The 57,512-nt window shown below is 69.4% G+C and carries 45 protein-coding genes and 1 pseudogene (2 of these 46 running past the window's edge); 23 read left to right on the top strand and 23 right to left on the bottom strand.

The genetic code is table 11. From position 1 onward, the window contains the following. The 5 genes from DAT35_RS03585 to trpS form a co-directional block, all read right to left on the bottom strand. Window positions 1-1,986: the 5' portion of a HEAT repeat domain-containing protein gene (locus DAT35_RS03585; protein WP_108065435.1), read on the bottom strand. Its footprint begins 138 nt before the window's first position; 1,986 of the gene's 2,124 nt are visible here — the first part of the coding sequence; the start codon lies at window positions 1,984-1,986; its stop codon lies beyond the left edge, outside the window. Window positions 1,987-2,054: 68 nt separating this feature from the next. After that, complete coding sequence (locus DAT35_RS03580; protein WP_108065434.1) at window positions 2,055-3,989, bottom strand: pseudouridine synthase; 1,935 nt, start codon at window positions 3,987-3,989, stop codon at window positions 2,055-2,057. A 31-nt stretch (window positions 3,990-4,020) separates the two neighbouring features. After that, complete coding sequence (scpB, locus tag DAT35_RS03575) at window positions 4,021-4,998, bottom strand: SMC-Scp complex subunit ScpB (RefSeq protein ID WP_108065433.1); 978 nt, start codon at window positions 4,996-4,998, stop codon at window positions 4,021-4,023. After that, window positions 4,985-5,851 (bottom strand): ScpA family protein, encoded by an 867-nt coding sequence (locus DAT35_RS03570; RefSeq protein ID WP_108065432.1) that lies wholly within the window; start codon window positions 5,849-5,851, stop codon window positions 4,985-4,987. The genes scpB and DAT35_RS03570 overlap by 14 nt, the downstream gene beginning before the upstream one ends. An 18-nt stretch (window positions 5,852-5,869) precedes the next feature. After that, complete coding sequence (gene trpS / locus DAT35_RS03565; protein WP_108065431.1) at window positions 5,870-6,883, bottom strand: tryptophan--tRNA ligase; 1,014 nt, start codon at window positions 6,881-6,883, stop codon at window positions 5,870-5,872. 238 nt (window positions 6,884-7,121) lie between these two features. On the opposite strand from trpS, the gene DAT35_RS03560 reads away from it, so the two are divergent. Then, the gene (locus DAT35_RS03560) at window positions 7,122-8,288 is read left to right on the top strand and encodes a DUF4388 domain-containing protein (RefSeq protein WP_108065430.1); all 1,167 of its coding nucleotides are present in this window, start codon (window positions 7,122-7,124) and stop codon (window positions 8,286-8,288) included. On the opposite strand, the gene DAT35_RS03555 is transcribed toward DAT35_RS03560, so the two are convergent. Then, window positions 8,261-8,863 (bottom strand): Uma2 family endonuclease, encoded by a 603-nt coding sequence (locus tag DAT35_RS03555; protein ID WP_108065429.1) that lies wholly within the window; start codon window positions 8,861-8,863, stop codon window positions 8,261-8,263. The genes DAT35_RS03560 and DAT35_RS03555 overlap by 28 nt on opposite strands. Window positions 8,864-9,163: 300 nt before the next feature. On the opposite strand from DAT35_RS03555, the gene DAT35_RS03550 reads away from it, so the two are divergent. Beyond that, window positions 9,164-9,814: an SRPBCC family protein gene (locus DAT35_RS03550; protein ID WP_108065638.1), complete on the top strand. Its 651-nt coding sequence runs from the start codon at window positions 9,164-9,166 to the stop codon at window positions 9,812-9,814. A gap of 26 nt (window positions 9,815-9,840) precedes the next feature. Here DAT35_RS03550 and xerD read toward each other — a convergent pair whose 3' ends face one another. Further along, entirely contained in the window at window positions 9,841-10,797 is a 957-nt protein-coding gene (gene xerD / locus DAT35_RS03545) for a site-specific tyrosine recombinase XerD (protein ID WP_108065428.1), read from the bottom strand. A gap of 93 nt (window positions 10,798-10,890) precedes the next feature. Continuing rightward, window positions 10,891-11,460: pseudogene (locus DAT35_RS03540) on the bottom strand (DsbA family protein); the annotation flags it as partial. A 205-nt stretch (window positions 11,461-11,665) separates the two neighbouring features. Between DAT35_RS03540 and DAT35_RS03535 the strand changes: the two are divergent. Next, complete coding sequence (locus DAT35_RS03535) at window positions 11,666-13,126, top strand: FAD-binding protein (RefSeq protein ID WP_108065427.1); 1,461 nt, start codon at window positions 11,666-11,668, stop codon at window positions 13,124-13,126. A 53-nt stretch (window positions 13,127-13,179) separates the two neighbouring features. Here DAT35_RS03535 and DAT35_RS03530 read toward each other — a convergent pair whose 3' ends face one another. Genes DAT35_RS03530 through DAT35_RS03510 form a run of 5 tightly spaced genes read right to left on the bottom strand, consistent with a single transcriptional unit; the run spans window position 13,180 to window position 17,177 of the window. Continuing rightward, the gene (locus DAT35_RS03530) at window positions 13,180-13,791 is read right to left on the bottom strand and encodes an L-threonylcarbamoyladenylate synthase (protein ID WP_108065426.1); all 612 of its coding nucleotides are present in this window, start codon (window positions 13,789-13,791) and stop codon (window positions 13,180-13,182) included. Between the two features lie 11 nt (window positions 13,792-13,802). Beyond that, window positions 13,803-15,101 carry a cation:proton antiporter gene (locus tag DAT35_RS03525; protein ID WP_108065425.1) on the bottom strand — a complete coding sequence of 433 codons (1,299 nt, stop codon included), beginning with the start codon at window positions 15,099-15,101 and terminating at the stop codon, window positions 13,803-13,805. Beyond that, window positions 15,098-16,303 carry a sodium:proton exchanger gene (locus tag DAT35_RS03520; protein ID WP_108065424.1) on the bottom strand — a complete coding sequence of 402 codons (1,206 nt, stop codon included), beginning with the start codon at window positions 16,301-16,303 and terminating at the stop codon, window positions 15,098-15,100. The genes DAT35_RS03525 and DAT35_RS03520 overlap by 4 nt, the downstream gene beginning before the upstream one ends. A 33-nt stretch (window positions 16,304-16,336) precedes the next feature. Continuing rightward, complete coding sequence (locus DAT35_RS03515) at window positions 16,337-16,675, bottom strand: hypothetical protein (RefSeq protein WP_108065423.1); 339 nt, start codon at window positions 16,673-16,675, stop codon at window positions 16,337-16,339. Window positions 16,676-16,712: 37 nt separating this feature from the next. Then, the gene (locus tag DAT35_RS03510; protein WP_108065422.1) at window positions 16,713-17,177 is read right to left on the bottom strand and encodes a general stress protein; all 465 of its coding nucleotides are present in this window, start codon (window positions 17,175-17,177) and stop codon (window positions 16,713-16,715) included. Window positions 17,178-17,492: 315 nt separating this feature from the next. Between DAT35_RS03510 and DAT35_RS03505 the strand changes: the two genes are divergently transcribed. Then, a complete protein-coding gene (locus tag DAT35_RS03505; RefSeq protein WP_233261275.1) occupies window positions 17,493-18,266 on the top strand; it encodes a TVP38/TMEM64 family protein in 774 nt (257 codons plus the stop codon). Between the two features lie 22 nt (window positions 18,267-18,288). Here DAT35_RS03505 and DAT35_RS03500 read toward each other — a convergent pair whose 3' ends face one another. After that, entirely contained in the window at window positions 18,289-21,336 is a 3,048-nt protein-coding gene (locus DAT35_RS03500; RefSeq protein WP_108065421.1) for a serine/threonine-protein kinase, read from the bottom strand. A 74-nt stretch (window positions 21,337-21,410) separates the two neighbouring features. Here DAT35_RS03500 and DAT35_RS03495 point away from each other — a divergent pair, with 74 nt between their 5' ends. The 3 genes from DAT35_RS03495 to DAT35_RS03485 all read left to right on the top strand — a co-directional run bounded on the left by DAT35_RS03495 (window position 21,411) and on the right by DAT35_RS03485 (window position 23,740). Beyond that, the gene (locus DAT35_RS03495) at window positions 21,411-22,322 is read left to right on the top strand and encodes a sigma-70 family RNA polymerase sigma factor (protein WP_146209556.1); all 912 of its coding nucleotides are present in this window, start codon (window positions 21,411-21,413) and stop codon (window positions 22,320-22,322) included. A gap of 325 nt (window positions 22,323-22,647) precedes the next feature. After that, complete coding sequence (locus DAT35_RS03490) at window positions 22,648-22,929, top strand: hypothetical protein (protein WP_108065419.1); 282 nt, start codon at window positions 22,648-22,650, stop codon at window positions 22,927-22,929. 28 nt (window positions 22,930-22,957) lie between these two features. Next, on the top strand, window positions 22,958-23,740 hold the full coding sequence (locus DAT35_RS03485; protein ID WP_108065418.1) for an SDR family NAD(P)-dependent oxidoreductase: 783 nt from the start codon (window positions 22,958-22,960) through the stop codon (window positions 23,738-23,740). Between the two features lie 108 nt (window positions 23,741-23,848). Here DAT35_RS03485 and DAT35_RS03480 read toward each other — a convergent pair whose 3' ends face one another. Next, a complete protein-coding gene (locus DAT35_RS03480) occupies window positions 23,849-25,093 on the bottom strand; it encodes a hypothetical protein (protein ID WP_108065417.1) in 1,245 nt (414 codons plus the stop codon). 364 nt (window positions 25,094-25,457) lie between these two features. Here DAT35_RS03480 and DAT35_RS03475 point away from each other — a divergent pair, with 364 nt between their 5' ends. Further along, the gene (locus tag DAT35_RS03475; protein WP_369945073.1) at window positions 25,458-26,885 is read left to right on the top strand and encodes a DUF2380 domain-containing protein; all 1,428 of its coding nucleotides are present in this window, start codon (window positions 25,458-25,460) and stop codon (window positions 26,883-26,885) included. Then, window positions 26,882-27,352, top strand: a complete 471-nt coding sequence (locus tag DAT35_RS03470; RefSeq protein ID WP_108065416.1) for an NUDIX hydrolase — start codon at window positions 26,882-26,884, stop codon at window positions 27,350-27,352. The genes DAT35_RS03475 and DAT35_RS03470 overlap by 4 nt, the downstream gene beginning before the upstream one ends. 89 nt (window positions 27,353-27,441) lie before the next feature. On the opposite strand, the gene glnD is transcribed toward DAT35_RS03470, so the two are convergent. Beyond that, a complete protein-coding gene (gene glnD / locus DAT35_RS03465) occupies window positions 27,442-30,138 on the bottom strand; it encodes a [protein-PII] uridylyltransferase (protein ID WP_108065415.1) in 2,697 nt (898 codons plus the stop codon). Window positions 30,139-30,330: 192 nt separating this feature from the next. On the opposite strand from glnD, the gene DAT35_RS03460 reads away from it, so the two are divergent. Continuing rightward, window positions 30,331-34,698 carry an AAA domain-containing protein gene (locus DAT35_RS03460; RefSeq protein WP_255415138.1) on the top strand — a complete coding sequence of 1,456 codons (4,368 nt, stop codon included), beginning with the start codon at window positions 30,331-30,333 and terminating at the stop codon, window positions 34,696-34,698. Window positions 34,699-34,730: 32 nt separating this feature from the next. Here the strand turns inward: DAT35_RS03460 and DAT35_RS03455 are convergent, their stop codons facing one another. Further along, a complete protein-coding gene (locus DAT35_RS03455; protein WP_108065413.1) occupies window positions 34,731-35,384 on the bottom strand; it encodes an NADPH-dependent F420 reductase in 654 nt (217 codons plus the stop codon). Between the two features lie 124 nt (window positions 35,385-35,508). Between DAT35_RS03455 and DAT35_RS03450 the strand changes: the two genes are divergently transcribed. Continuing rightward, window positions 35,509-36,402 (top strand): LysR family transcriptional regulator, encoded by an 894-nt coding sequence (locus tag DAT35_RS03450; protein WP_108065412.1) that lies wholly within the window; start codon window positions 35,509-35,511, stop codon window positions 36,400-36,402. Here the strand turns inward: DAT35_RS03450 and DAT35_RS03445 are convergent. From DAT35_RS03445 to DAT35_RS03435, 3 genes are all read right to left on the bottom strand, one after another. Beyond that, window positions 36,399-38,216 (bottom strand): N-acetylmuramoyl-L-alanine amidase, encoded by a 1,818-nt coding sequence (locus DAT35_RS03445; protein WP_108065411.1) that lies wholly within the window; start codon window positions 38,214-38,216, stop codon window positions 36,399-36,401. The genes DAT35_RS03450 and DAT35_RS03445 overlap by 4 nt on opposite strands. Window positions 38,217-38,315: 99 nt before the next feature. Beyond that, entirely contained in the window at window positions 38,316-39,080 is a 765-nt protein-coding gene (locus DAT35_RS03440; RefSeq protein WP_108065410.1) for a DUF3592 domain-containing protein, read from the bottom strand. Window positions 39,081-39,117: 37 nt separating this feature from the next. After that, complete coding sequence (locus DAT35_RS03435) at window positions 39,118-39,555, bottom strand: TIGR02265 family protein (protein ID WP_158501532.1); 438 nt, start codon at window positions 39,553-39,555, stop codon at window positions 39,118-39,120. Window positions 39,556-39,767: 212 nt separating this feature from the next. Here DAT35_RS03435 and DAT35_RS03430 point away from each other — a divergent pair, with 212 nt between their 5' ends. From DAT35_RS03430 to DAT35_RS03410, 5 genes are all read left to right on the top strand, one after another. Beyond that, window positions 39,768-41,588 carry a nitrogen regulation protein NR(II) gene (locus DAT35_RS03430; protein ID WP_108065408.1) on the top strand — a complete coding sequence of 607 codons (1,821 nt, stop codon included), beginning with the start codon at window positions 39,768-39,770 and terminating at the stop codon, window positions 41,586-41,588. Window positions 41,589-41,681: 93 nt separating this feature from the next. Continuing rightward, entirely contained in the window at window positions 41,682-42,272 is a 591-nt protein-coding gene (locus DAT35_RS03425; RefSeq protein WP_108065407.1) for a hypothetical protein, read from the top strand. Between the two features lie 91 nt (window positions 42,273-42,363). Then, window positions 42,364-43,722, top strand: coding sequence for an Ig-like domain-containing protein (locus tag DAT35_RS03420; RefSeq protein WP_108065406.1), 1,359 nt, complete (start codon window positions 42,364-42,366; stop codon window positions 43,720-43,722). A gap of 98 nt (window positions 43,723-43,820) precedes the next feature. Further along, complete coding sequence (locus DAT35_RS03415) at window positions 43,821-44,912, top strand: DUF2891 domain-containing protein (protein WP_108065405.1); 1,092 nt, start codon at window positions 43,821-43,823, stop codon at window positions 44,910-44,912. Further along, window positions 44,909-45,439, top strand: coding sequence for an alpha-ketoglutarate-dependent dioxygenase AlkB (locus tag DAT35_RS03410; protein ID WP_108065404.1), 531 nt, complete (start codon window positions 44,909-44,911; stop codon window positions 45,437-45,439). The genes DAT35_RS03415 and DAT35_RS03410 overlap by 4 nt, the downstream gene beginning before the upstream one ends. 42 nt (window positions 45,440-45,481) lie before the next feature. Here DAT35_RS03410 and DAT35_RS03405 read toward each other — a convergent pair whose 3' ends face one another. Continuing rightward, window positions 45,482-46,816, bottom strand: a complete 1,335-nt coding sequence (locus DAT35_RS03405; RefSeq protein WP_108065403.1) for a Xaa-Pro peptidase family protein — start codon at window positions 46,814-46,816, stop codon at window positions 45,482-45,484. Between the two features lie 212 nt (window positions 46,817-47,028). On the opposite strand from DAT35_RS03405, the gene DAT35_RS03400 reads away from it, so the two are divergent. Continuing rightward, a complete protein-coding gene (locus tag DAT35_RS03400; RefSeq protein ID WP_199242787.1) occupies window positions 47,029-47,595 on the top strand; it encodes a 2OG-Fe(II) oxygenase in 567 nt (188 codons plus the stop codon). 7 nt (window positions 47,596-47,602) lie between these two features. Here DAT35_RS03400 and DAT35_RS03395 read toward each other — a convergent pair whose 3' ends face one another. Continuing rightward, window positions 47,603-48,496, bottom strand: a complete 894-nt coding sequence (locus DAT35_RS03395) for a LysR family transcriptional regulator (RefSeq protein WP_108065401.1) — start codon at window positions 48,494-48,496, stop codon at window positions 47,603-47,605. A gap of 65 nt (window positions 48,497-48,561) precedes the next feature. Between DAT35_RS03395 and DAT35_RS03390 the strand changes: the two genes are divergently transcribed. The 3 genes from DAT35_RS03390 (at window position 48,562) to DAT35_RS03380 (ending at window position 51,801) form a co-directional block, all read left to right on the top strand. Then, window positions 48,562-49,488, top strand: coding sequence for an MBL fold metallo-hydrolase (locus DAT35_RS03390; protein ID WP_108065400.1), 927 nt, complete (start codon window positions 48,562-48,564; stop codon window positions 49,486-49,488). A gap of 87 nt (window positions 49,489-49,575) precedes the next feature. After that, window positions 49,576-50,592, top strand: coding sequence for an endolytic transglycosylase MltG (mltG, locus tag DAT35_RS03385; RefSeq protein ID WP_108065399.1), 1,017 nt, complete (start codon window positions 49,576-49,578; stop codon window positions 50,590-50,592). Between the two features lie 135 nt (window positions 50,593-50,727). Further along, on the top strand, window positions 50,728-51,801 hold the full coding sequence (locus DAT35_RS03380) for a 3-deoxy-7-phosphoheptulonate synthase (RefSeq protein ID WP_108065398.1): 1,074 nt from the start codon (window positions 50,728-50,730) through the stop codon (window positions 51,799-51,801). Window positions 51,802-51,807: 6 nt separating this feature from the next. Here the strand turns inward: DAT35_RS03380 and DAT35_RS03375 are convergent, their stop codons facing one another. Then, window positions 51,808-53,202 (bottom strand): adenylate/guanylate cyclase domain-containing protein, encoded by a 1,395-nt coding sequence (locus DAT35_RS03375; protein ID WP_158501531.1) that lies wholly within the window; start codon window positions 53,200-53,202, stop codon window positions 51,808-51,810. A gap of 275 nt (window positions 53,203-53,477) precedes the next feature. Here DAT35_RS03375 and DAT35_RS03370 point away from each other — a divergent pair, with 275 nt between their 5' ends. The 3 genes in view from DAT35_RS03370 to DAT35_RS03360 are tightly spaced (at most 59 nt apart) and all read left to right on the top strand, a layout consistent with a single transcriptional unit that may run on beyond the window. Beyond that, window positions 53,478-54,122, top strand: a complete 645-nt coding sequence (locus DAT35_RS03370) for a TetR/AcrR family transcriptional regulator (protein WP_108065396.1) — start codon at window positions 53,478-53,480, stop codon at window positions 54,120-54,122. 59 nt (window positions 54,123-54,181) lie between these two features. Further along, a complete protein-coding gene (locus tag DAT35_RS03365) occupies window positions 54,182-55,975 on the top strand; it encodes an NAD(P)/FAD-dependent oxidoreductase (RefSeq protein ID WP_199242786.1) in 1,794 nt (597 codons plus the stop codon). An 18-nt stretch (window positions 55,976-55,993) separates the two neighbouring features. Next, window positions 55,994-57,512, top strand: the 5' portion of a protein-coding gene (locus tag DAT35_RS03360) for a gluconolaconase (protein WP_108065395.1). It continues 131 nt past the right edge of the window; the window shows 1,519 of its 1,650 coding nt (coding positions 1-1,519); the start codon lies at window positions 55,994-55,996; the stop codon falls past the right edge of the window.

Below are 57,512 nucleotides of genomic sequence, written 5' to 3'. Positions count from 1 at the left end.
GGCCGCCGCGGCCCGGATCTCCGGGAGATCATGGTACAGGTCGCGCACCACCAGCTCGGCCGCCGAGCTGTCGCCGATCTCCCCCAGGGCGGTGAGCAGCTCACGCCGGCCCACGCTGGAGGGATCCTCCAGCGCCTTCACCAGCACGGGCACCGCCGTCTTCGCCTTCATGCGGCCGAGCAGCGAGGCGGCCAGGACGGCCTCGGGACCGCCCTCGGACACCACCTTCTCGAGCACCTCCGCCGAGGAGGCCGGAGCACCGCTCCGGTTCAGCGCCTCGAGCAGCACCAGCTTCTCGCCGCTGATCTGCGGCAGCAGCTCCACCAGGGCGGACTGTCCGGCATCACCCTGCTCGGCGAGCGCCTGGGCCAGGGCCTTCAGCAGATCCCTCTCGGCCTCGAACAGCCCGTTCTTGGCGAGGGCCACGCCCTCGGGCCCGAGCCGCGTCAGGCCCACCAGGGCGGCGGTGCGCAGCGTCACGCTGGAGTCCCCGGCGAAGCCCTTGAGCAGCGCCAGGGCCCCGGGCGCCTTCACGGAGCCGAGCGCGCGCAGCAGCCCGGCCAGGGGCTCGAGCCGGGAGGACTCCACGTCGTCGAACAGCTCGGTGGGCACGCGCTGCTGCACCACGGGCCGGCCCAGGCTGCGCGCCTTGGCGGCGTTGAGCGCCTTCACGCGCGACATGAGGTTGGCGTGCTTGTCGCCCTTCTGCTTCTGCTTTTCCGCCGAGTCGCCCGGCGGCGGCGGCTGGGAGGGATCGAACCCCGGCCCGTAGCGCTCGGGCAGCGCCTGGGTGACCCAGTCCTGCCGGAGCGGCTGCACGGACGCGAGCTCCTGCTCGAAGGCCTTCTGCAGCGCGGGCGCGGCGGAGGCGTCCCCGATGGCCGCGGCCGCGTCCACGGCGAGCGCGCGCAGGGTGGCGTCGCCCTGGGTGAGGTAGGGCAGCACCTTGGGCAGTGCGTCCTTCGCCGCGGGGCCGAGGCCGATGACCGCCTGCAACCCGCTGGCGGCGGAGGCGGGCCGGGACAGCCGGTCGTTGATGGTCTCGAGCGGGCAGCCGCCGCGATCGCGCATCGCCCGGGCCACGGGGATGGCCTCGGTCGTCACGGCGTCGAGCGCGATGGCGCACAGCGCGGCATCGGTCTCCGGCTGGCGCGGCAGGTCGAGCAGGGCGTCGATGGCCAGGGGGCTCACGGAGCTCTTCTCCACGGCCACGGCCTGCAGACGGGGAATGGCCTGGGGCTCCTGCAGCCGCATGAGCGCGGTGATGGCGGACTCGCGCAGGTCGGGGAAGCTCTCGTCGAGCAGGGGCAGGATGGCGGCCACCGCGCGCTTGTCACCCAGGTCGCCCAGGCCCCGCACCGCGGCGGCGGCGAGGATGACCTGGCTGTCGCGCACCAGGGGCATGAGCCGGTTGAAGGCCTCGGGGCGGCCGCTCTTGCCCAGCTCCTCGGCGGCGCCCACGCGCTCGGGAAGGGAGCCCTCGGTGAGGGCCAGCAGGTTGCGCTCCCAGATGGCCTTGGACTCGGCGGCGACGACCTCCGCCATGGCGCCCGGCACGTTGGCCTGCTTCAGCGCCTGGACGATGACCTGCCGGGTCTGGCGGCCCCGGCGGCCGTACTGCAGGGTGAGGTAGGCCTTGGCCTTGTCATTCTTCACCTGCGCCAGGGCCATGGCCGCCTTGCCCTGGACGTCCACGTCGGAGTCCTCGAGCAGCTCGCCGAGCAGATCCACCACGCGGGGATCCTGGCTCTTGCCGAGCGCGGCGGCGGCCTCGCCACGGACGATGGAGGCCAGGTCCTTGGCCGCGCGGGTGAAGAGGGCGAGGTCGTCGGGACGGGACTCGTCGGCCAGCTTCTTCACGGCGAGAGCCCGCACCTCGGGGCGAGGGCTCTGCAGATCCGCGAGCAGCTGGTCTCGATTGCCGCTGCACCCGGCGGTGACGAGAAGGGCCAGGACGACGAGGAAGGTGCGCGCGCCGGTTCGCATCGTTCTCCGGGGAGGGAAGGCGTGAGACGCCGGAGGTTATATCAGCGGTGCGCGCGACCGCCCACGACTCAGCGGCCCTTGCGAGGCCCTCGTCCCCTGGGCCCCCCAGCGCCCCGGGAAGAACCCGAGGACCACTCGGGCTTGGGCCCCTGGTGCTTCTTGGCCCGCCAGTTCACGAAGGACTTGGAGCCCTCGCCGGCCCCCTCGCCCTCCGGGCGTGCCGCACCGCGGCGCGCCGGGCGTCCCGAGTCCTCACCCCGAGGCGCCCACTCCTTGCGCTCGGGACGGGCACCGCGCTCACCGCCGCGGCCCTCTCCACGAGGCGCCCACTCGCGACGCTCCGGACGAGCACCGCGCTCGCCACGCTCCTCGCCCCGAGGCGCCCACTCCTTGCGCTCCGGACGGGGACCACGAGCGGGAACCCGGCGCTCGGCACTGGGGCTCGCGCCGAAAGGCTTGCGCTCGGGGCGGGCACCGCGCTCACCGCCACGACCCTCTCCACGAGGCGCCCACTCCTTGCGCTCGGGACGCGCACCACGCTCCTCACCCCGAGGCGCCCACTCCTTGCGCTCGGGACGAGGACCGCGAGCGGGGACCCGGCGCTCGGCACTGGGGCCTGCGCCGAAAGACTTACGCTCCGGACGGGCACCGCGCTCACCGCCACGACCCTCGCCACGGGGAGCCCACTCGCGACGCTCCGGACGAGCACCGCGCTCGCCGCGCTCCTCACCCCGAGGCGCCCACTCCTTGCGCTCGGGACGAGGACCGCGAGCGGGGACCCGGCGCTCGGCACTGGGGCCCGCGCCGAAAGACTTGCGCTCCGGACGGGCACCGCGCTCACCACCCCGCCCCTCACCACGGGGAGCCCACTCGCGACGCTCCGGGCGGGCACCGCGCTCGCCGCGCTCCTCGCCCCGAGGCGCCCTCTCCTCGCGCTCGGGACGCTCGCTCTGGAGCTCCTCCTGCTCGTCCTCGCGAGGCGTCCACGTGCGGCGCTCGGCACGGCCACCCGTCGCACCACGGAACGCGGGCCGGGAGCCTCCTTCACCCCGTGGGGCAAACTCCTTGCGCTCGGGACGGCCAGCCGCACGCGCCGGCCGCTCCGCCTTGCGCTCGGGGCGCTCCGTCCGGGCACCACGCGCGGGCTTCCCCGCCGGACGCGCTCGCACCGGCGCGGGAGCCTCCTCACCGAAATCGTCCTCGTCCACGTCCGCCGCGAAGCCCGGCGCCGAGCGCCCGTGACGCCGCGGGGGCAGCTTCAGCGCCCGCTCGGCCGGCGTGGCCTTCCCATCCGCCACCTCCTGGAGCTGGCGCACCTGGTTCGGGGTGAGCGGCCGCAGCTCGCCGGGGCGCAGGCTCTCGACGGTGATGCCCGCGTAGGACGGCCGGTACAGGCGCACCACCGGGTAGCCCACCGCGGCGCACAGCCGCTTGATGAGGTGCGGGCGGCCCTCGGCCACCACCAGCTTCAGCCAGGTGTTGCGCTCGGCCTGCTCGAACACGTCCACGGACACCGGCGTGGCCATGCCGTCCTCCAGCCGCACGCCTCCGCGCAGCTTGTCCAGCGTGGCCGCGTCCGGCGAGCCCTTCACCTTCGCCAGGTACGTGCGCGGCACCTGGAAGCTGGGGTGCGTCAGCTTGTGCGCGAGCGCCCCATCATCCGTGACGAGCAGCGCCCCTTCCGCGTCGTAGTCCAGCCGGCCCACGGGGAAGAGCCGCTTGCCGGTCTCCTCGAGGTAGCCGGCCACGGTGGGCCGGCCCTGCGGATCCGACAGCGTCGTCACCACGCCCACGGGCTTGTAGAGGAGGTAGTACGAGGACTCCTCGGGGGGCGTGACGAGCTTGCCATCCACCGTCACCAGGTCTCCCGGGGACACCTTGGTGCCCAGCTCGGTGACCTTCTGGTTGTTCACCGTGATGCGTCCGGCGGTGATGAGCTCTTCCGCGTGCCTGCGCGAGGCCACGCCCGCGCGCGCGAGGTACTTCTGCAAACGTTCAGCCATTACCGCCACCTTCCATTTCTTCGCCCACCCGTCAAGCGGGTTCGGTCTCCTTCTCGCCTTCGGAGGGGGGCGGGGTCGGATTCAGGATGCTGGTGGTGGCCTTCTGGGTCTTCTCGGCGGCGTCCATGGCCTGCTCCAGCTCCTCGAGCGCGGCCTCGGAGGCCGCCACGCTCTTCTCCATCCGCTTCTGGAACTCGGGGTCCGCCAGCGTCTCCACCGTGCCACTGGCACTCGGGGCGGCGGGCCGCTCCTTCTCGACGATCTCCTGGTGCTCCTGCGTCAGCTCGTGGAACTCGCGCAGGGTGGGCAGGGCGGACAGGTCCTTGAGGGCGAAGAACTCGAGGAACTCGCGGGTCGTCCCGTACAGCATGGGCCGACCCACCTCCTCCTTCTTGCCCAGGATCTTGATCAGCTTGCGGTCCAACAGGGCCTTGATGACGGCGCCGCAGTCCACGCCGCGGATGTCCTCGACCTCGGGGCGGGTGACGGGCTGCCGGTAGGCGATGATGGCCAGCGTCTCCACGGCGGCGCGGGTGAGGCGCTGGGGCTTCACGCGCAGGTAGCGCCGCACGTACTCCGCCGAGTGCGGATCCGTCCGGAACTGCCACGCGCCGGCCACCTCGTACAGGACGATGCCGCTGATGCCGTCCCGGTGGACGCCGGAGATCTGGTTGAGCGCCTCCTGAACCTTCTCGCGGTCGATGCCCGTGGCCTCGTAGAGCTGATCCAGATCCAACGGCTTGTCGGCCACGAAGAGCACGCTCTCCACCACGGTGCGGATGCGCTCCGGGGAGAGGCTGCGGCTCTTCTGGGCGAGCTTCTCGAAGGAACTCTGGAGATCCGGGGCCTCGTCGGCCTCGATGGTGGCGACGTCCGAGTCTTCCAGCTCGTCCTCGTCGCCGGGGCCGGTGACGGCGGCGATCTCCTCCTCGGTGAAGGGGCTGGGGCCGCCCGAGCCGCGCTTCGGCTTGGAGCCCGAGTCGTCGGGGCCGTTGTTACCGGTAGTCACTCTCGTCCACCTCCGATGGGAGCAACCGCTCCAGGGCGTCCCCGTTGGGCATGAGGAGGATGTCCGCCAGGGGGGCCTCCTGGCGCACCTTGAGCAGGCGCCGCTTCACCATCTCCAGGATGGCCAGGAAGGTGATGACCACCTCCTGCCGCGTGCGCTGCTCCTCGAACAGACTCAAGAAGGAGACCGACTCCTGGCCCTTGAGGCGCTCGGCGATCCGCCGGATGGCCTCGGTGATGCTCACCTTCTCGCGCACCACCTCGTGCTGCAGCTTGGGCGTCAGGCGCTCCAGCACCCGGTCCAGCGACTCGATGAGCTTGAGGACGGAGAATTCCTGCAGGCCCACCTCCTCCTCGGGGATGGGCACGGCCTCCACGGGCACCCGGCGCGGGAACACATCGCGCTCGAGGATGTCCTGCATCGCCAGGTGCTCGGCGGCGTCCTTGTACTTCTGGTACTCGAGCAGGCGGCGCACCAGCTCGGCGCGCGGGTCGCCCGCGTCCTCCTGCTGGAGCTCCGCCACCGCGTCCGCCGCCTGCTCCGCGGTGTCCTGACGCGGCAGCAGCATGCGGCTCTTGAGGTGCGCCAGCGTGGCCGCCATCACCAGGAACTCCCCGGCGATGTCCAGGTTGATCTCCCGCATCCGCTCCAGGTGCTCGAGGTACTTCTCGGTGATGAGCGCCAGGGGGATGTCGAAGATGTCGAGCCGGTGCTCCTTGATGAGGTGGAGCAACAGGTCGAGCGGCCCCTCGAAATTGGGCAAGGCGACCCGGAAGGCGTCGCCCGGACTGCGGGGGACGTCCGCCTCGAAGGTCTCCTCACTGGGAGGGGTGCTGCGACGACCTGCGGTCACCAGACGTCCTTCACAGGCTCAGGGAATGCCCACGGCGCGGCGCACCCGCTGCATCAGGCGGGAGGCCTCGGCACGGGCCCGCTCGGCGCCATCCTGGAGGATGCGCTCGAGCTCGGCGGGGTCGCGCTTGAGCTCCTCGTAACGCTTGCGCGCCGGCCCGAACGTGTCGTGGTAGGCCTCGAGGAGCAGCTTCTTGTACTCGCCATAGCCCTTGCCGCCCGCGCGCCAGGAAGCATCCACCTCCGGGAAGCGCGACTCGGGCAGCATCAGCTTGAGCAGATCGTACAGGGGGGCATTCTCGGTGGGCTTGGGCGCCTCGACGGCCGTGGAGTCCGTCTTGATGCCCATGATGCGCTTCTTGATCTCCTTCTCGTCCCCGAACAGCTCGATGGTGTTGCCGTAGGACTTGGACATCTTCTGTCCGTCCACGCCCGGCACCACGGCGGTGCTCTCCTGCACCCGCGCGGCCGGCAGCTTGAGGATGCCGGGGGCGTGCCCCTTCTCCTTGCCCTCGGAGTCCTGCGGGTCGTAGCCCGGCACGTAGGTGACGTTGAACTTCACCGCCCAGTCGCGGGCGAACTCGATGTGCTGGATCTGATCCTTGCCCACCGGCACGAAGTCCGCGCTGTAGAGCAGGATGTCGGCGGCCATGAGCACCGGGTAGGCGAAGAGGCCGAAGTCCGGGCTGATGCCCTTGGCGATCTTGTCCTTGTAGCTGTGGGCGCGCTCGAGGTGGGCGTGCGGCACGACGGTGCCGAGGATCCAGTTGAGCTCGAGCACCTCCTTCACGTCGCTCTGCCGGAAGAGGACGGCCTTCTTCGGATCCAACCCGAGCGAGAGGTACGCCATGGCGGCCTCACGCGTGAGCTCCTCGGCGAGCTTGGGGTCTCGCACGGTGGTGAGCGCGTGCAGGTTGGCGATGAAGTAGTACGCCTCGCCCTCGTCCTGCATTTGGACGAACTGCCGGAGGGCGCCGTAGTAGTTGCCGATGTGTAACCGGCCCGAAGACTGGACTCCCGAGAGGATCCGCATGGACTTCCACGCCTATACACGAAAGGGGTGACAGCCCTGGTTCGCATACCCAGGGGCACCCTGCAACTTTCCTGCAAGCCCGTTGCGGGCCCGGAGCCCGCCCGCCCGCTCCCCGGCCAGCCCGACTCCTGGGGAGTTCTTGGAACGCGGGACAAAGCCACGTGAAATCAGAGGGTTGCGAGGAGGAAGCGCCTCCGCTACCCTGCTGCTCCCCCCAACGAGAAGGAAGCCCCCCGACATGGATAGGTTCAAGGGGAATCTGGCCAGCTACCGGCTGCAGCTGTTGATGCCCGCGTTCTTCGAGGCACCAGCAGTGGACGGAATGCTGCGCGTGGAGCGGGGGGCGGTGCGCAGACACTTCTTCTTCCAGCGCGGACTGCTGGTGGGCGAGAGCTCGAGCGAGCCGAGAGAACACCTGGGACAGGTGCTGGCGAGGCTGCGGATCCTGGACGCGGAGAGGGCCGCGGAGGCTTTCGAAGCAGCGGAGGCGGCGGAGGTGCCGTTTGGAACCTTCGTGGTGGAGCGGGGGCTGGTGGCGAGGGCGCGGCTGCAGGAGGCGCTAGAGCACAAGGCGCGCGAGGCGCTCTTCGACTGCTACGGGTGGGAGTCCGGCGAGGTGGAGTTCCGCCCGGGGCTGCCGCCGCTGGGGCGGGCGGTGGAGCTGCAGCTGGGCCTGAAGGAGCTGCACCGGGACGCGCTGACGCGGCTGCTCGAGTGGAAGGTATTCTGGGATCTGTTCCCGGGGCCGGGCACCACGTTCGGGGTGTACCGGGAGTTCGCGGTGGAGACGGTGTCGGCGGCGGAGGAGCAGTTGCTGCAGCTGGCCGAGACGGGGGCCACGCTGAGCGAGCTGCTGGCGGCGTCGCCGGAGGGTCCGCTGCACGGGGCGAGGTGGGTGCTGCGCCTGTACCGGCGTGGAGCGCTGACGCCGAGGAAGACGAGGGGCCCGAAGGTAGGCGAGACGACGGCGCTGGCGGATCTGCTGGAGCTGGCGCGGGGCCTGGTGGAGACGGAGCGGTACGAAGAGGCGGTGGCGGTGGCGGGACAGGTGCTGGAACGGGCACCGGTGCCGGAGGCGCACGCGCTGTACCGGGAGACGGAGGTACGGCTGACGGTGGCGCTGGCGGACGAGGTGCTGGCGCTGGACGGGAAGATGTACTTCGAGCCGCTGCCGCGCCCCATCCCGCCGTCACTGACGGCGGACGACCTGTACCTGTACGCGAAGCTGCGGGGCAGCCGGAGCGTGCGCGAGGTGCTGAGGAACGCGGCCATGGGCGAGCTGGCGGCGTACCGGGCCCTGCGGCGGCTGATGGACGCGGGCATCGCGAAGGTGATGCCGGACAACACGGCGCCGGGGCGGAAGGCGAAGACGGACCCCTACGGAATCCCCGTCGTCGTGCTCTGAGCGCCGGGCCGAGACAACCACAGCGCACCCAGCTTCAACGCCATCGCGTCGAAAGGCTCGGCGAGTACCTCTCCATCGCCGCTGTGGCGGGCCACATGCCGCCAGCCTCGCGCCTGCCGTCGGTAGATCTCCAGGGTGCGTGTTGCCGGATCGATGAGCCAGACATGGCTCACACCCTCTCGGTGGTAGAGCGGAAGCTTGCGTCTCCTGTCGACGTCCTCCGTCGAGGGCGAGAGCACCTCGCACACCCAGTCCGGAGCCACCGTCGCGAACGGCTCGTCCATGAACGATGGATCAGGCATTCGCTCACGGCGCCAGCCCGCGAGATCCGGCACCACGACGTCCCGTCCGAAATGGATCTCCGGTTCGTAGAGGAACCACCACCCACCGCGTACCCCTGGCTGTCCCAGATCGAAAGCGGGGCCCAGCAGGGCGGTGAGCGCCCAGGCCACCCGCGCATGGGGCATGGCCGGCCGTGGTGAGGCCACCAGCTCATCGCCCAAAATCTCCCCTACCCAACCGACCGGCAGCGCCTCGATGTCCTCGTACGTCGCCGGCTTCTTTCCCTTTCCCATCTCCGCCTCCCTACCGTTGTGGTCACCTATTCTATACCTACTTCTGACCTCTCCGGTAGTACCCCGCACACCATGCGCCGTGCCCCCGACACGCCCTTCTGAGCCAGCGCCCGCGAGCCCGGAAACAGCGCCGGGCTCAGCGACCCATGCGGTGCCACACGGGGGTTCCGGGCACATGTGACTCGTGGTGTACGGCGGTCCGCGCCCTCCAGGGAGTCCGGGGGCCCGGACTCTTGCGACCGGAAAGGTCTCTCACCTAAGAGGTGACCGCCTTTGTTTCCGTCGCTCAAGGACCTCCCCATGCTCAAGAAGATCCTCATTGGTGTCGCAGTCGTCCTCGTGGCGCTGCTCGGCATCATCGCCATGCGTCCGTCCGCATTCACCGTGCAGCGCACCGCCACGTTCAAGGCGTCGCCGGACATCGCCTTCGGATATGTGAACGACTTCCACCTGTGGAGCCAGTGGTCTCCCTGGGACAAGCTGGATCCGAACCAGAAGCGCACCTTCGAAGGTCCGCCCACGGGCCCGGGCTCCATCTACAGCTGGTCTGGCAATGACCAGGTCGGCGAGGGCCGGATGACCATCGAGGAGAGCAATGCCAACGAGGTCATCCGCATCAAGCTGGAGTTCCTCAAGCCCTGGCAGGCCACCAACACGACCACCTTCACGTTCACCCCGACGGCCGACGGGGTCTCGGTGAACTGGAAGATGGAGGGCCACAACGACTTCATGGGCAAGGCCTTCTCGCTGTTCGCGGACATGGACTCGATGGTCGGGAAGGACTTCGAGAACGGCCTAGCGAACATGCAGAAGGTGGTGGAGGCCGAGACGCAGAAGCGCACCGAGGCGGAGGCCGCGAGGCAGAAGGAGGCCGAGAAGGCAGCGGCCGCTCCGGCCGAGGGTCAGCAGGCCCCCACGGGCGGCCAGAACGTGGCGGCTCCCACGCCCTGACGTGACCTGCGCCGGGCCGCGGGGCGCTATGCGTCCCCTGCCCTCTTCCTCGCCGCGGCCCGGCCCCCCATGACTCCACCGCGGCCGCGCACGTCGTCTCCGCGCGGATGGGCGTTGTCGTACACGGCTCGCAGCCGCGCGCTGTTCACGTGCGTGTAGATCTGCGTGGTCGCCAGGTCCGCGTGGCCCAGCATCGCCTGCACCGCTCGCAGGTCCGCGCCACGCTCCACCAGGTGCGTGGCGAACGAGTGCCTCAGCTTGTGCGGTGACAGCGGCTTGCGGATGCCGGCCTTGAGCGCGTAGCGCTTGAGCAGCTTCCAGAAGCCCTGCCGCGTGAAGCCATCCCCGCGAGGGGTGACGAAGAGGGCCTTCGACTCGCGCTCGCCCAGCAGCGCCTGCCTCGACCCCTCGAGGTACGCTCGCACCTTCTCCGCCGCGATGGTGCCCACCGGGACGATGCGCTCCTTGGCGCCCTTGCCCTTCGCCACCAGGTAGCCCGCGCTCAACTGGATGTCGTTGATACCCAGGCCCACCAGCTCACTCACGCGCAGGCCCGTGGCGTAGAGCACCTCGAGCATCGCCTTGTCCCGGATGCCCGTCGGATTGCGCTCGTCCGGCGCCGCGAGCAGTTGCTCCACCTCCTCCAGCGTGAGGAACACGGGCAGCTTGCGCGCCGAGCGCGGTGTGTCGAGATCCTCGGTGGGATCCTTGTCCACGTACTTCTCGGCCACGAGGAAGCGGTGGAAGCCCCGGATCGCCGCCAGGTGCCGCGCCTGGCTGCGCCTCGACAGCTTGCGCGAGCTCAGCGTCACCAGGTGGCCGGTGATGTCGTCCTCCTTCACGCGTGCCACGTCGGTGATGCCCTTGCGCTTCAAGTCCGCGAAGTACACCGCCAGGTCCGCGGCATAGGCGTCCACCGTCTTGCCGGACAGCCCCCGCTCGGCACGGATGAAGGCGATGAACGCGTCGAGGTACCCTTCCATGGGCTCGCAGGGTAGCCGAGCCCGAGGCTCCGGCAAGTGAGCGGACCCCGGCACCGGAGTCCTCTCGCCTGAGTGCTCGGAGCCGTGCCCTGCTCAGTCCGGACGCGTGGCGCGAGGCTTGACGCCCAGGCGCTCCATCACCTTCTGGAAGACGCCGTACTCCTGTGCACCCTGGAGCGCGAAGCGGTCCCCGAGAACGAAGGTGGGCACGGCCTGGATGCCCATCTCGTGGGCCTCGCGGATGGCGTCCTCGACGACCTTGAGGTAACGGCCCTCCTCCACCGCCCGCTGCATCGCCTCGGGATCCAGGCCCGCCTCCTGCGCCGCGCCTCGGAGCGTCTCCCACTGCCAGAGATCCTGCCCCTCACTCCAGTAGCGCCTCAGCAGCGCCGCATGGAATGGCTCGAGCGCTCCCTGGTCCCGGGCGAACTCCGCCGCCTGGTGCGCGCGCCTCGTCGAGGGAATGATCTCGCGCTCCACCATCTTCAACCCGGCCTGGGCTGCCCTGAGTTTGAGGGGATTGTTCGGATCCTTCATCCGCTCGCGCACGTAGGCCGGCAGGGGCAACCCTTCCGGGGGGGTCTCCGGGCGCAGGAAGAACGGACGCCAGTCCACCTGAACGTCGTACTCCTTCTTCAGCTTCTCGACCTCCACGAGGCCGACGTAGCACCACGGTCAAACGAAGTCGGACCAGACCCTGATCGTCACGGGATCGCTCATGGGGCCACCCATAACATCGCCGGATCTCACCTGCCACTCCGGCTCTCGCGTCCCCATTTCACTGGCTGAATCCTCTGGCGGTGTCTGGGAGTGCGTCAGGACCGGGCGCTAGAAGGGCCGCTTCCCCACCTTCGCCACCGAGGTGCACATGACGAGCCGTACCCTTCCCCGCCGGACGCTCTTGCAGGGAGCGCTCGTGGCCGCCGTAACCGTGTTCAACCCCCTCCAGCGCAGTTGGGCCGCCAGCCCATCGCCCGAGAGCATCAGCCTGCCACCGCTGGACGGAGCGCTCCTCGTCGACCCGGCCACACGCTCAGCGGCCGCCGAGGACTATGGCCACATCGTCCACCAACAGCCCTGGGCCGTGCTGGTCCCCGGCTCGGTGGAAGACATCGTAAAGATGGTCCGCTTCGCGCGAACCCACGGTCTGAAGGTGGCCGGTGCTCGCGGCATCGGAGAGAGCCACAGCACCCAGGGCCAGGCGCAGGTGGAAGCGGGCGTGGTCATCGACATGTCCGCGCTCTCCACGATCCACGAAATCAACGAGACGAGCGCCTGGGTGGACGCGGGCGTGCGGTGGCACGAGTTGCTCCAGGCCACGGTGCCCCTGGGCAAGAGCCCGCCCACGCTCACGGACTTCATCGAGCTGAGCATCGGCGGCACGCTGTCAGTGGGAGGCATTGGCGGGCAGGCGTTCCGCTCGGGCCTGCAGGTGGACAACGTGCTGGAACTGGACGTGGTCACCGGCCGGGGCGAGCTCGTGCGCTGTTCTCCCTTCCGGGAGCGCCGGTTGTTCGACGCCATCCGCGCGGGCCTGGGTCAGTTCGGCATCATCGTTCGGGCCCGCGTGCGTCTGGTGGCCGTGCCGCCGCGCGTGCGCTACTACACCGCCCGCTACACGGACATCGCCGTCTTCGTGGCGGACCAGACCCGGCTCATCGACGAGGGCCGTTTCGACTACGTCGAGGGCTCCGTGTCGCCCTCGGGCAATGGCACGTGGACCTTCCAGCTCGAGGTGGCGAAGTATTACGCACCGGGCTCCGAGCCGGATGACTCGCGGCTGCTCTCCGGGCTGTCCTACCTGCCGGGCACCGTGCAGGCGGTCGACGAGAGCTACTTCGACTTCGCCAACCGCCTGGCTCCCGTCGTGGAGTTGCTCAAGCAGATCGGCATCTGGGATTACCCCCACCCCTGGCTGAACCTGTTCGTGCCCGAGTGCGACGCGGTGCGCTTCGTCCAGAGCGTGCTGTCACGGACCACCGAGGCGGACATGGGACAGGGGCCCATCCTGCTCTATCCCTTCCACCCGGGCCGGCTCACCGCGCCGTTCTCGCGCGTGCCCCCGGGCCGCCACGCCTTCCTCTTCTCCCTGCTGCGCACCGCCGTCCCGCCCACTCCGGAGCAGTCGGCGAGCCTCGTCGCGAAGAACCGCGCCATCTACGAGGAGCTCGTCGCTCTCGGAGGCAAGCGCTACCCCATCGACTCGGTGCCCATGAGCCGAGCCGACTGGCGCGAGCACTTCGGCCCCGTCTGGGACACCTTCGTCTACGACAAGGCGCGCTTCGACCCGGACAACGTCCTGGCCCCGGGCCAGCACATCTTCTCCTGAAGCCTCTTCCGGGCTCTTCGGCGGAGGCAGGGGCCGCGGAGCTTCCGCGGCCCTCAGTCCAGCTGGCCCTTGCCCTGCCGCAGCACCTCGATCTGGTCGCCGATCAGCGACACCACCGTCGAGGGCTCCATCAGCTTCACCCCTCCATCGAGGATCAGATCCAACCCGTGCCCCAGGGCATCCTTGATGTCCTTGGCGTCGATGAGGGGCTCGCCCTCGGCGTCCGTGGCCGAGGTGGTGACGATGGGCCGCCCCAGCGCCGCGGCGAGCGCCCGCGCCAGCTCCGAGTCCGGCACGCGGATGCCCACCTGCTTCTGCTTCGACATCATCGCCTCGGGCACCAGCCGCGTGGCCTCGAGGATGAACGTGAAGGCCCCGGGCGTCAGGCTCTTCATCGTCCGGTACGCGAAGTTGCTCACGTGCCCGTACTTCGCCACGTCCGACAGGTCCGGGCACAGGAACGACAGCGGCTTCTTCCTGTCCCTCCCCTTGAGCTGGTACAGCCGCTCGATTCCCTTCTTCGAGCCCAGATCGCACCCCAGGCCGAAGTACGTGTCCGTCGGATAGGCGATCACCCCGCCGCTGGAGAGCACCTCCACCGCGCGCTGCACGTGCCTCGGCTGCGGGTGCTCCGCGTTCACCTCGATGATGGGTGCTGACGCCATGGTGTGTCTCCTCAGGCCGCTCCCGGCGCCTCGTCGGAGTGGACCTCTCCACTCCGCTGCAGGGCCCGCCGGGTGAGGACGGGGCCGATCAGCTCGTGGGCGGTGATCATCGCCACGATGAGCACCTCCACCTGCGGCCCGAAGTCCGGAAAGGTTCGAGAGATGAGCGCCGCCAGCCCGAAAGTCACGCCCGCCTGCGAAATGAGCCCCATCCACAGGTAGCGGCGCAACCGGGGATCCTCCGCCGGAGCGAAGCGCCGGCACGAGCCGTAGATGGCCACCGCGCGCAGCGCCACCAGCAGCAGCGCCGCCGGCCCCACCGTCACCAGCGCGTTGAGCTTGAGCCCCGCCCCGGACGCGGCGAAGAAGAGCGCGAAGACGGGCAGGCCCGCCCGTTGGATGGCATGGTGGATGCGCTCGCCCTCCCGCTCGTCCAGGTTGGCGATCAGCGCCCCGGCCGCCAGCGACACCAGCAGCGGCGACAGGTGCAGCCGCGCACCGCCCTCCGCCGAGGCGAAGCACAACCCCACCAGGAACAGCGGCAGCTCGCGCTTCACCTGCCGCATGTACAGCAGCATCACCAGCGCCAGCACGCTGCCCACCGCCACCGAGCCGAACAGCTCCCACCCCACCTCGCCCAGCAGCCCCGCCACGTCCAGCCCGCCGCCGAAGCTCGCCCGCGTGAAGCCCGCCGCCAGGGCGAAGCCCACCATGACGATCAGGTCCCCGATGATGACCAGGGCCATGAGGAACTCGGTGAAACTGCCGCGCGCGCTCGTCTCCTGCACGATGGCGATCGTCACCGTGGGCGAGAAGGACACCACCACCGTGGACACGAGCCCGCTGACCGCCAGGGCCTGCGGCACCGTCATGGGCGCCAGGAAGGGCAGCACCGGCTTGAGCGCGAAGAGCGCCCCGAAGACGGCCAGGAACGTCACTCCGCAGACCGCGACGCACAGGGCCGCCACCCTGGCACCCACCCGGCGGATGAGCCCCAGTTGCAGCTCCGTGCCCGCCACCAGCGCGATGAGGCTCACCGCGAGCCCCTTCACCAGCTCCAACCCCTTCACCCCCGAGCCAGGAATGAAGCCCAGGGCGTACGGCCCCACCGCCACGCCCACCAGCAGGTAGCCTGTGAGCCGGGGCAGCCCGAATCCCTTGGCCACCTTCCCCGCGAACAGTCCGCACAGCAGCAACGCCCCGGCGGCGAGCGCCACCGACGTGCCGGTGTCCACCCGCCACGTCTGCGCCCGGCCGATGGCCGCCAACAGCACCACCACCAGAAGCAGCCGAGGAATCGCCTCCTTCATGGCGTGCCTCCCGTGGCTCGCGAGGGCGCGGGCTCCAGCACGTAGCGGAAGGACCGGCTGCCGAGCAGCTCGTTGACGAAGGCCCCCGCCACCACCACATCGAAGACGCGCTGGGACATCGGCCCCGGCACCAACACCAGGTACTCCGCCACCAGACACAGCGCGAGCCCGCCCTGGGCGATGAGCGCGTAGCCCAGCCTCGGCGGCAGCGCCAACGTGCTCCCGGCGATGCGCTGCGCGAGCGCGCCTCCCAGCACCTTGCCCAGGAAACGCAGGCCCAGGTACCCGGGCAGCAGCGCCCAGGCCATGACGTCGCGCGCCTGCACATGCGCGCCCACCAGGAAGACCAGCAGCAGGTACGAGGGCCGCTCGAAGCGCCCGAGAATCCGCGCCGCCTGCTCCACCGCGCGCCCGCCCACCAACGCCAGCGTCGCCCCGCAGGCCACGCCCGCCAGCAGCGCCGACACCCGCAGGTACGCCGCCGCTCCGGACACCAGCGCCACTCCGCCCAGCAGCACCGCCATCAGCTCGCCCTGATCCTTCAGCCCGTGCATGAGGAAGGCGAGCAGTCCTCCACACATCATCCCCAGCAGCAGCGCGAGCGCCACCAGCCCGAGCCCCTCCAGGGGATGGCCCGTCGCGCCGAACGCGAGCGCCAGCGCCAGCACTCCCAGCCCCACCACATCATCCAGCATGGTGAGCAGCGCCACGGACAGTCCGCGCCGGCGATCCATGCGCCCGCTGCGGTAGCCCAGCACCGCGAAGTGGCCCGAGGAGAGGCTCGCCGACGCGCCCAGCAACGCCGCCGCGCCCACCGCCGCCCCGGGAGGCAGGCCCATGGAGAAGAGCAGTGGACCGGCCAGCGGCAGCGCCACCCACAGGAAGGCCGTCCCGGCGTGCGCGAGCGCCGCCACGTACACCTCCCGAGGCAGCAGCCGCAGCAGCCGGGGCTCCAGGTTGAGGCCGATGATGACGCCCGCCACGCCGATCCCCAGTGCGAGCAGGGGGCGCAGGGCCGTCAGATCCCCCCAGGACAGCACGCCCAGCGAGCCCGGTCCCAGCACCGCGCCAATGGCGAGGAAGATCAGTCCGCTGGCGGCCAGCTGGGCCACGGCCGGAAAGCGGCCAGGGTCCAGCACCGTCCGGCTAGAGGCCAGCAGCGAGAGCGCCGCGATGGCGAGTAGGACGAGCAGCGCCTGCACAGGGCAGGTGATTACACCGCCCGGCGCGTGCCGTCACTCCCGGCGATGCACCGGCGCGCCGATCACCGGCAGGGCCACCAGGCGGCCCATCGGGGGGTCGTCCGCATCCATCTCCAGTTGGACCCGCTGGACCAGCCGCTCCACCTCCTCGGCTGACAACCCTGGCAGGAGACTCACCAGGATGAGCCGATCCTCATCCGCCCCGAGCGCCAGACCGCGCAGCCCGGCGAAGACGGGAACTTCCGCGGACAAGGTGGCCGCGGCACTTCGGGCCCTCACGACCAGCGGCTCCGGGATACCGAAGTCCCGGAGCCGCCGGATGGCCCGTTCAGGTTGGTCCGCGTGGTCGAGGAACGCGAGGAAGAGGTACACGACCCGTGTCTATCTGGTCCGCGGCCCTTTCGTCACGCTACTCGGTGCGGCCACCTGGGCTCGGCTCGCTGGGAGGCGCCGCGGCAGATGTCTCCGGCCCCTCTTCTGTCGCCGCCGGGGCGGCGGCGGCGCCTTCCTGCTTCTCCATGGCCGCCCGGGCCGCTCGCTTGCCCTCCTCGATCAGCTTCTTGACCTTCTGACCGCCCTTGCGGCCGATCTCCTCGTAGAAGTTCGGACCCCGCGTCGCCTTCACCCGGTCTCCGCCCTTCTTGCCGATCTCCTCGTAGAACTTCGCGCCGCGCTCGGCCTTGACGGTCTCTCCGCCCTTGCGGCCGATCTCCTCGTAGAAGGAGCGGCCCCGTTCGGCCTTCACCGTGGCGCCGCCCTTGCGGCCGATCGTCTCGTAGAACTCCCTACCCCGCTCGTTGCGGACGGTCTCTCCGCCCTTCCGGCCCGCCTCGGCCACCGTCATGCTGCCCTTGTTGTCCTTGTCCTGCTGCATGTCTTGCCTCCTCCTACGTTCTCCCCCTTCCCCGCGAGGGTGCCCCTTGCCCCAAAACTTGGGACGGAAGCGCCCCGATGCAAGCAAGCTCCGTACACCGCCAGCCGTTCACACCGGACAGAGAGCATCAGAACCTCAGGAATTCTCTGAGGTTGGGGGTACACGCTGTCCCGGCGGGCGTGACTACGGCCTGCCCGCCCGGACGCTTCAGTGTCAAGAACACGCCAGTGCACATTGCCGATTCCCGGTCGATGTCTCACCTTTCACGCCGACCGGCGCGGGAGGCCTGGCGTGAAGGGTGGAGAAGGAGGCGGTTTGAAGTTCTGGCTCCGAGTGCTGACGCCCGTGCTGGCGTCGATCGGCGGGCTCACGATGCTGAGGCTGCTGGGGCCGGATTTCATCAACCAGAAGGAACTGCACGCCTTCCTGGCGCCCATGGGGAAGTGGGCCCCGGTGGTCTTCGTGCTGTGTCTGGCGGTGCGGCCGGTGACACTGCTGCCCGGGCAGCTCTTCACCGCTGTGGGCGGAATGATCTTCGGCACGCGGGCGGGGACGATCTACTCGCTGATGGGCAGCGTGCTGGCCTCGGCGCTCATCTACGGGCTGTCGCGCTGGCTGGGAACGCGGTTGATGAAGCGCATGGCGGGCAGCCGCTACCCGGCCATCACCCGGGCGGCGAAGCGGCACGGCTTCAAGTTCGCGCTGCTCACGTGCATCAACCCCCTGCTGCCCACGGACGTGATGATCGCGGCGGCGACGGCCGCGGGGGCGCGCTTCTGGCCCCTGGCGATGGGCGTGCTGCTGGGCACCATCCCGGGCACGTTCCTCACCGCGCAGTTCGGCAGTGGCCTGGCGCAGGGCCGCACGGTGATGACGGTGGTGTCCGGCGTGGGGTTGGTGGTGTCGCTGGTGCTGGGCGCGGTGCTGGGCCGCCGCATCTTCGCGGAGATCAGCGAGGAGTCGTCAGCCCCCGAGGAAGAGCAGCCCGAGCCCGGGAGCCCCCCGCGCGGCCCGCCGCTCGCGACGAAGGGCCAGCTCGGCCGGCCCGCGCTCTCCACGTTCCAGGAGCTGCCGCCCGCGGGCCAGTGAAGCAACCCTCCATGGAGAGGAATCAGGGCGCGGAGGCCTCGTGCTGACGCAACCACCCGGTGATGTCCTCCAGAAGGTGAGGATCGGCCGGGGCTTGTGCGGCGAAGACCTCCCGGGCCTGCCGGGCCAGGAGGATGGCGCGACGGGTATCACCACCGCTCGTGGTGAGCGCCCGGGCGAGCGCGAAACGCGCTTGGGCCGCCTCGACACGGCCCGGGTTGCCCTTCACGCCATCCCAGAGGGTCACCGCCCGCTCCAGCGGACCGATCGCCGCACGGGGATCCTTCATCGCCAGCAGGGCGCGTCCCTGTCCCGTCAAGGCGCGGCCGACGTCCGGGTGCTCGGGACCGAGGGCCCGCTCGAGGTCCTCGAGCGCGCTCCGGTAGGCCACGAGCGCCTCGGAAGGGCGGCCGAGATCCATCAGGGTCGCGGCCAGCTCCTGGTTGAGGAGCCCCAGCTGCGGATCGTGCGCGGGCAGGACCCGTTGCCGGATGCGGAGCGAGCGGCGTAGCACCTCCAGCGCTTCGCCGGGCCGTCCCGCCTCGCGCAAGGCGCCCCCGAATACCTGCAGGCAGGTGGCCACGTCCGGGTGCTCGGGGCCCACCAGCTTCTCCCAGAGGGCCAGCGAGCGCCGGTGGTCCTTCAGGGCCTCCTCGTGGCGGCCCAGGTTGCCTTTCTGGATGCCCACGTACGTCAGCGCCACGGCCACGGTTTGGTTCTCCGCGCCGTACACGCTCTCGAAGATCTCCAGCGCACGCTGGTGGGACGCGAGGGCTTCCTCGCTCCGGCCCAGCTCGGCCTGGGTGGACCCGAGCGCCTGGAGCGCGAACGCCACATCGGGATGGGAGGGGCCCAGCGCCGCTTCCAGGTTGGCGAGCGCGCTTCGGGACAGCTCCAAGGCCTCTTCGTAGCGGCCGAGCTGGCCGAGAATCCCGGCCATGTCGGTGAGGGAGGTGCCGATGTCCGGATGATGGGACGGAAGGAACTGCCGGCGGAGCTCGAGTGCTTTCTGGTAGCGATCGAGCGTCTCCTCGTACCGTCCGTCCACGAAGGCCATCACCCCTTCGTAAGTGATCCGGCGCGCGGTGAGCTCCGGATCTCCGCCAAAGCGCTCACCGGCCGCCTCCGCGTGGCGCAGCAGCAGGCGGGCGCGGGCAGTGTCGTGCGTGGCGCCCTTGCCCACGACGAAGGCCAACAGCGTCCAGGCGCGGGCGGCCTCCCGATCGTCTCCCCCAGCCAGCGCCGCCAGCACGGCCTCGGTGAGCGTCCCCTCGGCGCGAGGAAGGTCGCCCAGGTTCCCCTGGCCCACCCCGAGCAGGAACAACGCCTCCGCCAGCACGGGCCGATAATCGAGCGAGCGGGCTCGTGCGACCGCCGCTTCGGCCCGGGGCGTGCCCTCGTGGAACCTGCCCACGTCCAGCAGGGCCTTCACCTCGGCGAGCTCGCCCCGGAGCGACTCCACCGCCGCCGCCCGCTCCGGCTCCCGGGGAGGCCTCACCCAGGACGTGAGGGTGCGGGCATCGGTGCAGCTGTCCAGGCGGCCCAGCGACAGAGCACTGCGCACCGCATTCACGACGGTCTCCTCATCGGCCTCGGCCAGCACGGTGGTGAGCGCCTTGAGCCCGGACAGGCGCTCGCGGAGGCAGACCCGCTGGGCCCCGAGGAACTCGCCCCAGTCCGTCCGCTCCTGGGCAGGGGCCTCGCACGTCTGCCTCTGGAGCGCGAGCCAGGTGGTGCTGTAGTCATCGAGCGTCCGCTCCACGGTGCTCCACGCGCTTTGGGCGAAGGTCTTGCCCACCGCGAGGAAGCGCTGGTGGATGCGCGCTTTGCGCTCGGCGTCCCAGACGCCCAGGAGCTGCGCCTCCAGGCCCTGGCATTGCGCCGCCGCACGGGTCCGGACCCAGGCCACCCCAGCGAGCAGGACCACCAGCACGAGCGAGCCCACGGCGAGGACCATCCGGCGTCGGCGCCGCTTGCGGCCCTGCTCCACCGCCGCCAACAGGGCCTCCATGGAGGGAAAGCGCTTCTCGGGAGAGAAGCTCAGCCCGCGCAGGAGCACCTGCCTCAGCCAGGACGGAACCGTCGTCCCCCGGGGAGGAGGCCGGACCCGCCCATGCGACATCTCCTCCAGAAGTGCCGAAGAGTCGCTCCCGGAGAAGGGACGCTCTCCGTAGAGGGCCTCGTAGAAGGCGATGCAGAAGCTGAACTGGTCGGACGGCGCGCCCACCTCGCGCCCCTGGTGCTGCTCCGGGGACATATAGGCGGGAGTCCCGAGGAGCGCTCCCGTCCGGGTGAGCGGCCCCGCGGCGGGGGATTGGAGCTCTCCGCCAGGAGCGTCTCCCCGAGCCGATGCGGCGGGCCCTGAAGGCGCATCGGGGAAGGTGCCGCGAGCCAGACCAAAATCCGCCACGCGGACGCGCCCGTCGCGTCCCAGCAGCACATTGTCAGGCTTGAAATCCCGGTGCACCAGACCTGCCCGGTGGGCGGCCGCGAGCCCCTGGCCCGCCTGGAGGAACTTCCCGGTGATCTCCTCCCAACGGCGCGGCGCCTCGCGCAGCCAGCGCGACAGGGTGCCCCCGTCGACGAACTCCATGGCCACGAAGACCTGGTCGCCCACCGAGCCGACTTCATGGACGGTGATCACATGAGGGTGCGCGAGGCGCGCGGCGGCCTGGGCCTCCCGAAGCATCCGCGACGGAGCGGAGCCGCCACGAGCCTGGCCGAGCAGCGCGGGATGAAGGAGCTTCAGCGCGACCTTGCGGTCCAACCGGGGATCATGGGCCGCGTAGACGATGCCCATCCCACCCGTGCCCACCCGATCGAGAAGCACGAAGCGGCCCACGCGTCCCCCGGAGACCAGGGCGCCCTCGGAGGACACGCCGCCGGGGGGAGTGTCCGGCTCGGGGGGATGCGCAGGCTCCTTCGCCTCGGAGTTCCGGGCGAAGAGCGCCAGGAGGGAGGTACACCGGAGACAGTGGTCGAGATGCTCCTCGAGCTGCCGGCACTCGCTCTCACCCAGCAGACCTTCAGCGAATTCGACCCAGCGGTTCTCGTCGGGGCAGGTGGACATGGACACGGTGGGGAGACGCCGGGAATGGTATAGCCATCCGGCACGGCGCGCCTGAAGGAACAGCGGTGGACAGCATGGACACGCTCGAGAGCCTGGTTCTGAGCTTCGTCGCTCGGCTTCCACCCACCTTGCGCGAGGGGCTGCCCGCCGCGGTGGAGCTCGAACGGTGCGTGGGAGATTGGCTCCGATCCGCCCAGGCCACCTGGCCCACCCTCTCGCTCGACCCCGGGAGCTTCCTCGCGCACGTCGCCCGGTGCCTGTCGAAGGAGACCGATGCGCGGGCGCTGGACTCGCTGCGAGCGGCCGATCTCTACCTCGCCAGCGGGTGCGCGATGGGGAATGCCCAGGCCGTCGCGCTGCTCGAACAGAATCACGGGCGCGAAGTGGACGCCGCGTGGGCGAAAACAGGCGAGGGCAAGCTGTCCCGGGAAGATCTGCGCCAGCGCGTGTGGCAGAAGTTGCTGGTGGCGCGGCCGGAGCAGGGGCCGGGAATCTGCGAGTACGCGGGCCGCGGAGAGCTGCGGAACTGGATTCGCATGGTGGCCCTCCGGGAAATGCTCGACGCGGTCCGGGTCCGCCGCGCCGCGGGAGATCCCGAGCGACTGGAGGAGCTGGGAGAGGCCTGGGAGGCGGCCAGCCCGGAGGAGGATCCCGAGCTGGCCCACATCAAGTCGCTCTACCGCTCTCACTTCAATGACGCCTTCCGCGAGGCCCTGAAGGCGCTCGGCCCCCGGGAGCGCAACCTGCTGCGCCAGACGTACGTCCATGGACTCAGCGCGGCGGAGCTCGCCCAGCTCTACCGGGTGCACCGGGTCTCCGTCGCCCGCTGGCTCGCCGATGCCCGCCGCCAGGTGCTCGAAGGCACCCGGAGCGTGCTCTCCCAACGGTTGAAGCTGGAGGGCTCCCAGCTCGACAGCATCCTGCGGATGGCTCAGAGCGGCGTGGATCTGAGCCTGGAGCGGGTGCTGCGCACCCAGGGCGACTGAGCCCCGCCAGGCTCTGTCTGATGGATTCGCCAGCGCCGGTTGTTGCCTCCTGGAGGAGGCGGGCTGGCACTCGCCTCGAAGGCTCGCAGGGCGTTGAGGTATTCGGGCGCGCTCATGAGCGGTCAAGATTTCCTTTGCCGGGAGCCAAGAACATCTCGTTTGCGGCGGCGAGCACTCAGAAGCATGAATTCCTCGTCGGCCCTCGGTGAGAGGACCCCGACCTGCCGTCCCCGGCTCGTATCGGAGCTGAAGGCTGCCGTCCAAGCTGCCCCCTGCGGGATAGCTCATCTTGCACGTAGTACAGACGTCAAAACGGAGGAAACCCATGGTCTACCTGCAAATCACTCTGCAGATTTCTCCCGCCAACCGGCCCGCGGCTGCGAGCGTGTACCAGCGCTACAAGGCGCCATTCCTCGAGACGATCGCCGGCGCGAAGTCGAAGGAGTTGCTCGTCCGTGACGAGGACGTGCAGGTGCTCCACGGGTTCGACACGGCGCAGCAGGCCAGCGCCTACCACAAGAGCAACCTGTTCGCCGCCGATGTTGTGACCGCGTTGAAGCCGCTCCTCGACGCCGCCCCGAACGTCCGAATCTATCAGGCCGCCTGAGGCTTTTTCCGTAAGGGAGCAACTTGCAATGAGTGCGCGATTCACCCATCAGAAGCTCATCGTTGTGGGCGGTACCAGCGGAATGGGGAAGGCCATTGCCCGAATCGTCCTCGAGGAGGGCGGGCGAGCCGTTGTCATCGGGCATCGAGACGACAAGGTCCAGGCCGCCGTCGCTGAGTTGGCTGCGTTCGGTCCCGTGGACGGCCTGCGCGCGGACATCACCTCTGGCACTGAGAGACAGGCGCTGGTGGCCCAACTGCACAGGGACCACGCCGACGCGACGCTGCTGGTCAACGCAGCGGGCGTCTTCCTGCCGAAGGCATTCTTGGAGCACGAGGAACGCGATTACGACCTGTATCTCGACATCAACAAGGCCACCTTCTTCATCACGCAGGCCGTCGCCAGGTCCATGGTCGCGCTGCGCAAGGGGGGCGCGATTGTCAACATCGGCTCGATGTGGGCCAGGCAGGCCATCCAGGCCACTCCTTCCTCGGCCTATTCGATGGCCAAGGCAGGACTTCACTCGCTGACACAGCACCTGGCGATGGAGTTGGCCGGCCATGGCATTCGCGTCAACGCGGTTTCGCCGGCAGTCGTCGAGACCCCCATCTACGAGGGTTTCATCCCGAAGGAGCAGGTTCACAGTGCGCTCCAGGGGTTCAACGGATTCCATCCGATCGGCCGCGTGGGCCGCGTAGAGGATGTTGCGCAGACCATCGCCCATCTGTTGTCGAACGAGACCTCTTGGGTCACCGGTGCAATCTGGGATGTCGACGGCGGCGTCATGGCAGGACGCAACAAGTACAGCTGACCCTTGTGCAGGGATTGCGACCTTCAAGCTCGCCGTGAACTGCCTGGCCATGATGCAGGTGGCGCTGGTCCACCTCTCCCTGCGCCACCTGCGTCCGTCAGACAGGGCCTAGCCGGAGACCCGGCAGTCCACCAGCCTGCAGGCTTCCTGGGGCGGCAGATCGCTCGACGTCCCGTACATCTGGTAGTTCACACAGGCGTCGTAGGCATTCTGCAGGCTGGTCGTCAGCGAGCTGCCCGTCCTCTCGATGTAGGCGATACCCGTGCCGTCCGTGAAGTGCTGGTGCTTGTACCTGCAGGTGAAGAGATTGGCGCCAGCGCAGTTGGACTCGGAGAAGACGAGCGCGCAGTTCTGGAAGGTGCAGCGCTCATCCGGGGGAACCGTGGAGACCGCGCCATTACGCTCGCGGACCAGGCAGGCCTGGTGCGCGGACTCCTGGGCCTGAACGGGATCGAACCAGGTGAGCTCGTTGTAGGTGACTCCGCTGCCGTCCGGGTAATGCATGTGCTTGTAGGCGCAGCGGTACAGGTTGGTGCAGCGCGGCAGGGGGACGCAGCCGCAGCCGGACTCGTTGAGCATGTAGCCCTGGTTGCAGGCGCACTGGCCATTCACGCGCGAGGCATGGGCGGGACAACCGTCGTTCTCCGGATCGAGCACACAGCCGGAGCAGTCCTCGCCCCGGATGTAACCCGGATCGCACACGCAGTTTCCCCCTTGCGGGCTGCTCCCCACGGGACAGGTGGATTGGCACTGTCCGTCGACACACGTGGAGCCGGACGCGCAGCTGCCGCAGGAGCCACCGCAGCCATCGTCACCACAGACCTTGTCCTGGCAGCGAGGCGTGCACGCCGGAGCGCACTTGCCGCCCTTGAGCTCGGCGCAGGTAGCGGTGCGCATGCACTCCAGGTTGCGCCCGGACTCCGGGAGCCCGTTGCAATAGTTGGTGCATGCCGCGACATCCAGCGGAGGAATCTGACAGGTCTCCACTGCCTTCTTGCAGGCGTCAGCACAGGTGAACGGCTGCTGGGTATCGACGACGCACTTGCCGCTCTTGATCTCAGCGCAGGTGGCGGTGCGCATGCATTCCAGGTTGCGCCCGGACTCGGGGAGCCCGTTGCAGTAGTTCGTGCATGACGTGACGTCCAGCGGGGGAATCTGACAGGTCTCCACTGCCTTCTTGCAGGCTGCGGCACAGGTGAACGATGAGCCGGCCTGGCCGCCGGATGACGGTGGACGGTCGTTGTCCTCCGTGGGCGAGCACGCGAACAGCAGCGCGAGGAGAAGAGCCCCGCTGGCGAGGCGCCGGTGGGGAGCGAAGCGCGCGGGGAGCCGCGGCGGGTGGTCGGTACGCATGGTGTCGTCACTCCAGGAAGAGGGTTCCCCGAGGAGGACGACAGCCGGCCGGAGCTGTAACACAGATTTTTCGTAACAGATCGCCGTGCCCCGTCTGAAAGGGGCGGAGATGAGCCCACCGGGCATCGAAGTAAGGCGCAGAGACGTCAGGATTTATCGAAGCGCCCACTAGGATGCGAGTCATCTATCGGAGGCGCTGATGACGTCCACGCTGCTGGTGCAACTTCGAGGTGGCGGTGAAGGGCTTGGCGGTAGGCATGGGGCAGCCCGGCGCTCGCTACCTGGGCGCGGCCGAGGTGCGCTGCTCGCCCTGGCCTTGCTGTCCACTGGCTGCGTGTCGCTGACGCCACCACCCGGCCAGGGGATGAACCTGCGCTACACGCCGCGCGATGCTGCCGCGTCCGCGCCGGCCGAGGGGCGGGGCGTTGAGTTTCCGCGCCCCCTCCCCTCCCCGCCTGAGCCCGAGGCACCGCAGCGAATGCACCGGCGCCGCGCCGCCCGTGAGGCCGTGACGGCAGCGAGCCCAGACAGCGAGGAGAAGGCGGCGCGACAGAGCGCCCTCGCGGCCCAACTGGCATTTCGCAGTGCCGTTCTCGACGTGTCCGGCTCCACCCGCCGCATCTCCGGCGAGCTCTCCAAACTCAAGGCCAGTGGGCGGGGTGTTGCCGGAGGAACGGGTCTCTTCGTCCGCCATGTCGATTATGGCGAAAGTCAACTGCGGTGGATTGACGCCCAGCTCGCCGCTGCCATCCGGCTGGCCAACGCCGCCTCGGAGGTGGAGGACCCAGACATGCAGCTCGCCCTGCTGCACCTCGCCGGCCCACGGCTCGAGGCAGCCATGATGGGCTCGCTTCTGCTCGCCGTCTGGCTCGACCTCCTCAACCTCGCCGACGTCGTGCTCAAACAGTCCTTTTACGGCGTGGAGTATATGTTCGCGGACCTGGACCGCTGGCAGGAGATGCTCGAGCCATCCATGACGGCGCTCTCCTCCCTGGAGCCCGGACAGGTGGAGGCAGCGGCGCAAGACATCCCCGCGCTGGTAGGCCACCTCACGGGCGAGCTGGCCACGACCCTCGAGACCGTGCGCAAGGGGGAGCAAGACGTCGCGAAGGCGCTGGCGCTCAAGGATGCCATCGAGGCGCTCACCATGCTCTCGGCACTGAGGTTCTCGCTGCCATCGGTGCCGCCATCCGCTCCCGCCCTGCTCGGAATTGGCCTCACGGTGGGCGGCGATGGCGTGATGATGGGCACGCGGATTGTCGTGTCCGCCGAGTGGGTGGAGATGGTGCGCCAGTTGGTGCGCGCGGGCGTCCTCTCGCTCCCCGTCGTCAGTGCAGCAGTCCGGATTCAGGCAGGACAGGTGATGTTGGCGCAGGCACACGGCGAACTGCCGCGGGGCGTGCGCGATGCGCTGGGAGATGGGCCCGAGGTGCGGGGCATGCGAGTGACGGGCCGAGCGGGGGCTGGCATGAACAAGCCACCGCGGCACCACGTCATGCCGAAAGAGTTCCGCGAGTGGTTCGAGAAGCGCGGCTTCACCGGCGAGATGGATATCGACCGGTTCTGCGTCGAGATGGAGCAGGCGCACCACGAGGCCATTCACGGCGGTGGCAACTGGAAGCTGGGCCGCACGTGGCCGGGTGAATGGAACCGGATGATCATGGAGGCGCTATACGAGGCCGAGGCAGAAGCTGGCCAGATGTTGACGCGGAATGAGATCCTGAAAGCCGTCGCGGGGTATATGAAGGAGTACAGAATCCCGATGAATTTCATCCCGTGGAGAGGACCATGAGCGACGGGCATGCTTGGCAGGGCAACGTGAAAGCGCGCCTGTATGAGCGGGTCCGCGAGCGCGGTTATGATTCGCTCACCGCCTTCGCCGAGGCGCGCCCCACCGCTTCGCTGGTGGCACTGGCGGACGAGCTTGGCCCTGATGACATCGCGGCAGTGCAGGTGTTCAGCGGGTTGGTTGCCGAAGCTGAGCAAAGCCGCAAGGTCACGCGTTTAGTGCGCGGGCAACTCGTGCGCGAACTGTCTCAGCATCTCCCGAACGGCTGGCCTGCCGTGCTGGATGACACGACCCGCTTCGATGTCGCCCACGCACTCGCCCGTTGGACGACCTACACGCCAGAAACGCATAAGGAACGTGTCAAGCAGGCCAGGGCAGCACTCCGCGCCTCGCCACCGCCGCCCGGTTGGCTCCCGCGCGGGCCCGACGACGAGTTGCTGCTCACGCTCCTGCCTGACGAGGAAACCTGAACTTCATCCCATGGTGCGCCTATACGAGCGGGTCCACGAGAGAGGCCATGCCATCGCGAGACTCTTCCCACTTCAGCGCTGCCGAGCCCTCAGGTCCGGGTCTCCGCGCTCTCGCGCTCCAGGGCATCCAGAGCGGAGGTGATCGCCCCCACCAGCGCCGCCTCGTCGCCAGGGCCTTCCACCTTGGCACCCTGGCGGGTGATGTAGAACGAGTCCATGGCGCGATGGGCCTCGGTGGCCACCTTCGCGACGGCGATCTGTGCACCGGCCCCAGTGAGGGCGGAGGAGATGGCGTGCAGCAGGCCGACGCGGTCCTGCGCCACCACATCCACCACGGTGAAGTCGCGGGAGGCGCGGTTGTCCACCGTCACCTTGGGGGCCACAGGCGGCAGGTGCCGCTGGAGGAGCGAGCCGTTGCGGCGCCGACGCAGCACCTCCTCGATGGAGGCCTCGCCGGAAAGGACGCGCAGCAGGTCCGTCCGGGCCATGCGCCAGCGGGAGCGCTCGAGCAGGAGCCCATGCGGGGGCCTCACGTCGAACACGTCCAGCGCGAGTCCATCCGAGGTGGAGACGATGCGCGCGGAGAGGATGTCGATGCGGTGGGCGGAGAGCACGCCGGCGAGCAGCGAGAGCAGACCGGGCCTGTCCTGGGCCGCGAGGGACAGCTCGCTGTAACCAGCCTCCGGGTGATGGCGCAGGGCCGCGGCCAGGGCGCGCTTCCGGGCTCGCGCGAGCAACCGGCCATGGAGCGTGGCCCGGGACGGCTCCGTCCCGAGGAAATACCGCTCGGGGAGCACCTGGGCCAGCTCACGCGCCCGAGGCTCGCCGAGGACACGGGCCCAGCGCGCATGGAAACGCTCGAGGACGTGCTCGGAAGGACGCTCGCCCGAGGGAGCCGCCGAGCCGACCAGATGGGCCCGGGCCTTGTCATACAACTCGCGCAGCAGCTGCGCCTTCCACCCCGTCCACATGCGAGGCCCCACCGAGCTGATGTCCGCCCAGGTGAGGAGGTAGAGGCAGGTGAGCTTCTCCACGTCGCCCACGCTCCGGGCGAAGTCGGCGATGAGGGCCGGGTCGCTCAGGTCGCGGCGCTGGGCGGTGTGGCTCATCGCCAGGTGGTCCTTCACGAGGAACTCGGCGACCTCGCGCTGGCGGGGTGAGAGGCCCAGCCGCTCGCCGAGGGCAACCATCAACAACCGGCCCTTCTCCGAGTGGTTGCCGCCCATCCCCTTCCCCGCGTCGTGCAGAAGCATGCCGAGGTAGAGCGGAAGCGGATCCTTGAGGTCGCGCATCTCGCGGGAGAGCTCGGGCTCCTGCTCCACCAGGTCGCCCGCGCGCAAACAATAGAGGCGGCGCACGGCGAAGAGGGTGTGAACGTCCACGGTGTATACGTGGTACAGGTCGTGTTGGTGATGGGCGGTGACGCGGCCGAACTCGGGCACCACGGCGCCGAGCACGCCGGAGTCATGCAACTCGAAGAGCCGCTCACCGCGAGTGCCGGGCCGCGCGAAGAGGGCCTTGAAGGCGGCGGTGACGGCGGGAATGGCGCGGGCGGCCTCGAGCGCGGGGAGGGCCTGCACCGCCTGCTCGCGAGCCCAGGAGTAGAGGGGCAGCCCGTGCTCCTCGGCGGTGCGGAAGAAGTCGAGGATGGAGGCGGGCTCGCGGGTGAAGAGGCCCGGATCGGCCACGGTGAGCTTGCCGCGAAACACTTTGAAGGAACCGAGCCGGCGCTCGGGGAACAAGGAGATCTTCCGGGCGGTGCTGAGCTCCTCGCAGCGGGCGATGAGCGCGTCGGCGGCCTGGCGGATGGCGTTGGCGGCCAGGTAGTAGTCGCGCATGAAGGCCTCGACGGGCAGCACGGGGCCCTGCTGGTAGCCGAGGAAGCGCGCCACCTCCTCCTGGAGATCGAAGGTGAGCCGGTCCTCCTTGCGTCCGCGGAGAAAGTGGAGCTGATGGCGGATGCGCAGGAGGAAATCACGAGCGGCCTTGAGCCGCGTCACCTGCGAGCCAGGAAGGATGGACTGCTGAAGGAGGCCGGTGAGGCCGCGCGTGCGGAAGCGGACGCGGGCGATCCACAGGGCGGTCTCCAGGTCGCGCAGGCCACCATCGCCCTGCTTGAGGTTGGGTTCGAGGAGGAAGACGGAGTCGCCGAAGCGCTCGCGGCGGGAGCGCAGCTCCTGGACCTTGTCCTGGATATAAGCGTCGGCGCGGTGGGTGAGGAGCTCGGGGAGGATCTTCTCGGCGAGCAGGTCGAAGACAGCGGTGTCTCCCGTGAGGAAGCGCGAGTCGAGCAGCGCGGTGCGGATGGTGTGGTCGGAGTCGGCGGCGCGGGCGCACTCGTCGGGGCTGCGAGCGCTCCAGCCGACGGCGCGCTTGAGATCCCACAGGAGCGTGGGAAACGCGCGGGCCAGGGGCGCGACGGACGCCTCGGAGACACCGGGCCCTCGGAGAAGGAGCAGATCCAGGTCTGATTGGGGAGACAGCTCGCGGCGCCCGTAGGAACCGAGCGCCACGAGGGCAATCCCCGAAGGCGCATGAAGCTCGGCGGCGAGCTCGGAGAAGAGCCCCTGGACGAGCCGATCCGTGGCGGCGGAGAGGAGGCGGCAGGTGGACAGGCCGGCGGCACCACCCCGGTGGAAGGCCTCGACACGGGCGTGGGACTCGCGGAGGTACTCCCGCGCACGAGCCAGACGATCCTCGGGCCCACCGTGGGGAAACCCGGGGAGCGAGCCGAGGGCCTCGCGATGCGTGGGCGGCGGGGGCGACGGAATGGGAGGGACGCTCATAGGGGAGGCGACATGTCACACCACCTGTGCGTCCGAATCTACTGACAGGCAGGGGCGGCGGGGCATCGGGTGGGCTCGTGCCGTTCCCTGAAACGTCGGATAGCCATCGCCCTCCGAGGCCCGGCCCCGACGCTCCGGCAAAGTCCACGAGGGGAACCGTGCTAAAGGTGCCCCACCCCTGGGAGGTGCGCCCTGTCGGAGCCGCGCAATCGCATCCTCGAGAAGATGCTCGATCGCCTGTATGCCTCGCTCGCATCGGGACCGAGCATCAACTGCCGTCCCCACAACAGCCGCCAGCGCGTGGACCTCACGCTGCTGAGCCGGCTGGACGGAATCCCGCCCCACACCGTGCTTGCCGGGCTCCTCGGAGAGAAAGCCACAGCGAAGCTCTCCGTGCGCGCCACGAGCCCCACGAAGGATGCCGCGGACGCCCCGGCCCGGCGCGAGGACGACGAGCGGCAAGCCCTGCTGCGCAAGCTCTCCACCATCACCGAGGACGCCCGCACCTTCGAGCAGGACACCGGTGCGCAGGTGCTTCACGTCGGCTTCCCCCTGCTCCACCTGCCTCCGGACTCGAAAGACAAACGGGGCTTCGCGGGCACCCGGCGCGTCCTGGCTCCCATCGCCTTCATCCCCGTGCGCCTCACCCTCAAGAAGGGCCGTGCTCCTGGCGTGGAGCTGGAGGCCGCCGCCGATGGCGTGGATCGCGTCATGCCCAACACCGCCCTCATCGCATGGGTGGAGCGGCAGACCGGCAAGCGCCTCGGGGAGCTGTTCGCCGACGAGCAGGGCCAGGATCCCTGGCGCGAGATCAACGAGTTGTCGGCGGCCGTGGCCAGGGCCCTCGAGTTGCCCGCGCCCGAGCCCTTCACCCCGGAGACGCCGCTCTCCCCTACCCCACGCTCGGAGGACGAGACCGCGACCGGAGCCGCCATCCTCCCATGCGCCGTGCTCGGCCTCTATCCCCTGTCCAACCAGAGCCTCGTGGACGACATGCGGGCCTTCGTGGACGGCGAGCCCATCCAGGGTCCCATCGAGAGCTTCCTGCGCGTGGGCGTCTCCCTTGGAGCCGGCGGGACGCCCAAGGCACAAGCCGCTGCCCAGGGCACCTGGCGCGCGGGCGAGGACCGGCTCGTCTCGCATGCGGATCCATGCCAGGCACGGGCGGTGCGGCTCGCGCGCAGCAGCCGGGGCCTCGTGGTCCATGGGCCTCCGGGTACGGGTAAATCCCAGACCATCGCCAATGCCATCGGTGACCATCTGGCGCGTGGAGAGCGCGTCCTGCTCGTCTGCGACAAGCGCACCGCGCTCGACGTGGTGAAGCACCGGTTGGAGCATCTGGGTCTGGGCTCCCTCTGCGCGGTGGTGCACGACGCACAGCGGGATCAGCGCGAGCTCTACCTGGGCATCCGCGAACAGCTCGACACCCTGACCGAGGCCAAGGCGAACCCCGCCGCGCGGGCCGAGCTCTCTCGCGTGGACGCGGAGATGCAATCGCTCCACGACGAGCTGTCCTCCGCCGAGCGCGCCCTCTCCGAGCGCCCCGCCGGAGGCACCGAGCCTTCCTTCCACGAGCTGGTGGGCCAGTGGCTCGGCCAGGAGGCCCCGGAGTCACTCACACGCGCGACGGACAGCCTCGGCACCTTCCGGCTGGCCGAGGCGCGCCCCCACGAGCGCGAGGTCCGCGAGGTGTTGGATCGCGCCGTGAAGGAAGGCTACCCGGACAACCCCTGGCGCACCGCGCTGGGTACCGAGCTGAAGGACTACCTGTCCACGCCGCTCGCCACCTACCGCGAGCGGATGACGTCCGCCGTGGAGGCCGCGCGAGAGGCGGATGCCCAGACCTCCCCGGACATCCCCGCCTTCGCCCCCACCGGAGACTTGGTCGCCGAGGGCCGGGCACGCGCCGAGCTCGCCGACAAGCTGGAGGGGGTCCTGAAGGAGGCGCGTCCCGAGTGGCTGACGCGCTGGGCCTCGTCCATGTCCGAGGCGGTGCAGGCGACGAAGACGCAGCTCGAAGGACTGGCGCCCCAGGTGAAGCTGTTGAACGAGGGCCCGCTGGACGCGGAGCTGGCGCTGGTGCACCGCTCCGAGCCGCAAGGGCTGGGGATGCTGGGCCAGTGGTTGGCGTTCCTGGCGGCGTGGCTACAGGTGTCACGCAAGTGGTACCGCTTCCTCTACTTCTTCACCCGGAGGGCGAAGGCCGCGCAGGTCCTGATGCGCTTCGGGCTCACGGTGGGAGCCGAGACAGCCGAGCGCGTCTCCCGCTTCCTCACGGGCGTGCGTGCACGGCTCCTGCTCACCGAGTTCCACCACGGCGTCCTCTCCCCCGCCCCCAACGAGTCCCTCCCGGACGAGGAGCTCGCCCGCAGCCTGCGGACCCACGCCGCGCTCTTCGACGTGCTCTTGCAGTTGGAACGCCCCGCGCTCGCCTCCTGCCGGCAGGTGGTCCGGGACGCACTGAGGGGCGATGAGCCGGCACGGGCACGGATGATCGCGGGACTGCGCCAGTCGGCCGTTCGGGGCGAGGCCGTGGCCCGGCTGGAGGCCCGGCTGACCGAGGTGGGCCTCTTCTCCCACGCCTGGCGCGTGGCCCAGGGCCGGGCCTTGCGCGCGGGCACACAGGTCCAGCCGCTGCTCGCGTCACTCGCCACGCGGGTGTCCACCGTGGAGGGGCTGCTGCGAATCCAGGCGCTGGTGAACGGACTCCCTCCGGCGCTCGGCACGGCGGCCGAGAAGCTGGCCCAGGCTGGCGCGGACGCGGAGGGTGGCTGGCGCGCGGTGCGCAAGGCGGTGCTGGCCGCCGAGGTCTCGGCACGGGTGCGGGAGAACCCGGTGCTCCAGAACATCGACGCGGATCGGAACCACGCGAGCCAGACCCGTTACCGAGCCCTGGAAGTGAGCAAGCGCGAGCTGGTGCGCGACGTCATCCTCCACCGCTGGACGGAGCGTCAGCGCGAGCGGCTGCTCGCGTCCACGGGAGGACGGATCAACGGGCAGGGCGCGGAGCTGCGCCGGCGCCTGTTGCTGCGCGGTGAGCGCGCGCTGAGGGTACGCCAGGTGATCGCCGCGGGTGCCAGCGTCGAGGGAGGAGATCCCCTCTTCGACATGCGGCCGGTGTGGATGGCGAGCCCCCAGACCGTGGCGCAGATCTTCCCCCGCCGGGAGCTCTTCGACGTGGTCATCTTCGACGAGTCCTCGCAGTGCCGGCTGGAGGAAGCGCTGCCGGTGCTGACTCGAGCGAAGCGGGTGGTGATCGCGGGAGATCCCAAGCAACTCCCGCCCACGCGCTTCTTCGAGACCGCGGTCGTGCAGAGCCAGGAGGAGCTGGACGCCGAGGACGAGCAGGGCCTCTTCGAGGATCAACAGTCCGAGGTGGAGGATCTGCTCGGGGCGGCGCTGAACCTGGAGATCGATCAGTGCTACCTGGACGTGCACTACCGCTCACAGAACGCGGATCTGATCGGGTTCAGCAACGAGCACTTCTATGACTCGCGGCTGCAGGCCATTCCGGGGCACCCGTCCAACCGGGTGGAGCACGCGCCCCTGCGGCTGCTGCACGCCGGAGGCTCGTACGAGAAGCGGGTGAACCCGGTGGAGGCGCGGGCGGTGGGGGCGCTGGTGAAGGAGCTCCTCTCACGGCCAGAGCCGCCCTCCATTGGCGTGGCGTGCTTCAACCTGACGCAGCGGGACGCCATCGTCGAGGTGCTGGAGGAGATGGCGGCGGCGGACGCGGACTTCGCGGCGAAGCTGGCGGCGGCACGGGTGCGGCGCGGCGAGGGCTCTTTCGAGGGGCTCTTCGTGAAGAACCTGGAGAACGTCCAGGGAGACGAGCGCGACCACATCATCATCAGCACCACATACGGTCCCGACGCGAAGGGGCGCTTCTACCGGCGCTTCGGGCCTCTGGGGAGCGCGGGCGGAGGGCGGCGGCTGAACGTGCTGGTGACGCGAGCGCGGCAGATGGTGCACCTGGTGACGTCCATTCCGCGTGAGGTGTACTCGGCGCTGCCCCCGGTGGAGAGCGGCCGGAAGCCGAACGGAGGCTGGCTGCTCTTCGCCTACCTGAAGTATGCCGAGCGGCTCGCCGAGGAGTACGAGCGCGCGTCCGGACAGGTGGAGGAGGCACGGGAGCAACCGGAGCCGGTGGTCCACGCGCGCGAATCGGAGGCGGGCTCGGCCTTCGCGCGGGCGCTGGCGGAGGATCTGGCGCGGGCGCACGGGGTCTCCTCGGACGTGCACTGGGGCAACGACGGATTCTGCGTGGACGTGGCCCTGCACCATCCCCGCCGTCCCGGCGATGTCACGGTGGGCGTGCTGTGCGACGGCACGCGCTACCCGAAGGCGGCGGATCCGGTGGAATGGGACCTGTTCCGCACGGCCATGCTGGAGGGCCAGGGATGGAAGCTGGTGCGCCTGTGGACGCCGCACTTCTTCCGCGATCCCGAGGGCGCGAGGGCGAAGGTGCTCCAGGCGGCCAGCGAGCAGATCGCACGCCAGCCTCCGGCGTCAGCCTCTACCGGGACCCAGGGAGAACCCGCCCGCCGCGTCCTCAATTGAACCGCGACTGGCGGGTGCGCGGCCCATGGAGCTCAGCCCTTCTTGACGATGTGGATGTTGAACTCCGGGGTCCCGAGCGCGCCCCAGAGGCGGAGCCACAGCAGCAGATAGCTCTCGGTGCCGCGCGAGGTGGTGATGTCGCCCAGGTCGATGATCTCCTTCCAGCCGAACCACCCCTCGAGGATCTGCTTCACCTGACCCTTCGCCTCGACGTCGTTGCCGGAGACGAACACGGCATGCGCCCCGGGAAGCCGCCCCGGCTCCACCATCACGCTGGCATTGATGGTGTTGAGCGTCTTGACCACCTTCAGCTCGGGAAAGGCGCGCTGGATGCGCTCGCCGAGCGAGTCGTTGTTGGAGACGAACAGGGTGGGCGGCATGCCCTTGGTGAATTCGAGCGGGTTGGCGATATCGACGAGGATCTTCCCCCGGAGGTTCTGCCGCCCAGCGGCCTCGAGCGCCTCGATCGACCCTGAGCCCGACGTGCAATTGAAGAGGATCTCCCCGAAGGAGGAGGCCTCCGCGAACGTGCCCTGCGAGGCTTTGGGGCCGGCCTTCTTCACCCAGGCCGCCGCCTTCTCGTTGTTCGCCGAGCGAGAGCCCATCTTCACCTCGTGCCCGAGCGAGACCAGCTTGCTGGCGATCGTCTCGCCGACCATTCCCGTGCCGAGAACCGCGATCTTCATGACCGTTCCTCCGTGGGCGCCCCCTGTCTGGCGCCTGACAGCCCCAAAGGTAGGCGTCAACCGGGTGCTGATCGAGCCCTCGGGAGTTGAAGCATCGTCAACCCTGGGTTGATGATGGACCTCCATGGACCTGTTCGCCGGCATCCTCCCCTTTGTCCACGTGGCCCAGGAGCGCAGCTTCCGACGGGCCGCCGAGCGGCTCGGCGTCTCCACGGCGGCGGTGAGCAAGGCGATCCAGAAACTGGAGGCGGACCTCGGGGTCCGGCTGTTGGAGCGGACCTCCCGGCAGGTAGCCCTCACGTCCGAGGGCGAGTCCTTCCTGGAACGTGCGCGAGAGGCCGTGGCCCAGGTGCACGCGGCGCGCGAGCTCGTGGCGCAGGCCCAGCGTGCTCCCCGGGGGCCGCTCACCGTGACGCTGCCCTACATCCTCGGCCCGCTCGTCCTGCCGAGGCTCGCCCGTCTCCAGGCACGCCATCCCGGGCTCACGCTGCACGTGCGCCTGGGAGATCGCTTCAGCCGCCTGGTCGACGAGCAGATCGACGTGGCACTGCGTATCGGCGAGCTCGAGGACTCCAGCCTCGTGGGGCAGCTCCTGTTGCGCACGCGCTGGGTGACGCTCGCCTCGCCCACATACCGCGCGCGCCACGGGACGCCCAACCACCCGGACGCGCTCGTGAACCACCAGTGCCTCAAGTTCGTCGCCACGCGCGGCACGGTCCGCGAGTGGGTGTTCCGCCGCGAGCCCGGAGGCCCCTCCGAGCAGATTCGTACCGGGGGGACGCTCGACGTGGACCACGGGCCCGCGCTCCTGGAGCTCGCGACCGCGGGAGCGGGCCTCTGCCAGGTGTTGGACTTCATGCTCGACGAGCGTGTCAGGGATGGGCGGCTCGTCGAGGTGCTCGCGGACCACGCCGCCGAGGGCCCTCCGGTGCATGCGCTGTGCGTGCCGGGCCGGCAGTCGGTGCCACGCGTCCGGGCGCTCCTCCAGCTGCTGGCCGAGGAGCTGAAGCCTCGTTAATCCACCTGCACCGTGGCCATCTTGCGGCGGCCCCCGAGGAAGTCCTCCACGCCATGGGCGATGGCCTGGGCCACGTCCTCCTGGTACGTCTCCGAGGCCAGACGCTTCTCCTCCTCGGAGTGGGACAGGAAGGCCGTCTCCACGAGGATGGCGGGCATCTTCGCGCCCAGGAGCACGTAGAAGAGCGCCTCCTTGGTGCCCAGGTTCTTCACGCTGTCGTAGCTGCCGGACAGGTGGCTCACGAGGTTCTTCTGCACCTGGGTGGCCAGCCGGGTGGACTCCTCGGTGTTGGCCTTGGTGGCCAGGTCCGCGAGGATGAACTGGAGGTCGCTGATGCCCTTCTCCGAGGAGGCGTTCTCGCGCGCCGCCAGCCGGATGGAGTAGCGGTCCGACGAGGTGTTGAGCGTATACGTCTCGATGCCGCGCAGCTTCGAGGTGGGCGCCGAGTTGCAGTGGATGGAGATGAAGAGATCGCCCTTCATCTCATTGGCCAGGCGGGCGCGCTCCTCCAGCTTGAGGTAGCGATCGTCCTCGCGGGTGAGCATCACCTCGAGCCCCCGGGCACGCAGCTCGCGGGCGAGCTTCTGCGCGATGGCCAGCGTCACGACCTTCTCCTGGGTGCCCTTGCGGCCGATGGCACCGGTGTCGTGCCCGCCATGGCCCGCGTCGATGACCACGCGGCGAACCTTCAGCCCGAGCTGCTCCGCCAGCGTCAGCTCGGAGACGTTGGACACCTTGGCCACGGCCTTGAGCCGGGCCTGTGCGACGTGCTCGTCCACCGGGGCGGTCACGGGCTTGTTGGACGCGAGCGCCTCGGCCGGAGCGGGCTTCGACTCGGTGGGCTTTGTCTCGGTGGACTTGGACTCCACCGGCTTCGCCTCCACGGGCTTCGACTCGGTGGGCTTCGCCTCCGCCAGCTTCGTCTCCACTGACTTCGTCTCGGTCGGCTTGGAATCCGCCGACTTCGTCTCGGTGGGCTTGGACTCCACCGGCTTCGCCTCGACGACGGCCACCGGCTGCGCGGGTGGGGTCTGCTTCGCGGCGGGCTCACGCGCCTGCTGGTTGATGGCCTCGAGCAGCGGCGATGTGCCGGGCCGCTCCCCTCCCGAGGCGGAAGCCACGGCGGGCGCGGGGGCGGACTCGGCGGGCTTGGACAGCTCGACACGAATCACCGGCGGCTCGGCCGGAGCCTGCTTGGAAGACTCGGACGTGGCGGACTTGGAGGGCTCGGCGCTGGCCACCGCGGGGGCGGGCGTCGGCTCTGGAGGACGTGCCGGGCTCTTGCCGCGTGAGGGAGCGGGTGCCTTGGGCTGCGGGGGCGGAGGCAGCGAGGCCAGCAGCGCCTTCAGCTCCCGGACGCGATCGCCCTTGGGGTTGGCCGCGAGGATGCCGTTGATGACGCGGCGTGCCGCCTCGGGCTGATCCAGCCGCTCGAAGTAGATGCGCGCGAGGGTCAACGCCGCGTCGTCCGCGAGCCGGTGCCGCGAATGCCCCTCGGCCACACGGGTGTAGTCGGAGATGGCGGCCTGCTGGTCCTCGGTGACGAAGGAGATGCGGCTGAGCTCGTTGAGCAGCTCCGCGGCGGTGTAGAGGGCCTCCGGAGCGCGCTGGCTCTTGGGGAAGCGGCTGGCCACGGACTCGAACTTGCGAGTGACGTTGAGCCAGTTGTGGCGCAGCTTGCGCCGCGCCGCGTCGTCCTTGAGGGCGTAGTAGGACCTGCGGGCCTCCTCATAGGCCTCTTCGGCCGGGTCACGCTTCGCCTGGGCGACGATCGGCGACAGCAGGGCCAGCAGCAGGACGAGGCGAAGGAGCATGAGGGGTCCTCCAAGGACGGCGAGGGCTACAGACGTGTGTCACGGCCCCCCTACCCCCGCAAATTTTCGCCCTCCAAGGGATTCGGAACCGGGCGGGCCTCAGCGCACCCAGCCCAGGGCCCGGGCGAGCTCCTCGTCGATGACGCGGGCCTGTCCGGGCAGTGAGGACAGCACCGCCGCCAGCACCTTCTCTCCGTTGCGCACGGGGGCTTTACCGGGGCGCAGCCGCGCGCGCACCGCGAGCGTCTGCGTCTCCTTGCGGTAGGTGGCGGGGAAGAGCACCTCCCGGCGGGACTCCGGCAGGGGGCCCTCCGGCGTCAGCCACACCAGCATGCCCTTGCGCAGAGGCTCCAACTCCGCGCGCAGCGTCCGCCGCAGCTCGCGAGCGAAGAGGCCCACGGCCACGAGCGCCCCGAGCCCCAACCCCCAGGGCACCAGACCCAGGGCCCGCGCACGCTCGCGCACGAAGGCCGCCTCGCGGGGCTTGTCCGGCACGAGGGGATCCACCAACAGCTTGACGCGGGCGCCCGGTGCCAGCCCCTCGGCGTACTCGGCATGGGTGCGCACGCCGCTGGCCGAGTAGCGCACCGATCCCACGGCGTAGAGCACCTCCAGCTTCGCCTCGGCGCCCTCGCGCTCGCCCCGGGGCGGCAGCGTCATCGCGGCCACCTGCCCCTCCAGTTCCTCGGCCCGGGCGACGAAGGCCTGCTCCTCCACCACGAAGCGGCCCAGGGCCCACGCGCCCACGCCCAGCACCGCCATCAACATCCACCCCGCGAGCGCCACCCGGACGAGCCGGGCGATGGAGCCGGGGACCTTCGACAAGGGGACGCGTCTGGGAGCGTGGGGGATGGCCAGCTGCATGGCCCCATCCTAATACCTGCCCTCGCGGAGGTGGGCCTCAACTCCAGGTCAGCACGTATTCGCAGGAGAGAGGCCCCTGCAGCAGAGCGCCCACCCGCGGCTCACGCGCGCCCATCACCTCGAGCGCCGCCGTCAGCGCGCCCTCCACATACGCGCAGGGGAAGAAGTCGCGATCGAGCAGGACGCGCGCACGCCGAGGCGCCTCCCACGCCACCGAGCACTGGCCGCTATTCGCCGAGCCCACCGCGTACGCCATGGGCAGGCTGTCCACCAACCGCTGCGGGTTGCCCATCAACAGCGACTGCAGCGGCCTGCCCGTCGAAGAGGCGAAGAAGTCCGTGGCGCCATGTGCAACGGCCCTCCCAGCCCGACAACGTCCGACCCTCCATACCGGGAGGCAAGCCCTCCCCGCACGAGAGAGACACTCCGAAGGTTTGACTCCGTAACACTCAAAAGCCTGGGACCCTGGACGCACGCCGGGCGAGCGCCCGCCCCTGGAGACGCCAACATTCCGGAGGGAACGGCGCTTCACGCTGACGATGTATGATTACGCGCAGACCGTCCGCGGGCACGCGGCGTGGGGGGCGAACCTTCGTCATGTCGAGCACTTCCACCATCAAGGCGGGACAGGCGGGTCCTGTGCTGGCGAGGCCACACGAACCCGAGCAGACACACCGGAGGCTCGGAATGTGGATCCTCGAGCGGTTGGACGTCTGCCTGTCGGAGCCGCTGCGCCGAGCGGCACCGGAGGATCTCGGCCGCTACCGGGTGCTGGTCTCCATCACCTTGATGATGCTGGTGATCGACGGGATGACCCTGGCCTCGACCCCGGTCAGTCCCCAACCCTGGATCCACGGCTCGGTGGGGCTCTTCTCGACGCTCATGAACACGCTCGCGCTGGTGCTGCTGCGCCGCCGCGCCTCGCACGAGCTCTCCGCGATGCTCGTCTGCACGACCATCGCCGCCGCGTTCATGTTCACCAGCCTCACCAGCCACCGGCCCTACACGGCCTCGCACGCGGTGGCCATGCTCGTCCCCGCGTTGTCGGTCTACCTGGTGGGGGCACGCCAGGGCCTCCTCCTCACGGTGTTCCTGAGCGCATTCGTGGGCATCGTCCATCCGCTCTACACGGCCCAGCCCGGTTTTGTGTTCAAGCCCCTGCTGCCAGGCCATCTGTGGATCGTGGATGCCAGCGCCGCTGTCTGCATCCTGCTCATCTGGGTGGTGAGCTGGCTGCACACCACCTCGCGCCTCCAGGCCCACAGCGCGCTGCGCGACAGCGAGCGCAAGCTGCACAGCCTCATCGAGAACACCGATGACCTGGTGTGCTCGATCGACACGCAGGGACGGGTCATCGTCGCCAACTCGGCGATGCGGCGGATCTCCCGCGAGCTCTTCGGCAAGGAGCTCATGCCGGGCGAGCCGCTCCTCCCCCAGGAGCTCGCCAACGTCCAGGAGGGGATGAGACAGCGCATGGCGCAGGCCTTCAACGGGCAGCGCGTGAGGGTCGAGGACGTCCACACCCGGTCGGACGGGGAGCATGTGGTGGACATCTCCTTCAATCCCATCTTCGGGGAGGACGGCCGGCCGCTGGGGTTGACCCTCTTCGGGCGGGATGTCACCGAGCGCAAGGAGGCCGAGATGAAGCTCAGCGAGATGCACCGCACCCTGCTGGATGTCTCACGGCAGGCGGGCATGGCGGAGATGGCCACGGGGCTGCTGCACAACGTGGGCAACACCCTCAACAGCGTGAACGTCTCGGCCAGCCTCGTCACCGAGCGCCTCCAGGGCCTGCGGGTGGGAGGGCTCGCTCGCGCGGCGGAGCTGCTGCGGGAGCACGAGGGCGATCTCTGCGCCTTCCTCAGCAAGGATCCCCGCGGCCGGCAGCTCCCGGCCTACCTCCTCGCGCTCTCGCGACAGCTGGCCGAGGAGCAGCAGGCGCTGCTGGCCGAGCAGCGCACGCTCACGGAGGGGCTCGAGCACGTCAAGTCCATCGTCAGCATGCAGCAGGAGCACGCGCGCTTCTCCGGCATGGCGGAGCTGATCCCGGTGACGCGGCTCATCGACGACGCCCTGCGCCTGCACGCCACCTCCTTCGAGCGCGCGAAGATCGAGATCCGCCGCGAGTACGCCGACGTGCCGCCCATCCTGCTGGATCGGCACAAGCTGATGCAGATCGTCCTCAACCTGCTGAGCAACGCGCGCCATGCGCTGGCCGACAGTGGCCGCCCGGACAAGCGCCTCACCATCCGCGTCGAGCCCGCCCCCGACGACCGGCTGCGCATCCAGGTGTCCGACAACGGGAAGGGCATCGCGCCGGAGCACCTCGCGCGGCTCTTCACCCAGGGATTCACCACCAAGAAGGACGGCCACGGCTTCGGGCTGCACATCAGTGCGCTGGCGGCCATCGAGATGGCGGGAAGCCTCACCTGCGACAGCGAGGGGCCCGGCCACGGAGCCACCTTCACCATCGAGCTGCCCATGCAGAGCGAGGAGCCCCAGGCCTGAGCCGGGCCCCGCCCGGGTGTGAACCTGTTCACAGTCAGGCCCGGGAGCGGGTGCTATGAGGTCGCCCACTCGACAACACGAGGGGGGAACACCATGCGGACATTCATCGTGGCGATCACGGCTGCGGGCACGCTCATGGCGTGCAAGGGTGGAGGTACGGCTGGAGCGGCTGGCTCGACGGATTGCGCCACGTCTTCTTCTTCAGCGGGCGCCTCCGGGCTCACGTCCTTCGAGGAGGGCCTGGTCGGCCCGCTGCTCTCGGACGTGCGCGCGGGAGTGCAGCCGTGGAACGACCAGAGCATCGGCATCTGCAAGGGGCAGGGCCGCGACTGCGAGGAGTTCCTCGGCACGAGCGCCGAGGAGCTGCCGCCGGGCGAGTACATGATGCGCGCCGAGCTCAAGGTGCCGCGCGTCGGCGACAAGGGCACCTGGAAGGTGAAGTTCGAGGCACAGTGCACCACGACGCGCAAGACGGAGCGCGGCGAGACCACCACCACGAACACCACCAGCAAGGAGTACGAGGTGCAGTACGCCGGGACGGATCGCGGCTCGCGCCTGTCGCCGCTCTACACCATCCGGAGCCCGGACCCGAGCGGCGAGAAGCACTGCAACTACAAGATCAGCTCGCTGCACCCGGACAAGCCCGCCGAGTGGACGGGCAGCTGGTCGGTGCCCCAGGGCTGAGACCCTGGCGCCAGGGGCGTCAGGTGGGGCCGGCATGCGATAGTCCAAGGCTCCGGGTACCCGGAAGGGGTGCCCGATAGCGAGGACAGTCATGCACGCGTTTCAGCCGACCCCGCCAACCCGGCGGCCCCTGAGGACGTCGTTCCATGCGGTACTGCTTCTGAGCCTGGGATGGATCGGATGCGATCTGTTCCAGGGCGGTGAGGACGAGAAGGACACCACGGCCCCGACGAACGTCCGGGTGACGGGGGGAGTGACGGCGGGAGAGACCGTCACCGGCCAGCGGAAGCTCGAGGCCACCGCCGATGACAACTCCGGCAAGGTGGCGAAGATCGAGTTCTACGTCGCGGACACCCTCGCCTGCGCGGATGAGACGGCCAAGAGCTCTGGCGCGACCTTCTCGTGCACCTGGGACTCCTCGAAGAGCGCCCAGGGGAGCTACCAGCTCACCGCCAAGGCCTTCGACGCGGCGGGCAACAACACCTCCTCCGCTCCCGTCTCCTTCACCATCCCCCCTCCCAACCACAAGCCCACCATCACCCTGGTGACCGCCACGCCGACCGCCGTCGACGAGGGCTCGAGCACCACCCTCTCGGTGACCGCCTCCGACTCGGATGGGGATCCGCTCACCTACTCCTGGACGCAGATCCCCGCGGCTCCGGCGGGCACCTTCGGCAGCGAGACCGGGGCAACGCGCACGTGGAAGGCGCCCATCCTCTCGCGCAACACGACCTTCACCCTGCAGGTGACGGTCTCGGATGGAAAGGGGGGCTCGGCCCAGGCCGCCGTGGACGTGGCGGTGGCCAACGTGCCCGCCCTCAACCGCGCTCCCTCCGTGGACAGCGCCATCACCGTCTCCTCCACCTCGGTGATCGCCGGTGACACCGTCAACCTCTCCATCGGCGCCACCGACCCGGATGGGGATCCGCTCACCTACTCCTGGACGACGGAACCCGCCGGCGAGGGCACCTTCACGAACGAGACGGCCTCCGCCGCGCAGTGGCGCTCGTCCGACATCAGCACGGCCAAGAGCTACACCTTCAAGGTCACCGTGTCCGATGGCACCGATTCCGTGACGCGCTCGGTGGACGTGCAGGTCAAGGTCCCCACGTATGCCAACGACATCCAGCCCATCTGGAACACGCAGTGCATCCTCTGCCACAACAGCAGCAGCGGCACTCGAGGGGGGCTCAACCTGGACGAGGGCAAGTCCTACGCCTCCATCGTCAACGTCGGAGCCGCGGGCACGGGCCCCGCCTCCTGCGGCGCCTCCGGCCTGAAGCGCGTGACACCGAACGAGCCGGATAACTCGTTGATAGTTCTGAAGCTCACCGACAACCCGCCCTGCGGAGGCAGGATGCCCCAGGGCAATCCGGGCTACTTCGACGAGCATCCCGGCGAGCTCACCCGCATCCGCTCGTGGATCCTCGCTGGCGCGCTCAACAACTGACCCTTCGACAGAGCACTTCCCGGGCGCCTCCATGTCCGGGAAGTGCTCGCCGGCCACCGAGCCCCCGCGCCTTCCACCGCGTTGGTACAGTCCCGCGGATGACGTCCCCTCTCCTGCTGACGATCCTCATGAGCACCCTCCCCGCCAGCACTCCTCCGCCCCCGGACTTCGGCGCCGAGGCCGCGACGCGCTTCGCGGAGCTCGCGCTCTCCTGTGTCCACCGCGAGTACCCGAACAAGATCGCGCACGTGATGCAGGGCGACGCAGACGTGCGGCCACCGCGCGAGCTCACCCCCGCCTTCTACGGCTGCTACGACTGGCACTCCGCCGTCCACGGGCACTGGCTCCTCGTGCGGCTGGCGCGGACGTTCCCGGAGGCGCCCTTCGCCGCACGCGCTCGGGAGGCGGTGGCGAAGAGCCTGACACCCGCGAACATCGACGCGGAGGTGCGCTACCTGAACGCTCCGGGCCGGGTCTCCTTCGAACGCCCGTACGGATTGGCATGGCTGCTCCAGCTCGCGGCGGAGCTGAGGGAGTGGGACGATCCGCAGGCCCGCGAGTGGTCGGCCACGCTGAAGCCCCTCGAGGCCAGCGCGGCTGCCCGGCTCCGCGAGTGGCTCCCGAAGCTCTCGCGCCCCATCCGCGTGGGCGAGCATGATCAGACGGCCTTCGCCTTCGGGCTCGTCCTGGACTGGGCGCGGCAGACGGAGGATCGCGCGATGGAGCAACTCCTGACGGAGCGGGTGGAGACGTTCTACGGGAAGGATCGCCGGGGCCCGCTCGCCTACGAGCCCTCGGGCCAGGACTTCGTCTCGCCGTGCCTCGCCGAGGCGGACCTGATGAGGCGGGTCCTGCCGCCGGCGCGCTTCGCCACGTGGCTGCGTGCCTTCCTGCCGGAGATCCCCACCGATGGCTCCCCCTCCTGGCTCGAGCCGGCGGTGGTGACCGACCCGAGTGATCCAAAGCTCGCGCACCTGGATGGCCTGAACCTGAGCCGTGCGTGGATGCTGGAAGGAATCGTGTCCGGCCTTCCGCCCACGGACAAACGGCTGCGCTCGCTCCAGACGACGGCGAAGCTCCACCGCGAGGCGGGTCTGCGGGCGGTGACGGGCGCCCACTACGAGGGCGGACACTGGCTGGGCAGCTTCGCCGTGTACCTCGTGACCGGAAGGGGCTTGCGAAAGCCATGAACCCGCATCCCCGCATCGAGGGGGTCGGGCTCCTCGAGGCATTCGTTCAGGACCCTCCGTCCCTCTTCGATTCACTCCAGCGCACCAGCACGTGGGACACCCGCATGCGAGCACGGCTCACCGCCAGCGTCGGAGCACCGTACAACTACTCCGGCATCACCTACCCGCACGTGCCCATGCCACCAGAGCTGGACACACTGGCGCGGCGGATCGAGCGCGAGGTCCAGCACCGCATCACGAACTGCCTCATCAACTTCTACCCGGAAGGAGCGTCCAGCATGGGATTCCACTCGGACTCCTACGAACATCTCCAGCCGGGTACCACCGTCTCCATCGTGAGCCTGGGCGGGCCGAGGACCCTGCGGTTCCGGAGGAAGGAGGCAAGGGATGAGCTCGTGGATGTATCGCTGGGCAGCGGCTCGCTGCTGGTGATGCGGCAGCGCGTGCAGGACGAGTGGATGCACGCACTGCCGCCAGAGCCCGAGGCCCCTCCGCGGATGAGCCTCACGTTCCGCTGGGTCCTCTGAGCGGCCGTTCTTGAGCGGAGAGCCCCCCTCCGCGCCTGTGGCTCACTTCCCGCTGCCTGGCTGTGGAGAGCCCGCTGGCGAGGGGATGAGGACGAGTTCCTCCTGGGGAGGGATGAGGTACTCCGCACCCTTCTCCGTCACCACGGCCATCTCCTCGACGGAGAGCGTCTTCGTCTCGCCGGGAGTCGCGAGCTTCCAGGCGAAGAAGCCATCGAAGGCGAAGACCTGTCCGGGGCGGATGGGCCGTAGCGCCCAGCCCGTGGGAGGCTTGTCCGACTGGGCCCCCGACAGCGCCGGGCCCACGTCGTGCGCCCAGTAGCCCACGGGATGCCCCGTGCCCCACATCACCGGCTCGGAGCCCGCCTCGCGCATCCAGTCGCGCTGGGCCTTGTCCACGTCGTAGCCGCGCACTCCCGGCTTCAGCGCCGCGAGCGCCACCCGGCTGCCCTTCTTCGATTTCTCCCACTTCTCCAGCGCCTCCTTCGGAGGCTGCGTCTCGCCCGGGGCGAGCACGTAGGCGAAGCGCTGGATGTCGGTCACCCAGATGCCCTCCACCTTGATGCCGAAGTCCGTCTGGATGAAGTCGCCCGGCTGGATGACCCGCTCCGTGGCGTGCGAGTGGCCGCGATCCGAGCCGGAGTTCACATTGGGGTTCTGGTCCGGAGCCCAACCGTCCTCCACGCCCAGCTCGGCGATACGCTTCTTGAGGAAGCGGGCCACGTCCAAGTCGCGCGTCTTCCCCGGCACCACGGTGCGGTAGGCCTCCTCCTCGAGCGAGGCCGTCAGCGCGGCGGCCCGGCGCATGATCTCCACCTCCTCGGGCAGCTTCACCGACAACCACTCGAAGACGAGCTCCTCGGACGAGACGAGCCGGCGACGCAGCGTGGGTGACAGCGCCGCTTCGAGTTGCTCGCGCTGGGTGGCCGACAACCCGTCCGCCATCTTCAGGGTACGAGAGGAGTTCACCGCGATGCGCTGGGGCTTTGCCTCGGCGAGCCTCGCGGCCACCTGGACGTAGATGTCCGCATCGCGCGCCAGGGGGACCACCTCGTCGTGGAGCCCCACGTCCTGGAGCGCCCGGGCCTCACCGACCGGCGAGAGCGCGATGGAGCGCATCCCCTCCTTCTGCTTCAGGAAGAGGAAGGCGGCGGTGCCTCCGGCGTTCTCACAGCCGATGTGCGTGGCCAGCGGATCATTGTCGTTCTCACGGCAGATCACGACCCACGCATCCACCTTCGCCCGAGCCATGGCCTCCGGTAGCAGTTGCTGGACACGGGCCTTGCGGATGCGCGGCCAGGCGCGATCGGAGTGGGACTCGGCGGCGCTCGCGGGGAGCGCGGTGAGGATCAGGATGGCGGAGAGCAGGGCACGACGCATCGCGATGAAGCCTCCTGGGAAGGAGCGGCCATCATGACGCACTCGCCGATCGGGCTCGACCCGTCCCGTGCAACTTCTCGGCGTACGCCACAACGCACGGTTCGCATGCCCGGTACGGGTCCGCACGCGGCGTGCAGGCTGTCCGCTCCTGGTCCTTGCACCGCGCTCACATAGTGTCTATATTACACCAAGCTCGTTTCAGGGGGAGCGCCATGAGTCGCTCGATGCTGGTGCAGTCGAAGCTGCCGTTCATCCAGACCCTCTCCTCGGTGCTGTCCGACGCGGAGTGCGCGGCGATGATCCAGCGCATCGAGTCCCTGAGGCCAGCCCCGGCGCCCATCACCACGCCTCGCGGCTTCGTGATGCGCCCGGACATCCGCAACAACGATCGGGTGATGTTCGACGACGTGGCCCTGGCGGCGGACCTCTTTGCCCGAGTGCGCCACGGCCTACCACCGGCACCAGGCCCCTGGAGGGCGGTGGGAACCAACGAGCGCTTCCGCTGCTACCGCTACCAGCCGGGGCAGTTCTTCGCGCCACACCGGGACGGAGCCTTCATCCGCTCGCCAGAGGAGCAGAGCCTGCTCACCCTGCTCATCTACCTCAATGGGGACTGCGAGGGCGGAGAGACGCGCTTCCCTTTCCAGGAGCGGGAGGTCATCCCGGCCCCGGGCATGGGACTGCTCTTCGAGCACACGCTGCTGCACGAAGGCGCCGAAGTGCGCGCGGGGACCAAGTACGTGCTGCGCACGGACGTGATGTACCGCCTCGAGGGCTGAGAGAGGCTCAGGTGCTGGAGGAGCCCCCGAACTTCTCCAGCTCGGACACGAGGAGCTCCGAGACCAGGCGCACGCGAGGGATGTCGAGCACCGACTTCGCGCACACGAGGTAGACCGAGCTGCAGTGGTAGGGCCCAAGGTCGATGGCCAGCGGCACGAGCGACGAAGGGCGCGAGATGCGATGCCGGAAGTGCGGCAACACCACGGCGCCAAGGCCGGCCTCCGCCGCTTCGACCTGGACGAGGAAGTTGTCCGAGGTGAACACCGGAGCGAACCCGGGAATGAGCTCCTCGAGCTGGGGATTGGGCGGCACCATGTCGAACGGAGGCGCCCAGGCGATCCACGGGAGCTCCGCGAGGCTCGGCTTGCGAGGCAGCTTCGCCGCGAGCGACTTCGAGACGAACACGCTGTTCTGGAGCTCGAGTTCCAGCAGCACCTTCAGCCCCTCCTGGGTCGGCGCCTTGGTGCGCAACGCGAGATCCGCTTCTCCGCGATTGAGATCGAGGTACTGGATGCTCGAGAGCACCTCGAGCCGCAGGCCAGGGTGTTTCCCCGCGAGCCACGCCGCGAAAGGCACGACGAAATCGAAGCACGCGAGGGGTGCCGCCGTGATGCGAACCAGCCCTCGGGGAGACCGGTCGGAGGACTCCACGGCCCGGCCCACTTCGCCAGCCCACTCCGCCATCTTCTTCGCCGGCACCAGCAGCCGCTCGCCCGCGCTGGTGAGCGAGGCCCCATCCACGCTCCGCCGGAAGAGCGCCCCGCCCAGGGAGTACTCCAACGCCGCCAGCCGCCGGCTCACCGTGGGCTGCCCGATGCGGAGCCTCCGCGCCGCGCCGCTCAAGCTGCCCGTCTCCGCCACCGCCAGGAACAGCCGCACGTCTTCCCAGGGAATATCCATAAATGGATGGCATCATGCCGAAATGCCCGATTTCAATCCACGGGCGCATGGGTAGGGTTTCGCCCATGAGAAACCTGCTCGTCACCACCTTCGTTGCCCTGCTCGCCACCGGCTGCGCCGTGAGCAGCCACGCCACCCAGAAGGCCACCCTCGGAGTTCCCCGCTCGTCCACGGAGCTGCTGGCGGTCATCGACCAGCCGGGCCCCGTCACCCTCGAGACGGTCGCCTCGTGCGATTGGCAGGTCGATCGCTCGGGCCTCATCAACCTCGAGCACCCGCGTGCGAAGGAGGCCGGCCTCAAGGACGGGCCGGAGGCCATCCAGGTGTTCTTCCACGTGCTGCGCCACCCCACGCGAGGCACCTTCATCGTCGACACCGGCGTCGAGAAGGCGCTGCGCGACCAGCCCGACAAGGCCGCCGTCCGGGGGCTGGTGGCCTCGTTCCTGAAGCGCGAGACCATGAAGTTCAACGACCCCCTCGGGGACTGGCTCGCCCGGCAGCAGGAGCCGCTCCAGGGCGTGTTCCTCACGCACCTGCACCTGGATCACATCATGGGCATGCCAGACGTGCCCGCGGGCACCGCCGTCTACACCGGCCCGGGCGAGGCCTCCGACAGCTCGTTCATGAACATGCTGGCGCAGGGGACCGCGAACCGTCAGCTCGAGGGCAAGGCGCCCCTGAGCGAGTGGGCCTACCAGCCCGATGCGACGGGCCGCTTCGCCGGGGTGCTCGACATCTTCGGGGACGGCTCCGTCTGGGCGCTCTGGGTGCCGGGCCACACCCCGGGCAGCACCGCGTACGTGGTGCGCACGCCCCAGGGCCCCGTGCTGCTCACCGGCGATGCGAGCCACACGCGCTGGGGCTGGGAGCACGACGTCGAGCCGGGCACCTTCTCCGCCGACATCCCGAAGAGCGCCGACAGCTTCGCGCGCCTGCGCAAGCTGGCCGCCGAGCACCCCACCCTCGACGTGCGCTTCGGCCACCAGCGGTGAGGCGGGGGGCTTGTCCCCCTCCCTGGTGGACAGGCCCATGCGCTCATTCCCCATTCGAGCGCGTGCGGGTGTTAACCTGCGCCGGTGATGAAGCGCATTCTTCTCGTCCTGCTCGGGCTCGTCGTCCTCGCCGCGGGCGCGGTTGCCGGTACATTCTTCTGGGCGGAGCGTGGGGTCCAGCACGCCATGGCCCCGCCGGGCGCCCCCACCGTGGAGTTCACCGTGCCCAAGGGCACCACGGGGCGCGCCCTGGGGCCCCAGCTCGCGGCACAGGGGCTGCTCCGCGACGCCCGGCTCTGGCGCTGGCACCTCTTCCGCCGGGGCCAGTTCGCCCCCAAGGCGGGCCGCCACGCGGTGAGCCCGTCCATGACGATGGCGGAGGTCGCCACCGCGCTCGAGGCCCCTCCCATCCCCGAGGATGTCCCCTTCGCCATCGTCGAGGGCTGGCGCCTGCGTGACACGGATGCGGCGCTCGCCGCGGCGGGCCTCATCACGCCCGGCGCCTACCTGGCCGCCGCCAGCCACCCCGAGCGCTTCACCGCTCCCTTCCCGCTCCCCAAGGGCACGCTCGAGGGCTACCTCTACCCCGAGACCTACCGGGTGGTGCCCGGCGCCGTGAAGGTGGAGGAGCTGCTCCAGCGCCAGCTGGACACCTTCGCCGAGCGCTTCTACACCCCCTACCAGGAGGCCCTCGGCCGCAGCGGGCGCAGCCTCCACGAGGTGGTGGTGATGGCCTCGATGCTGGAGCGGGAGGAGCCCCTGCCGGAGCAGCGGCCCCTGGTGGCGGGCATCCTCTGGAAGCGCGTGGACAAGGGCTTCCCCCTGGGCGTGGACGCGACGTCGCGCTACGAGCTGGCCGAGTGGAATGACCGACAGGCCTTCCTGCAACGACTGCGTAACACCGAGGACCCGTGGAACACGCGCCACCGCAAGGGGCTGCCGCCGGGGCCCATCGGGGCGCCCACGGTGGAGTCGCTCCGGGCGGCCCTCGCCCCCCAGCCGAGCGAGTTCTGGTACTACCTCCACGACTCCGAGCGGCACCTGCACCCCTCCCGCAACGCCGAGGAGCACGAGGCGCTGCGCCGCAAGTACAACGTGTACTGACGGTCACGGGGTGGTGGGAATCGACTCCACCCCGTGAGACTTCTGGAGAGTGCAGGTGGTAGCGGCGCCCGTCCGCCGCCCTGGTACAATCGCGAATTCCGAGTAACCCGAGCCGCGCCCGAGGCATCCGCGCCCATGACCGCCCGTACCGAGAACCTGAATGTTGTCGGCTTCGACCACATGCCCTCCCCCGCCGAGATCAAGGCGCGCGTGCCGCTGACCGAGCGCGCGTCCCAGGCCGTGCTCTCCGGCCGCCGGGCGCTGACGGACATCCTGGACCGGAAGGATCCGCGCCTGTTCGTGATCGTGGGCCCGTGCTCCATCCATGATCCCAAGGCGGGGCTCGACTACGCGCGCCGGTTGCGCAAGCTCGCCGATGACGTCCGGGACACGCTGCACGTGGTGATGCGCGTCTACTTCGAGAAGCCGCGCACCTCCACCGGCTGGAAGGGCTTCATCAACGACCCGCGGATGGACGACTCCTTCCACATCGAGGAAGGCATGGAGCGCGGCCGCCGCTTCCTGCTGGACGTGGCCGAGACCGGCCTGCCCGCGGCGACCGAGGCGCTGGATCCGATCGCGCCGCAGTACTACGGCGATCTGATCTCCTGGACGGCCATCGGCGCGCGGACGGCGGAGTCGCAGACCCATCGCGAGATGGCCTCGGGACTCTCCACGCCGGTGGGCTTCAAGAACAGCACCGACGGCTCACTGGAGGCGGCGGTCAACGGCGTCCTCTCCGCCTCCCGCCCGCACAGCTTCCTGGGGCTGAACGAGAGCGGCGCCTCGGCCATCATCCGCACCCGCGGCAACACCTACGGCCATCTGGTGCTGCGCGGCGGCGGCGGACGGCCCAACTACGACACGGTGTCCATCTCGCTCGCCGAGCAGGCGCTCACCAAGGCCCGGCTGCCCGTCAACGTCGTGGTCGATTGCTCGCACTCCAACTCCTGGAAGAAGCCGGAGCTGCAGCCGCTGGTGATGCGCGACGTGGTGCACCAGATCCGCGAGGGCAACCGCTCCGTGGTGGGCCTGATGGTGGAGAGCTTCCTCGAAGCCGGCAACCAGCCCATCCCCGCCGATCTCTCGCAGCTGCGCTACGGCTGCTCGGTGACGGACGCCTGCGTGGACTGGAAGACCACCGAGGACATGCTGCGCAGCGCCCACGAGGCCCTGCGCGGCGTGCTGCCCGCGCGCAAGGCGGCCTGAGCCCCCTCACGCCGCGCCGAGCAGCAGCCAGGTCCGCATGGGGCCCTTCCCCTTGACGTTCACGACGCCCTGGTCCTGGAAGAGGTAGCGGCCTTGGAGCCGCTCGTGGACGGCCTCGGAGAGGTGGATGCCGTCCACCACGCCGTGGGACTCCATCCGGCTCGCGGTGTTGACGGTGTCGCCCCACAGGTCATAGGCGAACTTCTTGCCGCTGATGACCCCGGCGATCACCGGGCCCGAGTGGATGCCGATTCGCAGATGGAGGGGGATCTGCAACTGCTCGCCCAGCTTCAGGAGCTCGGCGCGCATGGCCAGCGCCAGGCCCGCCATGGCCTCGGCATGGTCGCTCCGGGGCTGGGTCAACCCACCCACCGCCATGTATGCGTCTCCGATCGTCTTCACCTTCTCCACGCCAAACTCATCCGTGAGCTGGTCGAAGACGGAGAAGACCATGTTCAACACCTGCAGCACGTCCGGCGGCGTGTGCTGGGCGGCGAAGCGGGTGAAGTCCACCAGGTCGGCGAACAGCACCGTCACGTCCGGAGAGTTCTCCACGATGATCCGCTGGCCCTGCTTGAGCCGGTCGGCCACGGGCTTCGGCAGGACGTTGAGCAGGAGCTGATCCGCCCGCTCGCGCTCGCGCTGGATGGTGCGCAGGTGCGCCAGCTCCTGCTCATGCAGCCGGTGGAGCTCGGTGATGTCGTGGTAGATGGCGATGAAGCCCACCTGCTGCCCTTCCACCATCACCGGCAGCGCCAGGAGCTCCACGTCGACGGGCGTCCCGTCCTTGCGCAGACGCCGGGTGACGGAGCGGACCCGGCCACGCTGGAGCGCCTCACGAGCGGTGAGCTCGGCCTCTTCGCGGATGGGTCCCTCGCTGGCCACCAGACGCAGGATGTTCCGGCCGATGGCCTCGCGGGCCGTGTAGCCGAACAACCGCTCCGCCGCCGGGTTCCAGGACACCACGGTGAACCGGAGGTTGATGGTGACGATGGCCACCGGGCTGTGGAGGACCAGCGACTCGTAATACTCCTTCTGCTGGCGCAGCGAGGCCTCGACTTCCGCATGCGCCGTCAGGTCGCGCAGCAGCACCACGCGCCCTTCCGGCAGAGGCAGGCACCGGACGCTCAGCACGCGCGCCTGGCGGGGCGAGCCCACGGACCCATGCCACACGAGCTCGGCATCCCGGGGCGGGTCCTCTGGTGACAGAGGCTCGGGCGGAGTCCACTCCGGCAACAGCTCCGCGATGGGCCTACCCTGGAGCGCGCCGTCCTGCTCGCCGAAAAGCCGTTGCGCGGCGCCATTGGCCTCCACGATCCGGTGGTGGGAATCGAGCACCAGCACTCCGTCGGGGGAGTGCTCGAAGAGGGCGGTCTGGGCGCGGCGCAGCAGGTCGGACATGGATGGCGTCCCGATCAGTGTAGGCCACCCTGCTGACGTGGGCACGAAGATGCGACCCCACGACAGGCCGAGAGAGGAGCGCGTCTGTCTTTGACGTGCGCCTCGAACCCACCGGCGGAGACCGCCCGCCTCCTCACCAGGCACCATTTTAAGTCAATTGACTTTCTCAGTCGTTTGACTTAGTTCTTCTCGCGTGGGCTCGAGGACAGCCACCCCCCGGAGGTCTTGATGAGCGCCGACAACAACAAGCAGGTCCTGGATTACCCGGTGAGCTCGTGAGTCCCAGCAAATCCGACCGAGGCAGCGAGACACGCGAGCTGCTCCTCATCACCGCCGAGCGGCTGTTCGCCGAGCACGGCGTGGAAGCCGTCTCCAACCGCCAGGTGAGCGAGGCCGCGGGCCAGTCCAACAACTTCGCGGTCGGCTACCACTTCGGCACCAAGAATGACCTCGTGCTGGCGATCCTGCGCCGTCACTCGGAGTCGATCGAGCGCCGGCGTGCCGAGATGCTCGCGGAGATCATCGGCTCGCCCGACCTGCGCGACTGGGTGTCCTGCCTCGTGCGGCCGAGCATCGAGCACCTCGCCACGTTGGGCAGCCCCTCCTGGTACGCGCGGTTCATCGCCCAGGTGACGACCCATCCCGCCTTGCAGGAGCTCGTGATCAACGAGGCGGTCGCCTCGCGAGCGATGCAGCAGATCATCGAAGGCATGTTCCGGCTGGTCCCGCGTCTTCCCGAGAACGTGCAGTTGGAGCGCGGCTACATGAGCCGGTTGCTGATCGTGCACATGTGCGCCGAGCGGGAACGCGCGCTGCACGAGGGCACTGCCCCACCCCGCTCCACGTGGGAGTCCACCGCGTCCGGCCTGGTCGACGCGCTCGTCGGATTGTGGCTGGCCCCCGTCTCCGCCCGGCGGTGACGGCCGAGCCGTTCAGACGTCAAAAACAAACGAAGTGAAGGCCAAAAGGATGTGTGCGGATGAATGAGACGAAGAAGGGTGTGCCCTCGTTCTCTCCTGAAGCGCTGAGGGAGAAGTACCGGCTCGAGCGTGAGAAGCGGCTGCGTCCTGACGGCAACACCCAGTACCGCGAGCTCAGCGGTATCTACGCGGACTTCGACAAGGACCCCTACGTCGAGCCCGGCTTCACCCGTCCGGCGCTGACCGAGAAGATCGACGTCTTGATTGTCGGCGGTGGCTTTGGCGGCATGTTGGCGGCGGTGCGGCTGCGCCAGGCGGGGGTCGATTCCATCCGCATCATCGAGAAGGGCGGCGACTTCGGTGGCACCTGGTACTGGAACCGCTATCCGGGCGCTGCCTGCGACGTGGAATCCTATATCTACATGCCGCTGCTCGAGGAGACCGGCTACATCCCCACGGAGAAGTACGCCAAGGCGCCGGAGATCTTCGCCCACTGCCAGCGGATCGGCCGGCAGTTCGACCTCTACAAGGCGGCGCTGTTCCAGACCCAGGTCGAGCAGATGGACTGGGACGAGAACACCCGGCGCTGGAACGTCACGAGCAACCGGGGCGACAAGCTCACGGCGCGGTTCGTGATCATCGCCGGTGGCATCATGCACAAGGCGAAGCTGCCCGGCATCCCGGGCATCGAGACCTTCAAGGGCCACAGCTTCCATACGACCCGGTGGGACTATGCCTATACCGGCGGCGGCCCTACGAGCCCCATGACGCGGCTGGCCGACAAGCGTGTGGGCATCATCGGCACGGGCGCGACCGCGGTCCAGGTGGTCCCCCACCTCGGTGCTGCGGCCAAACAGGTGTATGTCTTCCAGCGCACGCCCTCGGGCGTGGGGGTGCGGGCCAACCAGCCCACCGACGAGGCTTGGGTGAAGACGCTCAAGCCCGGCTGGCAGGAGGAGCGCATCCGCAACTTCACCGCGATCGTCTCGGGTCTCCAGCAGGACGTCGACCTGGTGCGGGACGGGTGGACCTATCTCCTCGATAGCAGCGAGAGCCGCCGTGCCGAGACCCCCGAGAAGGCGGCCGAGCTCCACCAGCTGGCCAACTTCCGCAGGATGGAGGAGGTCCGCGCGCGGGTGGCCGCCATCGTCAAGGATCCGGCGACGGCCGAGGCGCTCAAGCCCTACTACGACCCCCTGTGCAAGCGGCCCTGCTTCCACGACGAATACCTGGACACGTTCAACCGCCCCAACGTCCAGCTCGTGGATACAGACGGCAAGGGCGTGGAGCGGATCACTCCCACCGGCGTGGTGGTGGGGGGCAAGGAATACGAGGTCGACTGCCTCGTCTACGCCTCGGGCTTCGAGGTCTCGGGCGACTACACCCGCAAGCTGGGCTTCGACATTCGCGGGCGCGGCGGCAAGTCCTTGCGCGACAGCTGGGCCGACGGCCCTTCGACGCTCCACGGCATGACCACCCACGGCTATCCGAACCTCCTGATGATCAGCCTCATCCAGAGCGGTTGGGCGATCAACTTCGTCCACATGCTCGGCGAGCAGGCGCAGCACGCCGCCTACATCATCGATCGTTGCCTGAAGCAGGGCATCGAGACGATCGAACCGACGGTGCAGGCGCAGGAGCAGTGGTGGGGGACGATCCTCGTCAGCCTCCAGAAGGGCCACGTCTTCGGCGGTGCCGAATGCACGCCCGGCTACATCAACAACGAGGGCATCCGGCCTGCCCCGAGCGCGATTCGCAGCGCCGGCATCGCGAGTGGCACGCTCGAGTTCATCGACATCCTGCGGAACTGGCGCAAGGGCGACGAGCTCTCGGGCCTGGACGTCACGCGCTGAGCCACCCGGAGATTTCCCATGACTCGATTCCTCTACAAGTCCCTGGCTGCTTGCCTGTTGATGACGAGCGCTCAGGCGCTGGCCGCCCCGCCCAAAGCCTACCGCCAGGAGGTGGTGGTCGCCGGCTCTCACTTCCAAGGCGTCCACGGGATGGCCGTTGATGGCAAGGGACACCTGCTGGCCAGCAATCTGCTCGGCCAGACGGTGCACTCCATCGACTTGAGCACAGGTGCTGTATCCACCCTGGTAGGACCTCCGCTGGGTGGCGCGGATGACGTGACCCTGGGTCCCGACGGCTCGGTCTACTGGACCGGCTTTTTCTCCGGCCAGTTGATGCGGCGCACCCCGGATGGAAAGACGCGCGTCATCGCCAAGGATCTGCCGGGCCTCAACTCGCTGGCCTTCCGCCAGGATGGCAGGTTCTACGTCACCCAGCTCGGCCGGGCCGATGCGCTGTGGGAAGTGGACCCGAACGGGAAGAAGCCGCCTCGGAAGGTCATCTCCGAGCCCGGCTTCCTCAACGGCTTCGAGTTCGGTCCGGATGACCGGCTGTACGGCCCGATCCTGCTCAAGGGGCAGGTTGCCCGCGTGGACGTGGACAAGGGCACCATCGAGGCCGTGGCAGGGGGCTTCGCGATGCCGGTCGCCGTCAATTTCGACGCGCGCCGCGAGAACCTCTATGTGGTCGACGCGGCGCGAGGCGAGCTGGTGCGCGTCCGGCTGCCCTCGGGCGACAAGGAGGTCGTCGCGAAGCTGCCCACCGGGCTCGACAACCTGGCCGTGGGCCCGGATGACCAGGTGTACGTGTCCAACATGGTCGACAACGACATCCACGTGGTCAATCCCGCGGATGGCTCCGTCCGGCCCCTGGTCGAGTCGCGCTTGAGTGTGCCCTCCGGCATCGCCGTCGCGCCGGATGATCCGGACGAGCAGCTGTACGTGGCGGATGTGTATGCCTTCCGCCGTGTGGGCGGGCGCGATGGGAAGATCACCCAGACGGCCCGCGTCCTCTCCTCCCAGACGAACTTCCCCATGAACGTGAGTCTGAGCGCGAAGCACGTGGTGCTCAGCACGTCCTACCTGGGCAGCCGGAGCAGCGTGCAGGTGCTGGATCGGGCCTCGGGAAACCTCCTGCGGACGATTCCCAACGCGAATGGCGTCCAGGGCGCGATCGAGCTCGCCGACGGCACGCTGATCCTCGCCGAGGCCGCCACGGGCAAGCTCGTCCGCGTGGATACCGCCGAGCCCGCGGGAACCACGGTGCTCGCCCAGGGGCTGGAGGGGCCCGTGGGCCTCGTGGCCGACACGGAGGCGGCGGAGCCGGGGGTGTACGTCACGGAGGTGCGCTCGGGGAAGGTGACCCGGGTGCGCTTGTCGGATGGCGCCAAACGCACGGTGGCCAAGGGCCTCAAGGCCCCCGAGGGCATCGCCCGACATCCGGACGGTGGGCTGATCGTCGCCGAGGTGGGCCGTAAGCAGCTGGTGCGCATCGATCCGGCCACGGGACGCTCCAGGGTGATCGCGAGCAGCCTGCGCA

This window comes from Vitiosangium sp. GDMCC 1.1324, from assembly GCF_003044305.1.
Taxonomy (GTDB): Bacteria; Myxococcota; Myxococcia; order Myxococcales; family Myxococcaceae; genus Archangium.
This window is presented reverse-complemented; position numbering and strand designations above follow the sequence as displayed.

Coding starts and splice junctions, on each gene's coding strand:
- DAT35_RS03580 (WP_108065434.1), bottom strand. CDS start 3,989: ATGGCTGAACGTTTGCAGAAGTACCTCGCGCGCGCGGGCGTGGCCTCG.
- trpS (WP_108065431.1), bottom strand. CDS start 6,883: ATGCGGATCCTCTCGGGAGTCCAGTCTTCGGGCCGGTTACACATCGGC.
- DAT35_RS03560 (WP_108065430.1), top strand. CDS start 7,122: ATGGATAGGTTCAAGGGGAATCTGGCCAGCTACCGGCTGCAGCTGTTG.
- DAT35_RS03555 (WP_108065429.1), bottom strand. CDS start 8,863: ATGGGAAAGGGAAAGAAGCCGGCGACGTACGAGGACATCGAGGCGCTG.
- DAT35_RS03550 (WP_108065638.1), top strand. CDS start 9,164: ATGCTCAAGAAGATCCTCATTGGTGTCGCAGTCGTCCTCGTGGCGCTG.
- xerD (WP_108065428.1), bottom strand. CDS start 10,797: ATGGAAGGGTACCTCGACGCGTTCATCGCCTTCATCCGTGCCGAGCGG.
- DAT35_RS03535 (WP_108065427.1), top strand. CDS start 11,666: ATGACGAGCCGTACCCTTCCCCGCCGGACGCTCTTGCAGGGAGCGCTC.
- DAT35_RS03530 (WP_108065426.1), bottom strand. CDS start 13,791: ATGGCGTCAGCACCCATCATCGAGGTGAACGCGGAGCACCCGCAGCCG.
- DAT35_RS03525 (WP_108065425.1), bottom strand. CDS start 15,101: ATGAAGGAGGCGATTCCTCGGCTGCTTCTGGTGGTGGTGCTGTTGGCG.
- DAT35_RS03510 (WP_108065422.1), bottom strand. CDS start 17,177: ATGCAGCAGGACAAGGACAACAAGGGCAGCATGACGGTGGCCGAGGCG.
- DAT35_RS03500 (WP_108065421.1), bottom strand. CDS start 21,336: ATGTCCACCTGCCCCGACGAGAACCGCTGGGTCGAATTCGCTGAAGGT.
- DAT35_RS03495 (WP_146209556.1), top strand. CDS start 21,411: ATGGACACGCTCGAGAGCCTGGTTCTGAGCTTCGTCGCTCGGCTTCCA.
- DAT35_RS03490 (WP_108065419.1), top strand. CDS start 22,648: ATGGTCTACCTGCAAATCACTCTGCAGATTTCTCCCGCCAACCGGCCC.
- DAT35_RS03485 (WP_108065418.1), top strand. CDS start 22,958: ATGAGTGCGCGATTCACCCATCAGAAGCTCATCGTTGTGGGCGGTACC.
- DAT35_RS03480 (WP_108065417.1), bottom strand. CDS start 25,093: ATGCGTACCGACCACCCGCCGCGGCTCCCCGCGCGCTTCGCTCCCCAC.
- DAT35_RS03475 (WP_369945073.1), top strand. CDS start 25,458: ATGAACCTGCGCTACACGCCGCGCGATGCTGCCGCGTCCGCGCCGGCC.
- DAT35_RS03470 (WP_108065416.1), top strand. CDS start 26,882: ATGAGCGACGGGCATGCTTGGCAGGGCAACGTGAAAGCGCGCCTGTAT.
- glnD (WP_108065415.1), bottom strand. CDS start 30,138: ATGAGCGTCCCTCCCATTCCGTCGCCCCCGCCGCCCACGCATCGCGAG.
- DAT35_RS03455 (WP_108065413.1), bottom strand. CDS start 35,384: ATGAAGATCGCGGTTCTCGGCACGGGAATGGTCGGCGAGACGATCGCC.
- DAT35_RS03450 (WP_108065412.1), top strand. CDS start 35,509: ATGGACCTGTTCGCCGGCATCCTCCCCTTTGTCCACGTGGCCCAGGAG.
- DAT35_RS03445 (WP_108065411.1), bottom strand. CDS start 38,216: ATGCTCCTTCGCCTCGTCCTGCTGCTGGCCCTGCTGTCGCCGATCGTC.
- DAT35_RS03440 (WP_108065410.1), bottom strand. CDS start 39,080: ATGCAGCTGGCCATCCCCCACGCTCCCAGACGCGTCCCCTTGTCGAAG.
- DAT35_RS03430 (WP_108065408.1), top strand. CDS start 39,768: ATGTGGATCCTCGAGCGGTTGGACGTCTGCCTGTCGGAGCCGCTGCGC.
- DAT35_RS03425 (WP_108065407.1), top strand. CDS start 41,682: ATGCGGACATTCATCGTGGCGATCACGGCTGCGGGCACGCTCATGGCG.
- DAT35_RS03420 (WP_108065406.1), top strand. CDS start 42,364: ATGCACGCGTTTCAGCCGACCCCGCCAACCCGGCGGCCCCTGAGGACG.
- DAT35_RS03415 (WP_108065405.1), top strand. CDS start 43,821: ATGACGTCCCCTCTCCTGCTGACGATCCTCATGAGCACCCTCCCCGCC.
- DAT35_RS03410 (WP_108065404.1), top strand. CDS start 44,909: ATGAACCCGCATCCCCGCATCGAGGGGGTCGGGCTCCTCGAGGCATTC.
- DAT35_RS03405 (WP_108065403.1), bottom strand. CDS start 46,816: ATGCGTCGTGCCCTGCTCTCCGCCATCCTGATCCTCACCGCGCTCCCC.
- DAT35_RS03400 (WP_199242787.1), top strand. CDS start 47,029: ATGAGTCGCTCGATGCTGGTGCAGTCGAAGCTGCCGTTCATCCAGACC.
- DAT35_RS03395 (WP_108065401.1), bottom strand. CDS start 48,496: ATGGATATTCCCTGGGAAGACGTGCGGCTGTTCCTGGCGGTGGCGGAG.
- DAT35_RS03390 (WP_108065400.1), top strand. CDS start 48,562: ATGAGAAACCTGCTCGTCACCACCTTCGTTGCCCTGCTCGCCACCGGC.
- mltG (WP_108065399.1), top strand. CDS start 49,576: ATGAAGCGCATTCTTCTCGTCCTGCTCGGGCTCGTCGTCCTCGCCGCG.
- DAT35_RS03380 (WP_108065398.1), top strand. CDS start 50,728: ATGACCGCCCGTACCGAGAACCTGAATGTTGTCGGCTTCGACCACATG.
- DAT35_RS03375 (WP_158501531.1), bottom strand. CDS start 53,202: ATGTCCGACCTGCTGCGCCGCGCCCAGACCGCCCTCTTCGAGCACTCC.
- DAT35_RS03365 (WP_199242786.1), top strand. CDS start 54,182: ATGAATGAGACGAAGAAGGGTGTGCCCTCGTTCTCTCCTGAAGCGCTG.